The following is a 56,782-nucleotide window of genomic DNA, read 5'->3' as shown; positions in this document are numbered from 1 at the left end:
CGAGGTCGATGACGTTGCCGCGCATCGCGAATTCCTTGAACTCGGTGAGCATTCCCATTGTTGTTTTTCTCCGGTGGGGAAGTGGACAGCGCGCAGGGTAGCGCAGGTGATGTCAGCCGGCGATCACACCGTGGCGCTCGGCCACGTTTTCCAGGCGTGCACTGAAGCGGTCGCCGGGCTTCAATGCGGCCACGCCGGACGGGGTGCCCATGAACACCAGGTCGCCGGCACGCAGCTGCCACAGCTTGGACAGTTCGTGCAGGATCTCCGGTACGTTCCAGATCATCTGGTCCAGCAGCGCCTGCTGGCGCACTTCACCGTTGACCTCCAATGACAGATTCAACGCGGCCAGATCGCCCACTTCGGCGGCATGCACGATCTCGCTGATCGGCGCGGAGGCATCGAACCCCTTGGCTGCATCCCACGGGTGGCCCTTTTCCTTGGCGGCGGCCTGCAGGTCGCGTCGGGTCAGGTCCAGGCCGACGGCGTAGCCGTAGACCAGCGCCTCGGCGTCGGCCACGGCCAGCTCGCCTGCGGGAGCATCGCGGCCGATTGCCACCACCAGCTCCACTTCGTGGTGCAGGTTGGCGGTTCCCGGCGGATAGGGGATCGCATCGTCGTGGCCGACCACGATCGCGTCGGCCGGCTTGCAGAAGAACATCGGGCGGCCACGGTCATCGGCGGCCGGCACGGCGGCGCCCATTTCGCGGGCGTGGTCGGCGAAGTTGCGGCCGACGCAGTAGACGCGGTGCACGGGGAAACTGCCACCGCCCACCACCGGTACACGTGGCAGGGCTGCGGCAGGAATCACATCGGAGACATCGGACATGCGGGCATCCAGGAAGGGCGTGCCCGCAGTCTAGAACGCATGGCGCCCGCCGTCAGCGGGCGCCGCACACGTGGATCAGCGCGAGGCCGGCAGTACCGGCTTGCGCACCACGCGGTACTCGCCCTCGACCACGGTCGGGTCGACCGGGCGCGCGGCGCCCGGCTTGCGCGAGGCCAACAGCTTCCAGGCCAAGCCAACCAGGATCATCGCGGCACCGACGAACACGCCGATGAACACCATCGCGGCCAGGATCGCCAGGCCAAGCAGGCCCACGGCAACGCGCACCAGCGGGTGGCGCGGCTTGCGCGGCGCGAACAGGGTGCGGAACTGGTTGAAGGCGGATGCGCGATTGAACATGGCGGCTCGATAGGCTGGGATCAGCGAAACCAGAGTATCGGGACGTGCCACTGTCATTGAGTGAAAAACTCGTTAAATATAGCCAAGGCTTATTACCAATCAATGACTTGTGTTCATGTCACAGCCAGTCACCTGAGCAGGCGTGCGACAATGCGATTTTACTGTCCGAGCCTTCGCCATGACTGCCGCCGTCGCCTTGATCGCCCTTGAAACCCTTGCCGATGGGGCATTTGCCGAGGTCGAAGCGGTGGTTGAGGGTGATGCCGAGTCGCTGCTGCTGTATCGCGACGGCGAGCAGGTGCGCGCCTTCCTGAACATCTGCCCGCACGCCGGCCGCCGCCTGGACTGGGCGCCGGGCCAGTTCCTGAAGAGCCGCGAGGGTCATCTGGTGTGTGCCGCGCATGGTGCCTCGTTCGCGCTGGACAGCGGCGACTGCATTGCCGGCCCCTGCAAGGGCGACCGCCTGCGCGCTGTGCCGGTGGACGTGCGCGATGGGCAGGTCTATCTGGCCTGAAGCCAGAAGCAGTCGAGCATGGCTCGACTCTACAAATGCCGTGTCGACCAAGGTCGACAGCTACCAGAGCGAGATCCGTGCCGACCAACGGTCGGCACCCACCACCAGCCGCGTGAAACTGTCGAAGGCGGGGCACGGCGTCCCCGCAAACCCACAGTGCCCCGCCATCCCACGGAATGCCAGCCTTTGACGTGTTGACGTTGATTCGGCGGGTGCAGGGCGCAGCCCTGCCGATAGACCCGACACTCAGAACATCAGGTTGATCATCAACACCACCACGCAGGTGTAGATCAGCGACAGCGGGCCGCCGACCCGCCACATCTCGCGCGGGGTGTAGTTGGCCGGACCGGTGATCATCGAGATCACCGGGTTGGAGGCCGTCATCAGGTTGTTGGAGGCCGACAGCGCCACGATCAGCGCGAACGCGGTCGGGTTGCCGCCGGCCGCCAATGCAAGGTTCACCGCAATGGGCACCATCACGATGGTCGCACCCACATGGCTGATCACCAGCGAGAACGCGGTGGTCAGCAACGCCAGCGCCACCTCCAGCACCCACAACGGAATGCCGGTGGGCAGTTTGTCGATCGTATGGCCGGCCACCCACGCCGCTGCGCCGCTGGAGTCCATCGCCCAGCCGAGCGGAATCAGCCCGGCCATCATGAACACCGTCTTCCAGTTGATCGAGGCGTAGGCCTCATCCATGCGCAGCACGCCGGTCAGCAGCATGCCGGCCACGCCGGTCATCAGCGTCAGCGCCACCGGCAGCTTGCTGGTCAGCGCGATCAGGATGGTCAGCGCGAAGATCGCCATCGCGATCTTGAATTTGTGCGGGCGCTGCTCGCCGGTCGGGTAGTCGGTCACCACCACGAAGTCGCGGCTCTTGGCGGCCTGCGCCAGGTCGGTCCAGATACTGTGGAAGACCAGCATGTCGCCTGCGCGCAGCTGCACGTCGCGCGCGTCCTCGCGGATGACCTGCTTGTCGCGGTTGATCGCCAGCAGGCTGATGCCGCGCTCCTTGCGCAGGCGCAGGTCGGCCGCGCTCTTGCCGATCACGTTCGAGGTAGGCGGTACCACCGCCTCGGAAATGCCGGCGCGGCTGGGGTTGAACAGGTCACCCAGATGCTTCAGCCGCGACGACATGCGCAGGAACTGGTTCTGCGCGAAGTCGTTGATCTGCTCGCGCGGGCCCATCGCGCCGAGCACGCTGCCGACCCAGATGCGCATCTCCGCCGGCGGCGCCAGGCGGGTGTCGTTGCCGGTCTTCAGGGCCAGCAGCAGTGGGGCATCGTGCAGGTTCTCGGCCTCGCCCAGGGTCATGCCCACCAGCGGGCTTTCGGCGGTCACCACCAGCTCGAACACATCGCCTTCGATGCCATAGGTCTTGGCAAAGTAGCTTTCGGTGCGCGCCGGGGTGACCCCATCGTTGACCAGGCTTTCCTCTTCCACCAGCTTGCGGTCGCCGTAGTAGCGGAAGTACAGCAGCGAAGCGATCAGCAGGGCGACGCCGATCGGCAGCGGCGCGAACATGCGCAGCGGTTCGATGGTGGCCAGGCCCGAGGGCAGGTTGTTGTTGGCCGAGGCCAGCAGATCGTTCAGCAGGATCAGCGGCGAGTTGCCGACCATGGTCAGCGCGCCGCCCATCACGATCGCCGCCGAGATCGGCAGCAGCAGGCGCTGCATCGTCAGCCCGGTGCGCGCCGCCAGTCGCGAGGCGACCGGCAGGTACAGCGCCATCACCGACGGGTTCTGCATGAAGGACGAGTTCAGGCCGGCGATGGCGGTGGTCATCATCAGCAGACGCTGCTCGACACCGTGGCCGCGCCGCAGCAGCCACGCGGCCAGCCGGTTAAGCGCGCCGGTGCGGTCCAGGCCCGCACCGAGGATGGTGGTGGCGATGATGCTCATCACCGCGTTACCGGAGAAACCGCCGAAGATCTCCTCCGGCGCGATCAGGCCGGTGACACCGAGAACCACCAGGACCACCAGCGCGACCACGTCGGCGCGGATGCGCTCGAACAGGAACATCGCCATCGTGAAGCCGACCAGCCCGAGCACGAGCTTCATGTCGTTGGTCAGCGTCAGCGCGGTATCCATGTGGGGCGCGGCGTCCTCAGGCGATGGTCAGGTGCGGTCGTACAGCAGGTCCCAGACGCCATGGCCGAGTTTCTGGCCGCGGGTCTCGAAGTGGGTCTGCGGGCGCCAGTCCGGGCGCGGTACGCTGCCCCGGGGGCCTGCACGGTTGACCAGCCCGGGCGTGGCGTCGAGCACGTCCCACATCTGCTCGGCGTAGTCTTCCCAGTCGGTGGCGCAGTGCAGGCGGCCACCGGGGCGCAGCTTGCGCACGATCAGCTCGGCGAACGCCGGTTGCAGCAGGCGGCGCTTGTTGTGGCGCTTCTTGTGCCAGGGGTCCGGGAAGTAGATGCGCACTTCGTCGAGCGCGCCGTCGCCGATCTCGTTCTGCAGCACTTCCACCGCATCATGGTGGTACAGGCGCACGTGGTCGGCGTTGTCCTCGGCCAGAGCGTTCAGCAGCCGGCCCACGCCGGGCGCGTGCACTTCGATGCCGATGTAGTCGCGCGAAGGATCATGCTGGGCGGCAAAGCGCATGGCCGCACCGTTGCCGAAGCCGATTTCCAGCACCTTGTGCGCCGTCCGCCCGAAGGTGGCGTCCAGGTCGCGCGGCTGGCCGTTGTAGTCGATGCCGAAGCGCGGCCAGCGTTCGTCGAACGCGCGCTGCTGGGCGGGAGTGAAACGGCCCTGGCGCAGCACGAAGCTGCGTACTTCGCGGCGGCCTTCGCTCACGGTGAAGGGCTTGGGCGGGGCCTTGGAGCCGGCGCTGTCGAAAGGATTGGTCATCAGCCGATCAGCCCGTCCACCGGAGAAGATGCGCTGGCGTAGCGCTTGCGCGGGATACGCCCGGCCAGGAACGCTTCGCGGCCGGCCTCGACCGCCTTGCGCATGGCGCTGGCCATCAGCACCGGATGGCGCGCCCCGGCGATGGCGGTGTTCATCAGCACGCCGTCGCAGCCCAGCTCCATCGCGATCGCCGCATCGGAGGCGGTACCGACGCCAGCGTCGACGATGATCGGCACCTTGGCGTCTTCGATGATCTGCAACAGGTTGTACTTGTTCTGGATGCCCAGGCCCGAGCCGATCGGCGCGGCCAGCGGCATCACCGCAGCGCAGCCGATCTCTTCCAGTCGCTTGGCCAGGATCGGGTCGTCGGAGGTGTAGACCATCACCTCGAAGCCATCCTTGACCAGCTGCTCGGCGGCCTTGAGGGTCTGCACCACGTCCGGGTACAGCGACTTCTGGTCGCCCAGCACCTCCAGCTTGGTCAGGTTGTGGCCGTCCAGCAGCTCACGGGCCAGGCGGCAGGTGCGCACGGCATCCTCGGCGGTGTAGCAGCCGGCGGTGTTGGGCAGGATCGTGTAGCGCTCCGGCGGCAGCACGTCGAGCAGGTTCGGCTCGCCCGGGTTCTGCCCGATGTTGGTGCGGCGGATGGCCACGGTGACGATCTGGGCGCCAGCGGCCTCGGTGGCCAGGCGGGTTTCTTCCAGATCCTTGAACTTGCCGGTGCCGGTCAGCAGCCGCGAGCCATAGGTCTTGCCGGCGATCACCAGCGAATCGGGGGAGACATGAACGTTCATGACGCGATTATCGCCTATCCGCCTGAAGATGGGATCACGCAATGGGCGGGGTCGAGCGTGGGGTCAGATCCCTTTGCCACTGCAAAGGGATCTGACCCCTGAAGACCCGGGCAGCCTCAGCCCCCGCCCAGCGCGTGCACGATCTCCACCACGTCGCCTTCGGCCAGCACGTGCTCGCCATGACGGCTGCGGCTGACGATCTCGCCGTTGACCTCCACCGCCACCCGGCGCTGCAGCAACTGCTCGGCCTGTAGCAGGTCGTGGAGGGTCGCCGAAGCGGGCAGGGTGCGGGGTTCGCCGTTGAGCTGGATGTCCATGCGCACATTGTCGCTGATGGCCTGCTCGGATCGGAACCCTTGCAAATCGCCGGCTCCGCCATCTGCGGCACACCCGGGCGTGGCCAAGGGCGGCGACAATCCATGCGGCGGCGCAGCGTGAGCAAACGGCGGTGCGGTGAAACCATTCACCGTGCGCCGGCGTACGTGCGCCGGATCCTCAACGACATCCCCACAGGAGTTTCTTACATGCTGCTCAGCAAACGCCCGATCCGCTCCCTCATGGCGGCTGCGATCGCGCTGGCCGCGCTTCCGGCCATGGCAGGCGAATCCCCGTTCAACCGCACCGTCTTCTTCGGCGACAGCCTGACCGACAGCGGCTACTTCCGCCCGCTGCTGCCGCCCGACGTGCGCCCGGTCACCGGCCAGTCCACCACCAACCCGGGCTGGGAATGGGCGCAGTTCGTGGCCGACTATTACGGCACCAACGCCAGCCCCAACGGCAACGGCCAGGCCGGTGACAACTACGCCGTCGGTGGCGCCCGCGTGGGCGTCGACCTGACCCAGCCGGCACTCGGCAACGTCGCGGTGCCCTCGCTGAAGACGCAGATGGCCAACTATCTGGCCGCCAACGGTGGCAAGGCCGACCCGAATGCCCTGTACACCGTGTGGGGCGGCGCCAACGACCTGTTCTCGATCACTGCCCCGGCCCAGGCGCCGGCGGTCATCGGCGCGGCGGTCAGCACCCAGATCGGCATCGTGTCCAGCCTGAAGCAGGCCGGTGCAGCGTACGTGCTGGTGCCCAACCTGCCTGATATCGGCTCCACCCCGGGCTTCATCGACCGTGGCGCCGCCGCGCGCGCACAGGGCACCGCTTTGTCCACCGCCTACAACAACGCGCTGTACGGTGGCCTCAAGCAGGCCGGCATTGAGTTCATCCCGCTCGATACCTATACCCTGCTCCACGAAATCATCGCCAACCCGGGCATGTACGGTTTCAGCAACGTCACCGGCCGCGCCTGCCTGGTGGCCTCGTCGCTGACCTGCAGCCCGCTGGCCTATGTGCGCCCGGATGCGGCCAGCACCTACCTGTTCGCCGATGACGTGCACCCGACCACGGCTGCGCACCAGATGCTGGGCCAGTACGCCATTTCGATCCTGGAAGGCCCGCGCCTGCAGCAGGTCCTGACCCACTCGGCGCAGACCATCGGTCGTTCGCGCGCCGACCAGGTCAGCCTGCACCAGGCCGGCCGTCCGGCCGATGGCCTGTCCTGGTGGGGCGGCCTGCGCGGCGACATGCAGCGCTACGACCACGCCGATCTGTACGACGGCATGGCGCCGGCCGGCCTGTTCGGTGTCGACTGGGCACGTGACGGCATGGTCTTCGGCGGCTTCGCTGGTTTCGGTCGCATGAACGCCGACTTTGGCAACAGCCGTGGCGACTTCACCCAGAAGGACACCACCGCCGGCCTGTTCGCGGGCTGGTACGGCGACCGCATCTGGGTCAACGGCCAGGTCAGCTACACCTGGCTGTCCTATGACGTGAACCGCAAGGTCCAGCTCGGGCCGGCCACCCGTGAACACGGCGGCTCGCCGGACGGCAGCAACCTGACCGCCGCCCTGAACGCCGGTTACGAGTTCGGCACCGAAGGCGGCTTCCGCCACGGCCCGATCGCCTCGGTGATCTGGCAGAAGGTGAAGGTCGACGGCTACACCGAAACCGCTGATGCCAATACCCTGGCCACTGCCCTGGGTTACGGCAGGCAGGACGTCGATTCCACCGTCGGCCGCATCGGCTGGCAGGCGCGCTTCGACGGCGGCAGCGTCAAGCCGTACGTGCAGGTGACCTACGACCACGAGTTCGAGGACACCAAGCAGGCCAGCGCATGGGTGCAGAGCCTGCCGGACGTGGGCATGTACCGCGTGCCGGGCATGGCGTTCGACAAGAACTATGCGACCGCCATCCTGGGGGCCCGCATGGACCTGTTCGGCCTGCAGAGCAACATCGGCCTGAGCGCGACCACGCTGCAGAAGCGTGCGATGGATACCTCGATCTTCGCCAGCTTCAGCGGCAGCTTCTGATCCTGGGCGGGGTCGGCTCCCTTTCCGCAAGGAAAGGGCTCCGGCCCCGTTGCTGCACGGTAGCGCCGGGCCGTGCCCGGCGGATGTGGCGGCCGCCATTGCGCAACACCGGCCGCTCCGCATAGACTTTCCCCCTGCAACGCGGGCGTAGCTCAATGGTAGAGCTGTAGCTTCCCAAGCTACTGACGTGGGTTCGATTCCCATCGCCCGCTCCATGTCTCCGGGGTATTCACCCCCAACCAGACGCAGCGCACTGGTTGAACCACGCCGAAATCCAGCGTGTGGCGGCAACGCCCTGATGTGTTTACAAGCCGCATTTCAATCGCGTTTGAATCGTCGACACGGGCTCCTGCAACCTCCGCTGCCTGCCGCGACCGTGAGCCGCAGGGTTCAGTTGATGCTCGGCTTGGGATGCTAAAAGATCGTTGATCCCTGCCTCCCCTCGTCCGCTGCCCGGAGCGTGAATGATCGCCGCACTCGTGCCCATCAGGCGTTGCTTTGATTCTTTCAGGACGATCCAACCGGAAGGAGTTCTGGTCGCACTCCTGACTCAGCGCCGGGCGAAGTCCACCAGGTCGGAAGGGTAGTGCGGGCAGGTGCGCAATGTGGCGTCGTCACCGCCATACAGCACCACCAGCGCTGCTACCTCAAGCGCCCAGTATCCCCATGCATTCGGCCCGGTCAGGCGTCGGGTCCGCTTCTGGGCCTTTGGCGCCAGCAGGAAGAAGTCGCGGTACTGCACCTGCAGATAGCCGGCCAGCAGCGAAGGGTCGAATGCTTCATCGTCGCGCAGCGGCGCGAACAGCTCGGCGAACGGTCGTGGATGAAAGACCTCATCACTGGCTTCCACCAGGCCCAGCGCCGGCGCGGTCAGGTAGTCCAGTACGCGGTCGGTGTCGAAGCAGAGCACCTTCTCCACCAGCGCCGGCAGGCGCTCCTGCGCATCCAGCAGCACGCCCAGTGACAACAGTTGCAGTGCGTATTCGTAGTGCTGCGTTGTACGCGGTTGCAACGACGCAGCCAGCGCGATGTCGTGGCCTTGCTGTTGCAGGCTGTCCCGGGCAACGGCCAGCAAACGCGCATGCTCGAGCCAGAGATCTGCTACGTCGGCATGCAGCTGCTGCAATGCCACGGGCGCGAAGCCTCGGTCGATGCCTTTCAGCAGCAGGTTGCTGCCGGTCTGTGCGGCCGTCTCCCAGCCGTGGGCATGCTCCAGGGCTGCATGCCCCTGCAGCGGTTTCTCCGCAGATTCACCGCGGTCGCGCGCATGGCGCGCAAGCAAGGCCATGCCTGAGTTCCAGTCCGCCTGCCAATCAGGCAGGCGAAGGGTACGGCGCGGTCGGCCCGGGGCCTTTGCCAGTGCTCTCCATCGCGGCAACATTGCCTGCAGCGGATTCCGGCGCTTCACGGCAGTCATCGATTCCATCGTCACGGAGAGTCTAGCGGCATTGCCGGTTCGAACCCCATTGCCTGGCACATCGTTGACGGCTTCAATGGTGCGCAGTCGCTGCCATCAAGCCCGCATGACCGTTGATCGAATCGCCCTCCGCCGTTTCACCCAGTGGCTGCCATTCCTGATATGGGTCGCCATCTGCGTGGCGTGGTGGTCGCCTTGGGGTGTGGTCGTTGGCCTGGTCGCTTGCCTTGCCCTGGGCGGCGTGCTGCAGCGCTTGGATCTGGTCGGCGATGCCGTAGGTGGCGCACTGCTGCGCTCGCGCGCGAAGCTGCCCTTCGCCACCCGGCCGCCCACGCATGACGTCCTGTTGGATTGGGGTGAGCTGGGCATGGGCGGGCCGGCCTACGGCACCCTGATGCTGCGCGATGGCGCCATCGTCGAGGGTGTATCCACTGCGGGCAGCCACGATGCCAGCGGCGATTGGCAGGCGCTGGCGGGCAGCGCGCTGCGTGTGGCCAGTGGCTACAGTGATCGCAGCGAAGCCGTGATTGTCTACGACGAAGCGGACAAGAGGGTGACGCACCTGTTGGCGATTGTTCCCAGCCTGTTCTGGCAGGAACTGCACGAGCGCCGGCAGCTTGGCGGGGATGCCGAAGCCGCGATGTGGCTGCGGGATCTTCCCGGTCGATCAACCACGCTGCGCCCCTGCCGGGGTCTATGGCTGGAACAGGAGCATCCGGCGCTGGCCGCCGGGTTGCCACAGGTGCTGCGGCATGTCCTGCCTGATGGCCGGGTGCTGCAGGCCATCCCGCTGCTTCCCGACGACCTGCGCCTGACCGCGCATCCGGCCCTCTTCGCGCGCATCTGTCCGTACGCCCTCTGCCTTGATGGCGAGGCCAGTGATCGTCACGCGTGTGATCTGGAGACGGTCATCGCCAGCCCGTCCGGACGATGCGTGGCCGTAGCGGGCAGCGTGCTTGATGGCGATCTGCGTCCCATCGAGGGCGTATGGCTCGTCCACTGGCAGGGGCATTGGCAGGCCATTGGCCGCCGTGCGATGGGCGGCAGCGGCAAGACCCGGATTGGGGCCTGGATCGACGTGATCGAGGCCGGTGATGACGGCACGCTCCGATGCGAGGCCTACGAGGAACACTGGGCGGTTGACGACATCACGCGCCGCCCGACAGTACACACCTCGCTGGGGCTACCCGTGGAGTGGCGGGACACTCCGTTGCCACTGCGTGTTCGCAATGGACGCTTCAGCCTTCGCATCCCTGCTCCCTGATCAGGCCAGGGGGGCTGGCTCGCCTGCTTCGCGCCCCCGTTGCGCATACTCCTCGGTAAACAGCGCCGACAACGCCTGTCGCTGCCCTGCATCGATCTCGCGCGAGGTATTGGCCGCATAGTCGAAATGCACCATCACGCAGCGTCCGCTGGCGACCAGTGCATCGAACTGGAATGCCTGCTGCACGATCGACAGCGAGGAGCGGCCAATGTTCTCGATGCGGGTTTCGATACGCACCTCGTGTCCTGGCTGTATCTGCTGCAGGAAGTCGATCTCGTAGCGGCGCAGGATCAGCGTCAGGTCGCGCATGCTGGCTTCGCGGCTGAAGTGCCGGAAAATCTCCTGGCGGCCTTCCTCGAACCAGACGGGCAGGGCGGTGTTGGTGACGTGGCCGAGGACGTCCACTTCGGAGAATCGCGGAAGGATCGTCAGCGGCATGAAGTCTCCGGGGGCGTAGTGGGCGGAATCTCCGGCGACGATGCTGCCATCGCCGGAGAAAGTACGGCGGCTATCAGCTGTCAGTCAGAGTAGAAGCCATTGCCGAGGGTGCCGGGCAGGCCGGGTTCCGGCCACGGCATCAGTGATGTGCAGGCGTCATACAGCGTGCAGAAGTCCTGCCGGAGTTGCGCAGGCACCCAGCTGCCGTAGGAAACGTCGGTCGAATCGCCCTGGCAGGCGTAGGAAACATCGATCCAGCGGGTATTGGCGTGTGAGGCAACGCCCTGGTGCTGTGTCTTGCCCGTGCAGTAGCGCAGGCCCTGGCCGATCAGGGTGTTGTTGGCATCGAAGTAGAGCCGGGAGACTGCATGGGTCGGCGCAGCCTGTACGTCCGCGGCGCCTCCCACCAGGCCAAACAGCAACAACAGCGGAATTCCCATTCGCATCTGTGGTTCTCCTTGGATTCATGTAAGCCGGCCGTGTCCTGTCCTGTGGCCGGCGAAAGGCATCTTCGCACAGCGCCGGCATGCACGCAGATGCGGCGGCCTGCGGGGCATCATCCGCCCGCCACACGCCCGCGCTATGCTTCGCGCCTGCCGACCGATCCCACCGCGATGAAGCTCGCCATCCTGTCCCGCAACAGCTCCCTGTATTCCACCCGCCGGCTGGTCGAGGCGGCGCGTGCACGTGGTCATACAGTGCGCATTCTCGACCCGCTGCGCTGCTACATGCGCATCGCCGCCGACGGCTTCTCGATGCATTACAAGGGCCGGCCGATGACCGGGGTGGACGTGGTGATCCCGCGCATCGGTGCCTCGATCACCCGCTACGGCACCGCCGTGCTGCGCCAGTTCGAGCTGATGGGCGCGCGCACCCCCAATCCCTCCGATGCGATCCTGCGCTCGCGCGACAAGCTGCGTGCGCACCAGCTGCTGGCGGCCAAGGGCATCGACATGCCGGTGACGGTATTCGGCGACAACCCCGATGACACCGTGGACCTGCTGTCCATGCTTGGGCCGCCGCCGCATGTGGTGAAGCTCAACGAAGGCACCCAGGGCCGCGGCGTGATCCTCACCGAGAAAGCCAGCGCCTCGCGCGGCATCGTCGAGGCGTTGCGCGGCCTGTACGCCAACTTCCTCATGCAGGAGTTCATCGGTGAGGCCAAGGGCGCCGACCTGCGCTGCTTCGTGGTCGGTGACCAGGTGGTGGCCTCGATGCAGCGGCAGGCCCCGGAAGGCGACTTCCGCTCCAACCTGCATGCCGGTGGCACCGCTGTGGCGGCCAAGGCCAGCCGCGCCGAACAACAGGTGGCGGTGCGCTCGGCCAAGGCGCTGGGGTTGTCGGTGTGTGGCGTGGATCTGATCCGCTCCGCGCGCGGGCCGCTGGTGCTGGAGGTCAACTCCACGCCTGGCCTGGAGGGCATTGAGGCGGCCTGCGGCGTCGATGTCGCCACCCGCATCATCGCGCATGTCGAGAAGCTGAAAAAATCCTGATTATTCAGTGCCTTGAGAATCTCATCACCCGTGAGTCGGCCTTTTAACAAGGCTTTAATCGAACCCGGCGTAGGCTTCAGCGAACCGCAGCTCTGCCTCTCAGCAGGATCGGTAATCGGGATACGACTTCAGGCCCAGGCGGGTGCACCGTCTGGGCCTTTTTTATGCTGCGGGGCAGCAGCGCCAGTCCCTTGTGGAGGCCGCGTGAGGGTCGTAGAGTGGGGCCTTCGTTCCGGGATGGATCGGGGGGTTGGCATGTACCGCATCATGATGATCGCGTTGTTGCTGGGCCTGTCTGGTGGTGTTGCCGCCAAACCAGAGAAAGCCGCTGTACAGATGGACCGGCAGGCGCCGGTGGCCGAACAGATGCGCCAGGTGGAAACCGCCCTGGGCACTCCCGAATACGCTGAACTGTCCCTCGAGGACCGCACCCAGGTGCAGCAATCGCTGTCGCGCATCCGCCAGCACATGGGCGAGCGCCAGACCGTGCAGGAACTGCCGCCGCAGTTGCAGACCGAAGTCTTCAACGAGCAGGAGCGGATCAACACCCTGCTGGTGCGCGGGCACGACGACAGCCGGCAGATCTGCAGGTACGAGCGCACCACCGGCAGCAACATGCCCAAGAGCCGCTGCCTGACGGTGGCCGAGCGGCGCCGTATCGAAGAGAAGGGCAAGGCGCTGATCAACGACCAGCGCAGCTACAACACCCTCGCACCGCCGCCCGCGGGGCGTTGATCGCACCGTCTGTGGGCATGCGCCAGCGCTCCCCTGCGGAGCGCCGGTGCAACCGCAGCGCGGACGTTCCACTCATGGACGACATGGAGAAGACAATGCAGCGCATGATATCCCTCACCCTGGTGCTGGGCCTGGCCCTGGCCACAACCGCGCAGGCCAAATCCGAGAAGGGCAGCGTGAAGCTCGATGGCAGCGCACCGGTGGCCGAACAGCTGCGCACAGTGGAAGCCGCGATCAACTCCGAGGATTACAGCGAGATCGGCCTGGAGGACAAGAGCCGCGTGCAGCAGGCGCTGGGCCGTATCCGCGACCGGATGGGCGAGCACGAGCGCGTGGAGCAACTCAGCCCGAACGATCAGACCGCCGTTTTCAACGACCAGGAAGTGATCAACACCATCCTGACCCGGGCGCGTGCCGACAGCCGCATGGTCTGCCGTCGCGAGCGTTCCACCGGCAGCAACATGCCGCAGAGTGTCTGCATGACGGTCGCCCAGCGCCGCAAGGCGCAGGAGGACAGCCGCAAGGTGCTCAATGGCATCCAGAGCTTCCCGCCGGACGACAAGAACTTCAGGCGCTGATGGCTGACGCTTCCGCAGGCCCCCGCCAACGGTCACCCTGCCGTGCGTCCCTTGTGAACGCATCGGTGGAACCGTAAAGTCGGGGCCCTATTCACGGACGAACATGGAGCTCGTCATGTACCGCACCACCACGCTCGCGCTGATGCTTTCCCTGGGCCTGGCAGCCACCGTGCAGGCCAAGGCGCAGAAGGAAGCCGTTCGCATGGACGCCACCACGCCGGTCTCCGAACAGATCCGCCGCGTTGAAACGGCCATCGGCAGCGAGGACTACAGCGAGATCGGCCTGGAAGACAAAAGCCGCGTGCAGCAGGCGCTGAACCGGATCAAGGTCAAGATGAACGGCCGCGAGAAGGTGGACGAGCTGGCCGCGCAGGAGCGCACGGACATCTTCAACGAGCAGGAAATCGTCAACACGATCATGAGCCGGGCCCAGGCCGACAGCCGCATGGTCTGCCGCCGCGAGCGCCTGACCGGCAGCAACATGCCGCAGAGCGTGTGCATGACCGTGGCCCAGCGCCGCAAGGCCCAGGAGGACAGCCGCCAGGCCCTGACCGACCAGCAGCGCCTCAGCCGCTGAGCGGCGCCCCCGGGGACCCTTGCCCGCCTCGCGCCTTCGGTACGAAATGTTAAGACTGGAACCTGTATCGTTCAGCAGGTAGACGTCGCGTCCACTGCCCCCAGGCCATTCTGGGGCGGTGGGCCTGGCCCCCGACGACCCTTCAAGAACCAGAGGTTCCAGTGCGCATTCTCGTAATCGAAGACAACAGCGACATCGCCGCCAACCTTGGCGACTACCTTGAGGATCGTGGCCACACCGTGGACTTCGCTGCCGACGGCGTGACCGGCCTGCACCTGGCGGTGGTCCACGAGTTCGACGCCATCGTGCTGGATCTGAACCTGCCGGGCATGGATGGCATCGAAGTCTGCCGCAAGCTGCGCAACGAAGCGCGCAAGCAGACCCCGGTGCTGATGCTCACCGCGCGTGATTCGCTGGACAACAAGCTGGCCGGTTTCGACTCCGGCGCCGACGACTACCTGATCAAGCCGTTCGCGCTGCAGGAAGTGGAAGTGCGCTTGAACGCGCTGTCGCGGCGCGGCAAGGGCGTGCAGACCCGCGTGCTGGAGACCGGCGATCTGGAGTACAACCTGGACACGCTGGAAGTGCGCCGCCAGGGCAAGCTGCTGCAGCTCAACCCGACCGCGCTGAAGATCCTGCAGGCACTGATGGAAGCGGCCCCGGCCGTGGTGACCCGGCAGGAACTGGAAACCCGCGTGTGGGGCGAAGAACTGCCCGACTCGGATTCGCTGCGCGTGCATATCCATGGCCTGCGCGCCGTGGTCGACAAGCCCTTTGAAGTGCCGCTGATCCAGACCCGCCATGGCATCGGATACCGCATCGCCACCCCGGAAGCCTGATTCCGTGGCAGCCAAGGGGGAGCGCCGGCGTACGCCCTATCGGCGGCGCCTGCGCAGCCGCATCATCGTTTCATTCGTGTTGTTGGGCTTCTGCCTGACGACACTGTTCGCGTTCGCCACCAACTGGGCCCGCCTTCGCGTGGAGAACCAGCTGGTGGAAGAGCTGATGAACCGCAATATCGACGAGTATGCGCGGCGTTACTACGAGCATCCCGGGCACAACCCGGATGCGCCGGTGTTGCAGATCCGGGCGTATGCATATTCCAAGGACAAGTTCGACCGGGTGCGCGAAGAGCGCGCGCAGTGGGCGGGCTTTGCCGATGGCATCCACAGCGTCAGTGGCGACGAACACGGTGAGCCCTATTCCTACAAGCTGGCTGTGCGAAAAACGCCCGACGCCTGGTTCTTTCTTGCCTATGACATGACCGACAGCGTGCGCGGCGGCAAGCAGCTCAACCGCGCGCTGGTGTTGTCGGTGCTGGTGTTCAGCGTGCTGTCGCTGGTGCTCGGCTGGTGGTCGGCCTCGAAGGTGATGAAGCCGGTGTCGGACCTGGCGGCGCGGCTGCGCGCCTACCGTGGCGGCACCAGTGAGCCAGAGCCCCTGGCCCCGCGCTTCCCCGATGACGAAGTGGGGCAGCTGGCGCAGGCGCTGGACGACTACTCCTCGCGCCTGACCGAAGTGGTGCAGCGCGACCGCGAGTTCAACGCCGACGTCAGCCACGAGCTGCGGACGCCGCTGGCGGTGATCCGTGGCGCCACCGAACTGCTGCTGACCCGGCCTGGCCTGGACGAGAAGGTGCTGCAGCGCCTGCAGCGCATCCAGCGTGCCGAACAGCAATGCAGCGATCTGATTGGCGCGCTGCTGCTGCTGTCGCGCAACGAGCGCGGGCAGGGCACCAGCAACGTGGCCCGCGTGGCCGAGCAGTTGCTGGATGCACACCGCGCGCAGCTGGGCGGCAAGCCGCTGGAACTGGCGCTGGAAGGCGAGCGGGATCTGGTGATCGACGCGCCGGAGGCCGCCTTGTCGGTGGCGCTGGGCAACCTGATCGGCAACGCGGTGAAGTACTCCCAGGATGGCGAAGTGCGCGTGCATGTGGGCGCCAATGCCGTCTCGGTGACCGACAGCGGCCCGGGCCTGAGCGAGGAAGACGCAGCCAGGCTGTTCCAGCGCGGCTACCGCGGTACCCACGCCGGCCATTCGCAGGGCGGCGGCATCGGCCTGTCGATCGTCAGTCGCCTGTGCGACCTGTACGGCTGGCAGGTGAGCGTGCGACCGGGTGGCCAGCGCGGGGTGATCGCCACACTGACGTTCTCGCCCAAGCCGCTGTAACGGCGGCGTGGCTGACCCGGGGCGGCACACGGATCTGCATGGGGTGGGGGCCCACCTGGTTGGCACTGATGGCCGGCACATCGCATCCGCCACCCACGCACGGCGTGGATCTACCGCTGCTGGCGGCATCAACATGACTGTTTCCGCCTGCCTGGGTGTGCCGTGGCTCACGGTTCCAGACACCCGCTCCCACGTTGACGCATTTGCCTCCTGACGCGCCGGAGCGCAGATGGCCAGATGCCAGCGTCGGATCGTCCGTCGCCTGCCAGGAGCATCGTCGTGTCACACCACACCCGTTACCCGAACCTGCACCAGTTGGTTGGCGATTCGGTCAGCCAACTCTCCACTGAGGTCGCCCAGCGCGTCGAGGATATGCTGTCGCGGCCCGATGGGCTGATGCCGATCCTGATGGCGCAGATGGACGTAGACGGTTTCACCGCGGACGCTGCGCGGCGCGCCGGGCTGAAGCCTGCGCAGCCCGGTACGCCGGCTGGCCTCAGGCACACCGTCGCCGGCATCTCCACCCTGACCCGGATGATGTATGCCGCGCATATCGCGCGCACCCGCGGAGGCCCGTTGCAGGTCGTGCCGTCGGACGCTGTCGAAGGCCTGCTGCTGGCCGCGCGCGAGCTGACCTGCTACGCACAGCAGCAGTTGCAGGCCGAAATGGCCCGGGGTGCAGCAACCCTGCACTAGCGTGGCTCAAGGGTCGGCCCGGAACCGCACCACGCCTGGACACGGGCGATCTCCCGCGTGCGGTGTCGCATTCCACGATCCCGGCGGCGGGGCATCGGCCCGCCCGTCGCCACGTGGAAACAAGCGAGGCCCGGCATCCTGGAGCGGGATCGATCCTTGGCGCTTTTCAGACACTTTTAAGATTGCGTCCTCCGCATCGATCCGACAAGGCTTGAACCACGGGAAAGCGCGCCCTCGCGCGCTGTATTCGTCGAGGTACTGCCATGGATCATCGAACATCATTATTCGTTGCTGCCTACGAAGCGTCATCGCGCTTCCATCGTTTCTGCGGTCCTGGCGACCTGCGGTTGGTCGTGGAGCGCTGGCACGGCAGCGAATCGTTGTCCGAAGGCCTGCGCTGCCAGATCGATCTGCTGGGCGAGGCGTGCGAGCACAACCTGGATGATTGGGTGGCGCGGCCCGCAAGCATTACCACGCGCCTGCCCGATGGGGCCGAGATTGTCCGGGCGGGGTTGGTCCGCAGTGTCGAACGCCTGGCTTACGCGGGCAGTCTGGTGCGGTACCGCGTTCACTTGGCCGACTGGACCGCCTGGCTGTACGACAGCCGTCAAAGCCGCGTGTTCCAGGACGAGAATGTGGCGAGCATCATCAGCACGGTGCTCTCGGTACACGCGCCGCTGGCACATTGGACCTGGCACGTTGGAAGTGCGGCGGCGCTTGAGCGTCGGTGCCGGGGCTATCGCGTGCAGTACCGCCAATCGGACATGGCGTTCCTGCAACAGCTGATGGCCGATGAAGGCCTGGGCTGGTGCATCCGCACGTTGCCCGAAGCACCTGGTGGGCATACGTTGATGATCTTCGGCGACAGCACGCGATGCTCGGTGCTGCCACGCCCCCGGCGCCTGCACCAGACCCAGCGCGTGCCCGACGACGCGGGTATCGTGCTGTTGCATGAGGCCTGTCGCGTGGTGCCGACCCACATGACCCGTGTGGCGGATCTGGACGATCCGTTGCGGGTGGTTTCAGCCAGCCTGCCTGTACGCACTGTGGCCAGTAGCCCATTGGAGGACTATTCGCCGACACGCCACGCGGCGTGGGAGACCTCACGCGAGGCTCTGGCCGAAGTGATGCGCGACACCGAAGCAGCACTGTGTGAGCAGCGGCGCTGGACCGGCGAGAGTACCGAGCCGGACTTCCAGCCCGGCTACGCATTCGAGGTCCTGCCAGAGCCCGGCCAGCGTGTGGTACCTGCTTTGCTGCTTACGGCGGTGCGGCACGCAGCGGTCAATCAACTGCCTGCGGTTCTCGAACTGCAGCAGCACCTGTCGTCGCACGCAATGCCCGACACCCTGCCCACCGATCGCGCGCAGAGGCTGGGCTATGCCAACCGCTTCGAGGCCATACCGTTCGACCGTCGGTGGCGGCGTTCTCTGCATGGCAAGGCAAGGCGGATGACGGCCCCTGGGCCACAACTGGCGACCGTGCTCGGTGGCGATGACGGTGCACCGCTGCACATGGACAGCAACGGGCGCATCCGGGTGCGGTTCGGCTTTGTCACCGACAGCAAGGCTGACAGCGGTTGGCTGCGTGTCACCCAGGCCTTTGCCGGCCCCGGCGTGGGCAGCCAGTTCCTGCCCCGCGTCGGCCAGGAGGTGGTGGTGGACTTCATCAACGGCGACCTCAGCCGCCCCATCGTGATTGGCGCGCTCTACAACGGCAGGGGCGAGTCACGCGCTGAAGCGCTGGCGTTGTCCACCGATGCTGGCAGCAGCGCCCAGAACAACCTGGCCGGTGGCAACGCCCCGCGCTGGCATGCTGCAGGCGCGGGCGGATCGGCCCAGCGCAATGCGGGCGCCGTATGGGGCATCAGCTCGCAGGGCTGGGATGGCGATGGCGGCAACAGTCTCGAGTTCGACGACAGCGACGACCAGCTGCAGGTACGGCTTGGCACAACGCAGTGCCATAGCGCGATCAGCATGGGGCATCTGCATCACCTGCAGCACAACTTCCGCGGCAGTCTGCGCGGAAGCGGATTCGAACTGCGCAGCGACGCGTGGGGGGCCGTGCGTGCGACGGCAGGCCTCTGGCTGGAGAGCATGCAGCGCTCCGCGTCCGCTCCTGCCGGCTTGCGTGCTGCCCCCGTCGCGCTGCTGCGGCAGACGCTGGTGCTGGCGGAGTCCTTTGATGAAGCGGCACGGCAGCAGGGTACGGTGCGGCTGCGCGGGCACGCCGTCGAGGGCAACGATGCCAGCAGGCTGCAGACTCTGGCCGACAGCGTGGCAGCATCGCAGCGGCTGCAGGGCACTGACGAAGACATTCCTGCAACCGGGTCTGCAGTGCTTGGCCTGTCCGCACCGGCAGGCATCTGCCAGGTGGCCGGGCAGGCAATCCAGCTGGGGGTGGGGCACAGTACGCTGCTGGCCAGTGGCGGCAGTTCAGCGGTGATCGTTGCCGGCCATGGGCGTTGGCAGTGCCGCCAGGCCATCGGCGTGCTGGCTGGCGCGACACGCAATCCGGGGAGTGCCGGGTTGAGTGTGGTGGCTGGCGAACAGGCGCTTGATATGCAGGCGCAGGCAGACGCCGTGTACCTGCAGGCGCGGGCCAGTATGGTGGCGGCCAGTCGCCAGGGGGAGGTGCAGCTGGCCGCAGGAGGCACCCTGCACATTGCGACGGGGGGCGGCGCGGCAATGACCTTGAAGGACGGCAACCTGCACGTGACCTGCCCGGGCACGCTGACCTTCAAGACCGGCGAACGGCACTTCACTGGCCCAGCGCAGGAGCTGTTTCCGCTGCCGCAGTTCGCGCAGACGGTCTGCGTGGAGTGCCTGCTGAAGGCGATGCAGGCCGGCTTGCCGTGGTCTGCGAAGAATGGCTGACGCCCCATGGATCGATCCGTGGCGGCATTCCCGGTTGCCGTGGCAGACCCCTGGCGACCAGCGTGTGGAGACGCAGCCCGCCTGCGCGCTGCTGGATATGGCATTCGCGCCGGACGCCTGGACGCAGCTGCGCGCGATGGCCGCTGAAGTGGCGCCCCTGTTCACGCATCGCTACGCGGGCAAAGGGCTGGACCGGTTGTCACCCTGCCTGGTTGTCCTGCCGAACGACGCTGGAGCACGCGATCGCTGCTGGCAAGGGCTGCTGGAGCTGAGCGATGGCGCACCAATGTTGTCGGTGCTGCGCACGAGCGCCGATCCACATGCCTTGGCCGGGCATCTCCGGCGGATAGGGGAAGGCCGTTCCAGTACCGGCCAGCCGTGGTTGCTGCGCTGGGGCGATGGGCGTGCCGCCGCCCGCTTGCTGGATGCGCTGGACGATGCACAACGGGCACGCGTGCTGGCTGGTCTGCATGACTGGCACCTGCCTACCGGCATCGGAGATTGGATGTGCGTGACCGGCAAGGGCGGGACGCAGTTCGATGCCGACGCAAAACCACTGACGTTCACTGCGGCTCAGGAGGCCGCATTACGGAGCGGAAGCCAGGCCGATGCCATCACGCGCTTCATTCTGCAGCGGCCCGTGCTGCGTCCGGGCGGCATGCTGCCCTCGCAGGTGCATCGCTGCGCGGAGAACGTGCTGGCGCGCTTGGCGCGCCGGGGCATCGACCATCCTGCGCTGGCACATCGGATGACGATCAAGGCCGTTGCCTGCTGGGGCGCCCGCCAAGGCGATTGTGGGATGCCATGAAGGGAGCTGGGCGGCAGCCGAAGACCTGCGTATTCCTAGCGATGTACGCCGCTGCGTGCATATGGTGGCGGCACATGAGGTGCGTGGTTCGTTCCCGGTGGATCTGGCGGATGGCGCGAACTACGAGCGGATCATCTATCACAGCACGTCCCGCAATCGAGGGTACGTTTGACTGAAAGGCGTCGGGCGAATGGCTCTGTTGAAGAAGGTATTTGTCAGGATTTCTCTGATCGGGCTGGCGCTGTTTGCGTTGACAGGTCTGGTGCTCAAATTCATGGATTTCAGGGTCGGGCCACCGTCGCCCGGTCCGCCGAAGCCACGCATCATTGACTACGCGTCCGGCCACGACATTACCGATGCCCCACCAGAGATGCATCTGATGATTGGCATCGCTAACTATTCTGACGAAGGGCTAGGAAAGGTCTTCATCAATGATACTTGGGGGGGCGGTATGCAGCCACGCGCCAGCAGTAACGGACGCATCTGCTGCGTGACGCTCCCCCGAATTTGGCATCCAGGACTGAAAGTAACGCTGGCTTATCGTACGAGTAGCATGTTCCTCAGGGATCCGCGTAGTTATATTGAAAAGGAGGTCGTTGTGCCGCGCTACAAGCCCTTCCTGGATGGTTTCATCTTCTTCATGTATTTCCCTGGTGATCAGGTAAGGGTTGTAGCTACCCCATATTTCCCAGGGTTTCCCAAGTTTGCATACGATCTTGATTTTGCTGACAGCGAGCGCGATTCAGATAAGATCAATGAGTTCCTTGATGTGACGGCGAGGGGTGGGGTGGCGGAATGAAAGTGGTCGCGGCGCCTCCGATGTCAGATCCTTCAATGCAGCTCAGTTTGAATGAATTGGGTAGATATTCCGCTTCCCGTATAGTGACTGAATCGGATTGTGGAATAGATGTGTCAATCGGCTGCTTCTTCGATGGGACTCGTAATCACAGACTGGCCTCCAAGAAACGTGGAGACATGAGTGAGAGTAATGTGTCTCGACTCTTCGACGTCTACGATCTAGAGCGAGCGAAAGGAGTTGGTCGTCGGCCAACCAACTTTGCTAGCTACATCCAAGGCGTAGGTACCGAGGCGCTGCAGGAGATTGGCGACACCGGCACCGGCTGGCACGCCCGTGCCGGCGCGGCAGCAGGTTGGGGCGGTGAGGGGCGGGTGAACTGGATGCTGATGCAGGTCCAGGATCATCTCTTGACCCATTTTGCAGAGACAACCGTCACGACCGCGATGGGCTTTGATTCCACTGTCCCCATTGCGCGGAGAATGAGCGCCGATCTCCGCTTGAGCCTGCAGGACGTGGAGCGCTTGGCGCAGGTCGCGCGCATGCCGCTGTCCAACTATCTGGCTGTCAACCAGGGCGAGAAGGAGCTCGATCTACGCAACTCGCTCAGCGGTGGTTTCTGGAATACGGTCCATGCGCTGCAGCGGGTGCGGGGCACCCACCTGGCCCGTGCCGATCACGCGTCGCGCCGGGCGGTATTGCAGGAACGGCGCGCCTTTCTGGAAAAGAAGGTGGCGCCGTTCCAGAAGCAGAATCCCCGGGTGGATCGCATCCGGATCTCGGTATTCGGCTTCTCGCGGGGCGCCACCGAGGCGCGCGTGTTCTGCAACTGGCTCGGCGATGCCTGCGATCCCGGTCCGGGTCCGCTACGCCTGTGTGGCATTCCAGTGCAGATCGATTTCATGGGGCTGTTCGATACGGTGGCCTCGGTCGGTGCTGCGCAGAGCTTCTTTAAGTCGGTATTCGATGGCCACGGCGGCTGGGCGGCGGCCGAAGACCTGCGTATTCCTAGCGATGTACGTCGCTGCGTGCACATGGTGGCCGCACATGAAGTACGTGGCTCGTTCCCGGTGGATCTGGTGGACGGCGCGAACTGCGAGCAGATCATCTGTCCCAGAATATCCCCCATTCGAAGGTACGTTTGAATGAATAGTGTCCGCGGAAAGGGCGTTGTGAAGAAGGTGTTCGTAAGTATCGTTCTGATCGGGTTGGCGATGTTTGCTTTGGCAGGCCTGGCGCTCAAGTTCATGGATTTCAGGATTGGGCCACCACCGTTGGCTCCCCCGAAGCAGCGAATTATTGAGCCTGATACTGGTCACGACATTACCGATGCTCCGCCGGAGATGCATCTGAAGATTGGCATCGCCAACTATTCCGACGAAGGCCTTGGAAAAGTCTTTATCAATAACGTGTGGGGGGGCGGCATGCAACCGTACGCCAGCAGTAACGGACGCACTTGCTGCGTGACGCTCCCTCGTTCTTGGCATCCGGGACTCAAAGTGGCAGTGGCCTACCGCACCAGCAGCATGTTTCTCAAAGATCCCCAAAGCTATGTTGAGAAGGACGTTCTTGTCGCGCCCTATGAGCCGTTTATTGATGGGTTCATCTATTTCTTCTACTTTCCAGGTGATCAGGTGCGGGTCGTGGCTACTCCGTACTCTCCAGGATATCCGGGCTTCGCTTACGACATTGACTTCGGTCGTGGGCACGGTGATCCAGCAAAGATTAAGAGATTTCTGGAAGCAACAGCGGGCAAGGAGGCGGAATAGTGAGGGTGGGGATATCTACTCCGACGTCAGAGCAACCAACGCAGCTCAGGTCCAGTGAAGCGAGGCGATATGCGGCCTCATTGTCGGAAGTCGGATCCGACTGTGGTGTGGATCTTTCAATGGGTTGCTTCTTTGATGGGACACGTAACCACAGGCTGGCGTCCAAAAGACGTGGGGATATGAGTGAGAGCAATGTATCGCGGCTTTTCGATGTCTATGATGCTGACCGATTGCGGAGTGAGGAGCGACGCAGAAAGAAGTTCTCAAGCTACATCCAAGGCGTAGGAACCGAGGCGCTGAAAGAGATTGGCGACACCGGCACCGGCTGGCACGCCCGTGCCGGTGCGGCAGCGGGTTGGGGCGGCGAGGGGCGGGTGAATTGGATGCTAATGCAGGTGCAGGACCACCTGCTCGATCATTTCGCGGGTACCACCGTGACCAGAGCCATGGGCTTCGAATCCACCGCCCCTGTCGCGCGGAAAATGAGCGCCGATCTCCGCTTGAGCCTGCAGGACGTAGAGCGCTTGGCGCAGGCCGCGCGAATGCCGCTGTCCAACTATCTGGCTGTCAACCAGGGCGAGAAAGAGCTCGATCTACGTAACTCGCTCAGCGGTGGTTTCTGGAATACGGTCCATGCGCTGCAGCGGGTGCGGGGCACCCACCTGGCCCGTGCCGATCACGCGTCGCGCCGGGCGGTATTGCAGGAACGGCGCGCCTTTCTGGAAAGGAAGGTGGCGCCGTTTCAGAAACAGAATCCCCGGGTGGATCGCATCCGGATCTCGGTATTCGGCTTCTCGCGGGGCGCCACCGAGGCGCGCGTGTTCTGCAACTGGCTCGGCGATGCCTGCGATCCCGGTCCGGGGCCGTTGCGTCTGTGTGGCATTCCAGTGCAGATCGATTTCATGGGGCTGTTCGATACGGTGGCCTCGGTCGGTGCTGCGCAGAGCTTTTTTGAAGCGGTATTTGATGGCCACGGTGGCTGGGCGGCGGCCGAAGACCTGCGTATTCCTAGCGATGTACGTCGCTGCGTGCACATGGTGGCCGCACATGAAGTACGTGGCTCGTTCCCGGTGGATCTGGTGGACGGCGCGAACTGCGAGCAGATCATCTACCCTGGGGTGCATTCGGACGTGGGTGGCGGGTATGCACCGGGCGAGCAGGGGCGTTCGCCGAATGACGCAGACAAACTCTCGCAGATTCCGCTGTGCGACATGTACAGGCACGCTCTGGCGGCAGGTGTGCCACTGCTGCCCATCGCAGAGGCACGCGTGGAGTTGCAGCGCCAGTTCGAGATCTCTCCCACCCTGCGCCAGCACTACAACGCCTATCTGAAGGCGATGGCGCCGTTCCTGCCGGCCATGAATCCCGCGTCCAGAGCCAATCGCACGGCGGCGCTGATGTATGCGCACTACCGCCAGTATCTGTTGTGGCGGCGCCAGCATCTGGACGACTTCGCCGCGCTGCCGGGTTTTCAGCGTGCGTCGGCGCAGGACCGCGCGGACCTGCGCGGTGGCAATACCGAGCTGGCTCAGGAGGTATGGGGCATGCGCTACAACAACGCAACGCGGCGGGTGCGCAGCACCGTTGTCACCTCGCACCACGGCATGGCTACGCCGCCGCCGTACAACAGCATTCCGGCGTTTGATTTCGTGCAGGCGAAGCTGCGTGGCCAGAAGGAGCAGCAATGGCTGGATGGCCACATCGAGCAAATATGGGCGTCGCGGCAGGTGCCGCCCGAGCCCGTGGCAACATTTCTGGATGGCTATGTGCACGACTCGCGGGCGTGGTTCAAGCCGTTCGGGCTGGACGATGACGAGTGGCTGCATGTGCAGCAGCGGGAACGTGACGCCTACCGGCAGCGGATGCAGGAGTTGGATGCGATCGAACAGGCCCACCGGCAGGAGCGGGAGCGCATGCAACGGGCCGGGCAGCTGTTCCAACCAAGGGTGCCGTTGGCGATGTCGGTGCAGGAACTGGAGGAACTGACAGCCTGGCGCGAGCACCCGGAGAACTATGAGGAAGCACTGCAGCTGACTGGCCGCGAGTACCACTGGCAGTGGGGCTATCTGCGCTGGCGCACCTGTTATCTCAATCCACCCGGTGTGGCGGTGGCCGAGGCATCGGCGCGAAGGTGGCAGCGTGCGGAGGACGCGGCCGCGTAGCACTTGCGCCCGTTGTCGTAACCGGCGTGCTCAGCGCTACTGGTGCGCCTCAGCACCGAGGGGCATCGCGACACCTGCGTGATGCGTGCCGCGCCTCGGACGTGCGTCGCTGCACGAATCGTCGCAGCCGCGACTTCCCCTACGGACATGCGCGTCTTCCGGTGGCCTGATGGCTGAGCCGGGGCGGGTGCCCTGGCCGGGATTGGCGTCCTGAAATCAACTCCAAGATGGAAAGCTTCCGATGCCTCGCAGGGCATCGTGGACAATGCACCGTGTCTGATTCACGGCGGACGGTGCGTGGGGATTCCTGGGAATCCGCCGGAGTTTTCATCCATCTGGGAGTTGTCCGGTACGCCAACCCGCACCGTCCGCCACCTTGCCTCTGCGGGTGGCTTGCCGTCTGCGAGGAACCTCACCATGTCCGCACGCCCCGTATTTCCCCATCTATCCGCCCTGATCGGCGAGGCCGTCAGCCGGCTGCCCGCCGCCGCCGCCGAGCGACTGGAAACCCTGCTCGATGATCCCAACGATCTGCTGCCCGCGCTGCTGGCGCGCATGGACGGCCGCGACGGTGCCGATGGCCAGCGGTTTGAAGCGGCGGGCCTCAGCCCGGCGCAGGCTGCAACGCAGGCCGGGGTGGCACGCACATTGGCCGGTCTGGAGGTAGTGGTCCAGGTACTGCACGCTGCCGCCGCCGCGCGTGAACAGGGCGGTGCCCACCAGCAGCTCAGCCCGGATGTGGTCGATGGCCTGCTGCTGGGCGCCCGCGAACTGGTCCGCCACGCGCGCCAACAGGTGGAGTAGGTCCACGCGTATGCGGAATGCCTCTGTGATCGCAGCCGAGCGTGGGCTCGGATCTACAGCAGAACTGCAGATTCCCGCAACGCGTGGATACGCTTTGGTAGTGCCGGCCGCTGGCCGGCAACCGGGCCTCAGCCCCCCGCCAGCCTCAGATACCGCGCATGCAGGTGTTCCACCTGCGCCTGCAGGTCCTGCGGCTGCCCATCATTGACCACCACGTCATCGGCCAGTGCCAGGCGCTGCGCGCGGCTGGCCTGGGCGGCGATCATGCGGTCGGCCAGCGCGGCGTCGATGCCGTCGCGCTGCATCAGGCGGGCGTGCTGCACCGCTTCCGGCGCATCCACCAGCAGCACGCGGTCCAGCCATGGGTAGGCTTTCCGCCCACCCACCTCGGTCAGAAGCGGAATGGCCGCGATCGCATATGGGCTGCTTGCCTGTTCACACTGCTGCTGCATCAGCCGGCGGATGGCCGGGTGGGTGATGGCTTCCAGCGCCGCCCGTTCAGCCGGGTCGGCGAAGACATGAGCGCGCAATCGGGCCCGGTCCAGCTGGCCATCGGCCAGCAGCATCCCGGCACCGAAGCGTCCGGCAATCTGCGCCAGGGCCGGACTGCCGGCGTCCACCACCGCGCGCGCGGCCAGATCGGCGTCGGCCACCACGATGCCCAACGCCTCGAAGCGCCGGGTCACCTCGCTCTTGCCGGCGGCGATGCCACCGGTCAGGCCCACCACATAACGGCTCATGGGGAATCCCCTCAGCGCAGCCCGCTCAACACCAGGTAATGCTCCACCAGCGGCGCGCCCCACATGAAGTAGAGCCAGCCAGCGATGGCCAGGTAGGGGCCGAACGGAATGGGCGTAGCGCGGTCACGGCCCCGGCTGTACAGCCAGATCGAGCCGATGATGGCGCCCAGCACCGAAGACAGCAGGATGATCGGCAGGATGCCCTTCAGCCCGCACCAGGCGCCGAGGGCCGCCAGCAGCTTGAAATCGCCGTGGCCCATGCCTTCCTTGCCGGTCAGCTGCTTGAACAGCCACCAGACCGTCCACAGCGACAGGTAGCCCACCGCCGCGCCCACCAGGGCGGGCTTGGCCGGCATGTACAGGTTGTCGATGCTGCCTATCAGGCCCAGCCACATCAGGGGCAGGGTCAGCTGGTCCGGCAGCAGCTGGGTGCGCAGGTCGATGCCGGACAGGGCGATCAGGAAGCAGGTCAGCACGATGGCACCGAACCCCTGCCAGCCGAAGCCGAACTGCCAGACGCAGGCCAGCACCAGCACCGAGGTCAGGGCCTCGACCAGCGGGTACTGCAGCGAGATGGGCGCCTTGCAGTGGCGGCATTTGCCCCCCTGAACGAGCCAGCTGAACAGGGGGATGTTCTCGTACCAGCTCAGCTTGTGCTTGCAGTGCGGGCAGTGCGAGGGCTCCACCACGATCCCCGGCGGTGGCGGCTCGTAGAAGTCCGGTTCTTCCAGCACCTCGCGCGCATCGCGCTTCCACTGCCACTCCAGCCGCTTGGGCAGGCGCAGGATGACCACGTTGAGGAAACTGCCCAGTAGCAGTCCAAAAGCGGCCGCGGCGGGATAGCCGAGGCCGGGGTGCTGGTCGAGAAATGCCATTGATGCCTTTAGCCGACGACGGCGCCGAGTTTGAAGATGGGCAGGTACATCGCGATGACCAAGCCACCGACAATGGTACCAATGAACACCATGATCATCGGTTCGAGCAGGCTGCTCAAGGCATCCACGGCATTGTTCACTTCCTGCTCGTAGTATTCAGCCACCTTGAACAGCATGGCATCCAGGGCGCCGGCCTCTTCACCGATGCCGGTCATCTGGATGACCATGTGCGGGAACAGGTTCAGCTGCTTCATGGCCATGTTGACCGGGTAGCCGACCGACACGTCATCGCGCATGCGCAGCACGGCGTCGCCATAGACCTTGTTGCCGGTGGCGCCGGCCACGATGCCCAGCGCCTCCACCAGCGGCACGCCGGCCTTGAAGGTCACCGCCGTGGTGCGGGCGAAGCGGGCGATGGCGCTGTTGTGCATGATCTGGCCGATCACCGGCACCTTCAGCACCAGCCGGTCGACGGTGTGCTGCATCTTCTCCGAGCGCCGGTAGGTCATGGCGATGGCCACCACCGCCCCGATCACCACAATGGCGATCAGCCACCACCAGGACACCATGAACCGCGACAGGTTCACCACCATCTGGGTGAACGCCGGCAGGTCGGCACCGAAGTTCTTGAAGACCTCCTCGAACTGCGGCACCACCCACACCAGCAGCACGGTACTGACCAGGAAGGCCACCACCAGGACCATAGCCGGGTAGAACAGGGCCTTCTTGATCTTGCCCTTCAGTGCCTCGATGTTCTCCTTGTAGGAGGCGATCGTGTCCAGCACGGTTTCCAGCACACCGGCGCTCTCGCCGGCGCGGACCAGGTTGCGGTAGAGCTCGTCGAACTGCACCGGATGCCGGCTGATGGCCTCGTACAGCGAGGAACCGCCCTCGATGTCGGCGCGGATGCCGTCCACCATCTTCTTCATGCGCGGGTTTTTGTGCCCGCTGCCGATGATTTCCAGCGCCGAGACGATCGGCACGCCGGACTTCATCATGGTGGCCATCTGCCGGCTGAAGAAGGCAACGTCCTTGGCGGTGACCGGTTTGCCGGCGGCCCCGAGCAACGGCTTCGGCTTGGGCTTGACCTGGCCAGGGTTGATGCCCTGCTTGCGCAGTTCGGCACGCAGCAGGTTGGCGTTCTTGGCCAACTGCTCGCCCTTCATCTTGATGCCCCGCTTGTCGGTCCCCTCCCAGACAAACGGTTGCAGTTCCATCGTGGCGCGGGCCACGGGCTCTTTCTTGATCGCACTGCGACTGACAGACATGTTGGCTCCCCAAGGCCCGCCATCCCCAGGCGGGCATCCTGACCGGCGATGGTAGCCGGTTCGGGGCCGTCCGGGGAGCCCGCTGGCGTGACGCTGCGCAGGGTTTTCGACCTGCCGAGACGAAAGGTGACGTGCCGCGTCACATTGCCGCGTCCATCGCAGATTTGACGCGGGGGGGTTCCCATCCGCGAAATTGCTGCCATCATTGGCGCGGGGAAATCGGGGAGACGCTGCCATGGGAGATTGGCACGTTACCTGCGTCGATCCACCCGCGGGGACGGGCAGCCTGCTCATCCGGTCAACTGGCCGGCCGGCCGTCAGCCCCGACATCAACCACCACTCATCTTGGGGATGTACCACCATGAAGAACCAGAAGGGCTTCACCCTGATCGAACTGATGATCGTTGTTGCGATCATCGCCATCCTGGCCGCCATCGCGCTGCCGGCTTACTCGAACTACACCAAGAAGGCCAAGGTCTCGGAAGTGATCCTGGCGGCTTCTTCGCTGCGTACCGACGTGTCGGAGTACGTGGCCAGCAACAACTCGCTGCCGCCGGCATCCTGGAAGCCGGACGTCCAGACCACCCAGTACGTGTCGGCGCTGACCTGGGATTCGACCACCAAGAAGATCACCGCGACGGCCCAGAACATCTCGGGCGATATCGACGGCAAGACCATCACCCTGCTTGCCGATGACACCAACGTCGCCAATGGCGTGATTCCGAAGTGGACCTGCGAAGGCAGCATCGAGTCCAAGTACCGTCCGGGTAGCTGCCAGGGCGCGAAGGCTGCGGCTCTCTGATGCTGCAGCAGCAATAAAAGAAAGTCCCGCATGATGCGGGACTTTTTTTTTGTGGAAAGTGTTTGGTCTGGCTGGCTCACTGCCACTAGAGCGGAGGGGCTCTTGAACTATTTGGCCACCATCGTTCCGGCGACGAACTTCAATCTATTGGAGCACCTGAGTGCCGCATACTCGATGGTGTCGGTTGAGGCGGGCGCCTTCCTGCTGTTATCGCTGATTCTGCAGCGAAAGAACCTGATTGCGGTTCTGGCAAAACTATGGCCGCAGGGGGCGATGGTCAATTTCATCTGCCTGCTGATGGAAGTGGTTCTCGTCATGCCTCTCCTTGGCATGCTCATGGTGTGGATGCATGAGATGTCAGCAGTGGGGCCAGCGGCTGGATTGCGGAGCTTGTGGACGGAGCTGCCGCCGGTGCTGGCGCTTGCTGCAGTGTCGTTCATCGCTGATGGCATCAGCTATGCCCGTCACCGGCTGGAACATACGCGCTGGCTCTGGCCCATCCACGCCATGCATCACAGTGATCGCGAACTGAGCTGGTTTTCCGCTTATCGCCAGCACCCATTGAATCGGCTCTGGGCAGTCGTTTTCGACATCGGCCTTCTTCTGCTGATCGGTGTTCCGTTGTGGGCAATCTATGCTAATGCTCTTGTCCGGCATTACTACGGTCTGCTCACGCATGCCAATGTTCCATGGACATTCGGCTGGCTTGGCCGTGTGCTGGTCTCGCCGGCAATGCATCGGTGGCACCACGTGCGCGAAGGGGAAGGCGTCGGCAAGAACTTCGCTACCGTCTTTGCCATTTTTGATCTGGCATTTGGCACTTATTACGTGCCCAGCGCATGCCATTCGCCTACCGGATTGACTGATGAAGGGCACAATTCCTTCATTGTTCAAGTTTGGGCCCCTTTCAGAACGCTGTTAACCCCAATTGGGTGGACGCAAAGGCGAGGCATCCCCGCGACCGGGGACGGCGGTGCCATCAAGGAACGGATCGGGCCCGCTGACTGATCGCATGGCCCGCCACTGACGTTGTTTGGTCTGAGAAACGAGCCAGTTATCATGTCAGCAACGCATCCGCTGACGCAGCTGTTGAAGGCATTCCAGCGCATCGAGCCAGCTCACTGAGGAACATTATGAACGCTGCCTCCCCCCCCAATCTGGTCGGCATCACCGGCCTGGCCCGCCGCCTGGTCCAGGACGGTGCCCTGGACGAGGCCACTGCACGCGATGCCATGGCCAAGGCCACGGCGGCCCGCCAGCCACTTCCTACCTGGTTTGCGCAGAACAAGCTCGTCAGCGCCTCGCAGCTGGCGGCGGCCAATGCGGTCGAGTTCGGCATGCCGCTGTTCGACGTGTCCACCTTCGACGCCAGCCAGAACGCGATGAGCCTGGTCAGCGAGGAGCTGCTGCGCAAGCACAACGTGCTGCCGCTGTTCAAGCGCGGCGGCAAGCTGTTCGTGGGCACCAGCAATCCGACCCACGCACTGGACGAGATCAAGTTCCACACCAACCTGGTGGTGGAGACCATCCTGGTCGATGAAGACCAGATCCGCCGCACGCTGGAGCAGTGGCATGCCAGCCACGACACCATCGGCGATGCGCTCGGCGGCGACGACGAGGGGATGGCCAACCTCGATGTCGGCCTTGGCGACGAAGACAATGCCGGTGGCGACTCCGGCATCGACGCCAAGGGCGACGACACGCCGGTGGTGAAGTTCGTCAACAAGGTGCTGGTCGATGCCATCCGCAAGGGCGCCTCGGATATCCACTTCGAGCCGTACGAAGACGACTATCGCGTGCGCCTGCGCATCGACGGCCTGCTGAAGATGGTCGCGCGTGCACCGGTGAAGCTGAACCAGCGCATCGCCGCGCGCCTGAAGGTGATGGCGCAGCTGGATATCGCCGAAAAACGCGTGCCGCAGGACGGGCGCATCAAGCTGAACCTGTCCAAGACCAAGCAGATCGACTTCCGCGTCAGCACGCTGCCAACCCTGTTCGGTGAGAAGGTGGTGCTGCGTATCCTGGATGGCAGCGCGGCCAAGCTGGGCATCGACAAGCTGGGCTACGAGCCGGACCAGCAGAAGCTGTTCATGGATGCCATCCACAAGCCCTACGGCATGGTGCTGGTGACCGGCCCGACCGGTTCGGGCAAGACGGTGTCGCTGTACACCGCGCTGGGCATCCTCAACGACGAGACCCGCAACATCTCCACCGCCGAAGACCCGGTGGAAATCCGCCTGCCCGGCGTCAACCAGGTGCAGCAGAACAACAAGCGCGGCATGACCTTCGCCGCCGCACTGCGCTCGTTCCTGCGCCAGGATCCGGACATCATCATGGTCGGCGAAATCCGCGACCTGGAAACGGCCGAGATTGCCATCAAGGCGGCGCAGACCGGTCACATGGTGCTTTCCACGCTGCATACCAACGATGCGCCGCAGACCATCGCGCGACTGATGAACATGGGTATCGCGCCGTACAACATCACCAGTTCGGTGACGCTGGTGATCGCCCAGCGCCTGGCGCGCCGCCTGTGCCCGAACTGCAAGCGCCCGGCACAGTTGCCCGAACATGCGCTGCTGGCCGAGGGCTTCAGCCAGGCGCAGCTGGATGCCGGCATCGAGCTGTATGAGGCGGTGGGCTGCGATGAATGCACCGAAGGCTACAAGGGGCGTACCGGCGTCTACCAGGTCATGCCGATGACCGATGAGATCGCCACCATCGTGCTGGCTGGTGGCAACGCACTGCAGATTGCCGAGGCAGCGCAGCAGATCGGGGTTAATGATCTGCGCCAGTCGGCATTGAAGAAGGCAGCGGCCGGTATCACCAGCCTGGCCGAGATCAATCGCGTTACCAAGGATTGAGGTAGAGCCGAGCCTATGCTCGGCTGATGGCCCGAAGAGCAGCCGAGCGTGGGCTCGGCTCTACAGTAGATCCACGCCATGCGTGGATGGGGTGGCCCGCGTCGGGTCAGAGCCCTTTCCTTTGGAAAGGGATCCGACCCGGGGCTTACTCCATGCCCAGCTTCTTCAGCTTGTAGCGCAGCGCACGGAAGGTGATGCCCAGCTGTGCGGCGGTGCGGGTCTTGTTCCAGCGGTTCTCTTCCAGCGCGCGCTGGATGGCACTGCGCTCGAGCTGCTCGATGTATGAGGGCAGGGCGGCGCTGCCGGGGTGCAGGTCGGCCACGGCCTCAGCCGGCGCGGCGCTGCCCGGTGCGCGCGGTGCATGCTGGGGCAGGCGCAGATCATCAGCACCGATGCAGTCTTCTTCGGCCAGCGCCAGTGCGCGTTCGAGGATGTTCTCCAGTTCGCGTACGTTGCCGGGGAAGCTGTACTGGGCCAACGCCTCCAGTGCCGAAGGCGCCAGCAGCGGCGTGCCGCGCCCGTGGCTGCGGGCCAGGCGCGCCAGCACGGCCGCGGCCAGTTCCGGCAGATCCTGGCGTCGCTCGCGCAGCGGCGGCACCTTCAGCTCGATCACGTTGATGCGGTAATACAGGTCATGGCGGAAGCGGCCATCCTCGACCAGCTCGGCCAGATCCTTGTGGGTGGCCGAGAGGATGCGCACGTCCACCGGCTCCTCGTTGGCGGCGCCGACCGCACGCACTGATTTTTCCTGGATCGCGCGCAGCAGCTTTACCTGCATCTGCAGTGGCAGTTCGGCCACTTCGTCCAGGAACAGGGTGCCGCCATGCGCGGCCTGGAACAGGCCGGGCTTGTCGGCATGGGCGCCGCTGAAGCTGCCCTTGCGATGGCCGAAGAACTCGCTTTCCATCAGTTCGCCAGGGATGGCGCCGCAGTTGACCGGCACGAACGGGCCGGCCGCGCGTGCGCCCTGGGCGTGGATGGTGCGCGCCACCAGCTCCTTGCCGACCCCGGATTCACCCAGGATGTAGACCGGCGCCTGGCTGCGCGCGACCTTGCCGATGGTGGTGCGCAGCACGTCCATCGCCGGCGACGCGCCCAGCAGGCGCGCGCCCTGGTCGGCGCTGGGGCCGGGTGCGGGGCGGTCGGCGTTGTTGAGTTCCAGCGCGTGCTTGACCAGCCCGCGCAGCACGGCGATGTCCACCGGCTTGCTCACGAAGTCGAAGGCACCGGCCTTCAGCGCTTCCACCGCCAGGTCCATGCTGCCGAAGGCGGTGATCATCGCTACCGGCGTGCGCGGGTAGTGCTGGGCAATCTCACTCACCAGCTCGATGCCGTTGCCGTCGGGCAAGCGCATGTCGGTGATGCACAGGTCGTACGGATTGCTGGCCAGCAGCTCGCGCGCTTCGGCAAGGTTGGCCGCGGTACTGATGCGCAGCCCCATACGGCCAAGCGTCAGGACCAGCAGTTCGCGGATGTCGCGTTCATCGTCGACGACGAGGGCGCTGCGGGTTTCGTTCATGGGCGGAGAAGATAAACGAGGGGGCTGGAAGCGACAAATGTTTGACGCACAGATCTGCAATCAGGTGGGCAGCAGGGTGTGCGGACCGGGCAGCACCAGGCGGAAGCAGGAACCACCGGCAGGCACCGGGATGTAGTCCAGGCGCGCCTGGTTGGCACGGCACAGTTCGCGGGCGATATACAGCCCCAGGCCGGTGCCGTGCTCGGAGGTGGTGAAGAATGGCCGGAACAGTTGCGCGGCCACGCTTTCGGGAATACCGGGGCCACGGTCCATCACGTCGATCACCGCGCTGCGTTCGTGCTGGGCCACGCGCAGGCGCACGCGTGCCGGTTGCTGGCCGATGCGGCCGTACTTCAGCGCGTTGTGCACCAGCACGGTCAGCACCTGGTACAGGTGCTTGCTGTCGACCTGGGCCATCACCGAGGTGTCGTTGATGATCGGCTCGATGCTGTCCGTCTCCAGTGTCTGGCCTTGCTTGTACTCCAGCACGAAACGCCGGACGAAGGCGGCCAGGTCGACGTTCTCCGGCGTGGCGCGTTCGCGCCGGGCCAGGCCCAGCACGCTTTCGACGATGCCGTTGGTGCGCTGGCACTGCTGGCGGATGATCTGCAGCAGGCGACGGTCGCTTTCGTTGAAACCGGTGCCTTCTTCCAGCAGCTGTACGGCGTAGTTGATGGCCGCCAGCGGATTGCGGATTTCATGGGCCAGGCTGGCCGAGAAGCGCCCCATGGCCGACAGCGTGAGCGATTCGGCACGGCGCGAAACCACGCTGGAATCGTCCAGGAACACCAGCGCCAGATCGCTGCCGGCCAACAGGCGGGCGAAACGCGGCTGCACTTCGGGTTGGTCCGGGTTGAGCTGCAACGGCAGTTCTTCCTGTGCCCAGCCGTTGCGCCAGCGCTGCAGGCGGCGGGCCAGTTCCGGTGCGGCGCTGGCCAGATCCAAGCGGCCGCTTTCGCCGTTGCCCTCGTTGTCGCCCAGCAGCATCGAGGCCGCTTCGTTGGCCAGGGTGATGCGGTTGTCGGCGTCCACCACCAGCACGCCGGTGCGCATGCGGCGGATGATCAGTTCATTGATCTGGAACAGGTTGGCCACTTCGTCGCCGCGCTGGTTGGCCAGCTGCTGGTTGCGACGCGCGCGGTTGCCGACCTGGTAGCTGATGAAGGCCAAGGCCAGGTAGCTGGTGGCGAACATCGCCAGTTCGGCCAGCGTGCGGGTGGGATCACCGCCTTCCAGCAGTTTCCAGGTGTACTCCACGCCCGTGGCCAGGCTGGCGGCCAGCGCCAGGCCCAGGCCCAGGCTGAGCGGCAGCAGGGTGGCGGCGGCGGCGATGTTGAACAGCAGCGACATCGAGATGCCGGCGCTGGCACCGGGCAGGGCATGCGAAAGCAGGGTGGCGGCGACGATGTCCACCAGCACGCCACTGACCACGATCGGGCGCAGCCAGCGTTCATTGCGGCCGATCGCCAGCGCCAGCAGCGACAGCAGCAGGTAGATCACCGCGACGGTATCGGCCAGGCGCGGGTGGTGGGCTTCGCCGACCATGGCCGACAGCGGGCTGTACAGCAGGCCGGCAATGACCGCGGCGATCAGCACCCGGTACAGCGCAAAGAAGTACAGCTCACGCCGCGGGATCGATTCGATGCGGTCGATCAATGAAGCACTGGGTGACACGCCGGAACTCCCCTTCTGGCTGCCTGGGTCTGGAATCTGCGGCGGGCCTGCCTGGCGTCCCCTGAAGCCGGGCCGGTTCGTCGCTTCGATGTGGCCTTCGGTGGAAGCTGTCGAGCAACCTCGACTCTTCACACCCCGGTTGACCAGTATAGGGCCCCCGGACAGGTGCCGCCGGGGCGCCCTGGATCGCGCATTTGGCCCGCTGTGGATACCGGTGGCCAGCCCCGCCCCTGGCGCAACTGCCTGAATGATGGCGGAAAACTGGCCGGGTCTGGCGCTCTGTACGGACTTCTTTGCGCCCCGGCGCCGGCTCGGCCACAATAGTGGGCCCGCCGCGGTCCATGCCGGCGCCCCGCCGGGGCCCTGAGGAATTGCGTGCGGTCGTTCCTATTCCCACGGTGACGCATGAATTTCCACGAATACCAGTCAAAACAACTGCTTGCCGAGTACGGCATCCCGGTCCCGGCCGGCAAGGTCGCTGCGACCCCGGACGAAGCGGTTGCCGCTGCCAACTCCCTGGGCCAGGGCCCCTGGATGGTCAAGGCGCAGATCCACGCTGGCGGCCGCGGCAAGGCTGGCGGCGTCAAGTTCTGCAAGACCACCGACGACGTGAAGGCCGCTGCGGCCAAGATGCTCGGCACCAAGATGGCCACCTACCAGACCGCTGGCGTTGAACTGCCGGTCAACCTGGTGCTGGTGACCACCGCCGGCGAGATCGTCAAGGAACTGTACCTGTCGGTGCTGGTCGACCGTGGCACCAAGACCATCACCTACATCGCCTCTTCGGAAGGCGGCGTGGAGATCGAGCAGGTTGCCGCTGAAACCCCGGAGCTGATCCACTCGCTGAACGTCGACTTCGTCGAAGGCGTGCAGGGTTACCACGGCCGCGATTTCGGCTTCAAGCTGGGCCTGACCGCCAAGCAGGCCGGCCAGTTCGCCAGCATCATGGTAAACCTGTACCGCCTGTTCAACGAAAAGGACCTGGCGCTGGTTGAAATCAACCCGCTGGCCATCCTGGACGACGGCAACCTGTACGCGCTGGACGGCAAGTTCGACAGCGACGACAACGCCGCATTCCGCCAGAAGGCCCTGGTCGCCATGCGCGACAAGACCCAGGAAGATCCGACCGAAGTGATCGCTTCGGAACTGGACATCAACTACGTCACCATGGACGGCAACATCGGCTGCATGGTGAACGGCGCCGGCCTGGCCATGGCCACCATGGACGTCATCAAGCTCAACGGCGGCGAGCCGGCGAACTTCCTGGACGTGGGCGGCGGTGCCAACAAGCAGCGCGTCATTGAAGCCTTCAAGCTGATCCTGTCCTCGGACAAGGTCGAAGGCATCTTCGTCAACATCTTCGGCGGCATCGTCCGCTGCGACATGATCGCCGAAGGCATCATCGCCGCCGTGAAGGAAGTGGGCGTCAAGGTTCCGGTGGTGGTGCGCCTGGAAGGCACCAACGTGGAAGAAGGCAAGCAGCTGCTGCGTGACAGCGGCATGGCCATCATCCCGGCTGACAACATCAACGATGGCGCCAAGAAGATCGTTGAAGCTGTCAAGAACGCCGCCTGATACCGACACCAAGGAATTCCAATGTCTGTTTTGATCAACAAGAACACCAAGGTGATCGTGCAGGGCTTCACCGGCCAGCAGGGCACCTTCCACGCCACTCAGATGATCGAGTACGGCACCCAGGTTGTCGGCGGCGTGACCCCGGGCAAGGGTGGCACCACCCATATCGACCTGCCGGTCTTCAACACCGTGGCCGACGCCGTGCAGAGCACCGGCGCCAACGCTTCGGTCATCTACGTGCCGCCGCCGTACGCGGCTGACGCGATCCTGGAAGCCGCTGCTGCCGGCATCAAGGTCATCGTCTGCATCACCGAAGGCATCCCGGTGCTGGACATGCTGCGCGTGAAGAACGTGCTGACCCGTTCGCATCCGGACACCGTGCTGATCGGGCCGAACTGCCCGGGCGTCATCACCCCCGGTGAGTGCAAGATCGGCATCATGCCGGGCCACATCCACCAGCCGGGCAAGATCGGCATCGTGTCGCGTTCGGGCACCCTGACCTATGAAGCGGTCAAGCAGACCACCGAAGTCGGCCTGGGCCAGTCCACCTGCATCGGCATCGGTGGTGACCCGATCAACGGCCTGAACTTCGTCGACTGCCTGAAGCTGTTCAACGAAGACCCGCAGACCGAAGGCATCATCATGGTTGGCGAAATCGGCGGCGACGCCGAGGAAGCCGGCGCCGAGTACATCAAGAACCACGTGAAGAAGCCGGTTGTCGGTTTCATCGCCGGTGCGTCGGCTCCGGCCGGCAAGCGCATGGGCCACGCCGGTGCGATCGCCTCGGGCGGCAAGGGCACTGCTGAAGGCAAGTTCGCCGCGATGGAAGCTGCCGGTGTTGTCACCGTCCGCTCGCCGGGCGACCTGGGCGCTGCCATCGCCAAGCTGGTGAAATAAGAGTGTTGCCGGCCCTCCGCCGGCGCTCTCTTGTAGAGTCGAGCCATGCTCGACTTGGGTGAAACAGAAAGGCCGCCTCCGGGCGGCCTTTCTGCGTCTGGTGTGAGTCAGATCCCTATTGCTGCGCAAAAGGGATCTGACCCCGGCGTTACAATGGCGGCATTGCAACCACAGGCTGGATTCCCATGGCTACGATCCGCATCGCGATGGCGCAGTTCGACTTCCCGGTCGGCGATGTTGCCGGCAACACCGAGCGCATCATCGAGATGATCGGCCAGGCGCGCGACGAGCATGGCGCCGAGCTGGTGATGTTCCCCGAGCTGGCGGTGAGCGGTTATCCGCCGGAGGACCTGCTGCTGCGTCCCGGCTTCCTGTTCGAATGCGAGCAGGCGATGGGCCGTATCGCTGCTGCCTGCCGTGGCATCACCGCCGTGGTCGGCTGGCCGCAGGCGGCTGGCGCGGTGGTCTACAACGCTGCCAGCGTGCTGCGCGACGGCCTGGTCGAGCAGACCTACCGCAAGCGCGAGCTGCCCAACTACGCGGTGTTCGACGAGCGTCGCTACTTCGATGTCGATCCGGATGGCGGCAGCTGCGTGTTCGAGATCAACGGCATTCCGGTCGGCCTGCTGATCTGCGAGGACCTGTGGTTCGCCGAGCCGCTGGCCGACACCGTGCGCGCCGGCGCGCAGCTGGTGGTGGTGCCCAATGCTTCGCCGTACGAGCGCGGCAAGCATGCCCAGCGCGATGCGGTGCTGGCCGCTCGCACGCGCGAGAGCGGGGCGGCGATCGCCTACCTGAACGTGGTGGGTGGCCAGGATGCGCTGGTGTTCGATGGCGCCTCGGTGGTGGCCGATGGCGACGGTACGGTGCACCCGGCCGCCGCCGCCTTCGTCGACCAGTGGCTGGTAGTGGAGTATGACGGCGAAACCCGCCGCTTCATGCCGCACGTGTGGATGGACGATGGCGACGAAAGCATGGATGCGCTGGCCTGGCGCGCGGTGACCCGTGGCATCCAGGACTACTGCCGCAAGAACGGCTTCAAGAAGGTGTGGCTGGGCCTGTCCGGTGGCATCGATTCGGCGCTGGTGCTGGCCCTGGCCGTCGATGCGATGGGCGCTGAGAACGTGACCGCGGTGCGCCTGCCCTCGCGCTACACCGCAGGCCTGTCCAACGACCTGGCCGCCGAGCAGTGCCAGGCGCTGGGTGTGAAGCTGGAGGCGGTCTCGATCGAACCGGCGTTCAAGGGCCTGATGGAATCGCTGGCGCCGATGTTCGAAGGCACGACCCCGGACGTGACCGAAGAGAACCTGCAGTCGCGCAGCCGTGGCGTGATCCTGATGGCGCTGGCCAACAAGTTCGGTGGCCTGCTGCTGACCACCGGCAACAAGAGCGAGTACGCGGTCGGCTACGCCACCATCTACGGCGACATGTGCGGTGGCTACGCGCCGCTGAAGGACCTGTACAAGACCGAGGTGTTCGGTCTTTCCAAGTGGCGCAACACCGTGGGCGGCGCGCCGGTGATCCCGCCGGCGGTGATCAGCCGCCCGCCGTCGGCCGAGCTGCGCGAGAACCAGTTGGACCAGGATTCGCTGCCGGCCTACGACGTGCTGGACGGCATCCTGTACCGCTACATCGACCAGGAGCAGTCGCGCACGGAGATCGTGGCCGCCGGCTACGACGCGGCCGTGGTCGACCGCGTGCTGCGCCTGGTGCGCATCAGCGAGTGGAAGCGGCACCAGGCCGCGCCGGGGCCGAAGGTCTCGCGCCGGGCATTCGGCCGCGAGCGTCGTTACCCGATCAGCAACGGCTACAAGGGCTGAGGGAGCCGTTGGCAGGTAGTGCCGGCCGCTGGCCGGCAACCCGTATCCCGCGTATCCACGCATGGCGTGGATCTACCGGGCGTCGTCGAGCAGCTGTTCGAGGCCGGCGGTTTCCGCAGCGTCGTTGAAGTGGCCGTCCCCCAGCCGGGCTCGTACGAACGCCAGGCCGTCCGCAGCGGCCGCGTCCAGCGTGCCGCGGTGGTCGACCGGATAGCGCCGGAACGCTACCGGCTCGCCTCGCAGGGCCAGGCCTGCGGCATACAGCAGGGTGGTCAGATAGGGTACGTCGCGGTCCTCGCTGCCATGGCCCAGCATCAGCGGTTGGCTGAAGCCACGGCGCGGTACGCCGAGATAGTCGTACAGCACCGCCCAGATGCCCGGCACGCTGGTCAGCGGTTCAGTGAACATGCTGCCGGTATCTGCGCCCTCCAGCGTGGTGGCCAGTTCGCCCAGGCACTGCTCGCGTGCCACTGCCACGCGGGCGCGGCCGGTGTCGCTGAGGACGCGATCGATCTGCGGCGCGACCTGCAGCAGGCCATCGAGCAGATACGCGTGATACGCATTGAGTGCGCCAGGATTGGCGGTGCGGTTGTCGGGCTTCATCACCAGAGCGGTCAGCTCGACCGCGGTAGGCGTACCGGTGGTGAAGCTGCCGCGGTAGTGCAACGACGGCCCACCATAGGTGGGGGCGATGTGGCCTGCCGTGAGCGCGGCGGCACCGCCCTGCGAATGGCCGACCGAGACCCAGCGCGGCGACAGCGTTGCGTTGCCCAGGTACTGGCGGCTGGCTTTGACGAGGTCGATGGCGTTGCGCGCGGCGGTGCGCACGTGCAGGTAGGCATGGTCACCTGGACTGCCGAGGCCCTGGTAGTCTGCGGCCACCACCGCATAGCCCTGTGCCAGGAACTGATCGAGGAAGCGCCCGTCGCGTTCGGGTTGGTAAGGCCCCGACACTGAAGGCGCACAGCGGTCCGCGATGCCCTGGGTGCCATGTGCCCACGACACCACCGGCCAGCCACCTGCAGGCACCGCGCCGGCGGGCAGGTACAGCAGGCCGGTGCCTTCGGCCAGCTGGCCGCGATGATCCGGGGTGCGGTACTGCAGCTTGTAGGCCTGCGCGGCCTTGGACGGCACCCATGACGCGCGATAGGGGGCTGCGGACAGCAGATCACCCGGAGCGGCCGGCGCGGCGCTTATGGGGCTGGACGACAGGGCCAGCAGGGCCGTGGCGATGACACACGAGAGGGGCCGGAAACGACGGGACAGTGGGGACATGGGCGCTCCTTGACGGCCGGGATGGCCGTTGCGCCGCAGTGTGGGGGGCGTTGCCGGAGCGGGATGCGACCGGCGTCGCATCCGTCGGGGATTCGTAGGATTCCTAGGTGCCGGCCCCGGTGCGGGGAGGCCGCCGAGGAGAGCAGTCGAGCATGGCTCGACTCTACAAAAGAAGAAGGGCCCCTTGCGGGGCCCTTTGCTCTCTTATTTCTTTTCCAGTCGCGCGTTGCGCTGGCCGGTACTGGCGGATTTCTCGCCGGCAAACGGGTTCAGCTTGCGGATCATCCACGGGTACTTCGGCCACTTGCCTTCCAGCCACGGGTGATCCGGCTGGTTCAGCTGCAGCACGCGACGGGCATCGTCGGCCAGCGTCTTGTTGCCCAGGTGGGTGTAGGAGTCGGCCAGCACGGCCACGGCGTCGTACTGGAAGGCGCTCTGCGGGTAGGTTTCCAGCAGGTAATTGGCGCGGCCCACGGCCGAGACCCAGGCGCCGCGGCGCATGTAGTACAGGGCGTTGTCCAGTTCGTGCTGGGCGAACACGTCACGCAGCTCCAGCATGCGCTGGCGCGCATCGGCGGCGTAGCGGCTGTTGGGGTAACGATCAACCACGATGTTGAAGTCCGAGTACGCCTGGTGCGGCGTGGACAGATCGCGGCGGCTGGCGTCCAGCGACCATACGCGGCGCAGGAAAACCGTACTGCGGTTGGAGTTGGCCAGGCCGCGCAGGTAGTACAGGTAGGCGATGTTGCGATGGGTCGGGTAGGTACGGATGAAGCGGTCGATGCTGGACACCGCATCATCGTGCTTGCCGGCCTTGTACTGGGCGTAGGCGGTCTCGATCATCGCCTGTTCGGTGTACGGGCCGTAGGGGTACTGGGCCACCAGGCGGCGGAAGCTGGCTTCGGCGCCGCTCCAGTTGCCACCCTGCATCAGCTTGTGGCTCTTCTCGTACAGCTGTTCGACCGGCACGCCCTCGTCGGGGCGATCACCCTTCTTGGCGCCGCGGTGGCAACCGGTGGCGGCGATGACCAGCACCAGCAGCAGGGCGGTGAGGCGGACGGGCGCGGAGAGCATGACGGAGCGTCGGATCATGGGGTCGAGGCGGGACGCGGCTGGAATACGAAGGGTCGATGATAGCCTAGTGTCCTGTCCAGCGACTGAAACCGGCCGCCGGGACCCCAAAATTTCAAAGAATGCCCCCTGCCATGTCTGAACAACCCTCCGAATCGGCCCGCCAGGCCATCGTCCCCGACACCGCCGCCGGCCGCCGTTTCGACGCCGTCGTGGCCGAACTGTTCCCCGAATACTCGCGTTCGCGCCTGACCGAGTGGATCAAGGCCGGCGACGTCCTGCTTGACGGCGCCCAGGTGCGCCCGCGCGACCCGCTGCGCGGTGGCGAGGTCGTGACCCTCAACGTGGTGCTGGAAACCCAGACCGATGCGCAGCCGGAGGACATCCCGCTGGACGTGCTGTTCGAGGACGAGCACCTGCTGGTGATCAACAAGCCGGTCGGCCTGGTGGTCCACCCGGGTGCCGGCAACCACAGCGGCACCCTGGTCAACGCGCTGCTGTTCCGCGACCCGTCGGTGGCAGTGCTGCCGCGTGCCGGTATCGTGCACCGCCTGGACAAGGACACCAGCGGCGTGATGGTGGTGGCCAAGACCCTGGAAGCCCAGACCGCGCTGGTCGAGCAGCTGGCCGCACGCGACGTGCATCGCCAGTACCTGGCCATCGTGATGGGTGCGCTGGTGGCCGGCGGTACCGCCGATGCCCCGATCGACCGCCACCCGCGTGACCGCCTGAAGATGGCGGTGCGCGAGGATGGCAAGGAAGCGATCACCCACTACCGCCTGCGCGAGCGCTTCCGTGCGCACACCGCGCTGGAGTGCCGCCTGGAAACCGGTCGTACCCACCAGATCCGCGTGCACATGGCACACGTGCGCCATCCGATCATTGGCGATCCGCTGTATGGCGGTGCGCTGAAGCTGCCCAAGGGCGCCAGCGACGAGCTGGTGGCCGCGCTGCGCGGCTTCAAGCGCCAGGCGCTGCACGCCGAGACCCTGGAGTTCACCCACCCGATCACCGGCGAAGCGGTACGCAACACCGCGCCGGTGCCGGAGGACATGCTGCACCTGATGAAGGTGCTGCGCGAAGACAGCGAAGCCTTCGCCGCACGCGAGCGGGACCGCTGGTGATGGCGGCCGCGCTGCCGTTGCTGCAGGCCGACTGGCCGGCGCCTCCGGGCGTTCATGCGTTGACGACGCGACGGCATGGCGCGGGCATATCGCCGGCGCCGTTCGCGCAGTTCAACCTGGGCAACCGGCACGCGGCCGATGGCGATACGCCGGCCAACGTCGAACACAACCGCCAGCTGCTGCGGCAGGGGCTGGCGTTGCCGTCGGCCCCGCACTGGCTGCGCCAGGTGCACAGCACTACCGTGCTGCGCTTCACGGCGCCCCCGGTGGAAGGCGCCAGCGAGCCGGTGGCCGATGCGGCGGTGACCTCGGTGCCCGGTGTTGTGCTGGCAATCCTGACCGCTGACTGCCTGCCCGTGGTGTTCGCCGCTGCCGACGGCAGCGAGGTGGGCGCCGCCCACGCCGGCTGGCGCGGCCTGGCCGATGGCATGCTGGAGGCGACGGTGGCCGCGATGCACACGCCGCCGGCGCAGCTGCGGGCCTGGCTGGGCCCGGCCGCTGGACCGGCCGACTACGAGATCGGCGAGGAGGTCTACCACGCCTTCGTCGGGCACGACCCGGCTGCCGAGGCGGCCTTCGTGGCGACCCGGCCGGGCCACTGGAAGGTGGACCTGTTCGCGCTGGCGCGGCAGCGGTTGCAGGCGGCGGGCATGGACCCGGCGCAGGTCCATGGCGGCTCGGTGTCGACCATGGCCGATCCGGACCTGTATTCGCACCGGCGCGACCGTCGCACCGGACGCATGGCGACCTTGGCCTGGATCGCGCCCTGACCCCGCCACTGTTCGCGCGCGTGCTGGGGCCGGCCTTCGCCACCCTGGCGGCGCCGGTGCAGGCGCTGCATGCCGCGCCGTTGCCCTGCCGCTACGTGGGGCAGGCGCGCATCGTGAGGGGGCAGCACTGGCTGGTGCCGCTGCTGGCCGCGTTGGCGCGGCTGCCGCAGGACGGCGCCGCTTTGCCCACCGAAGTGGCGTTCAGCCACTACCGGCAGGGCGAGCAATGGGCGCGGCGCTTCGGTCGCTGGCCGATGATTTCGCGGCTGTGGGCCCATGAAGGGCATCTGCGCGAACAGCTGGGCGCGGTGCGCTTCGAGTTCGGGCTGCAAGCCCGCGACGGTGGCATCGACTGGTCGGTACGCCGGGTCTGGGCGTTCGCGCTGCTTCCGCTGCCGAGGCACTGGTTTGGTGGCCTGCGTTGCCGCGAAGCCTGGCAGGGTGAGCGTTACACTTTCCTGGTCGATGTGACGCTGCCCTGGGTGGGAGCCCTGATCCGCTATGAAGGCTGGCTCGAACCGCAGTGAGGCCACCGCCGGGGCGGGCAACCCGGTGATCGTGTTCGATGGCGTGTGTGCGCTGTGCAACCGCTGGGTGCGTTTCCTGCTGCGTTTCGACCGCAGGGGGCGCTACCGCTTTGCCGCGATGCAGGGCGAGCGGGGCAGTGCGCTGCTGCGCGCATACGGGCTGGACCCGCAGGACCCGGCGTCGTTCCTGTTGCTGGACGCGCAGGGCGCCTGGACCGATACCGATGCGATCCTGCGTGTTCTGGCGGGGCTGGGCGGCGCCTGGCACCTGACCGGCGTGCTGCGGGCAGTACCGCGCGGCTGGCGCGATGCCGCGTATCGCGCGCTGGCGCGCAACCGTTACCGTTGGTTCGGGCGGCACGATGCCTGTTACCTGCCTGCACCGGAGCAGGCCGCGCGGTTCCTGGATTGATCGCCTGTCTTCTGTAGAGTCGAGCCATGCTCGGCTTGCTTTTTCTCCTGCCAACAGCAGCCGGGCATGGCTCGACTCTACAAAACGCAGCCGAGCATGGCTCGGCTCTACAGGAACGCGTGTTTCAACCCTCCAGCGCGTCGAGGTAGCTGCGGCGCCAGTGGTTGATGTCGTAGGTGCGCAGGTGTTCCATCATCGCGTGCCAGCGTTCCTTGCGCCTGCTCAGCGACATCGTTGCCGCCGTGGCGATGGCGTCGGCAACGCCATCCAGGTCGTGCGGGTTCACCAGCAGCGCCTGCTTGAGTTCGTCGGCGGCGCCGGCCAGCAGTGACAGCACCAGCACGCCGGGATCTTCCGGGTCCTGCGAGGCCACGTATTCCTTGGCCACCAGGTTCATGCCATCGCGCAACGGCGTGACCAGCCCCACCGCCGCCGCCCGGTAGAAGCCGGTCAGGGTGGCATGGGTGAAGTTCTGGTTGACGTAGCGCAGCGGCGTCCAATCGGGCTCGGCATGGCCACCATTGATGTGGCCGGCGATCTGCTCCAGCTGGCTGCGCAGTTGCCGGTACTCGGTGACATCGCCGCGCGAGACCGGCGCGATCTGCAGGTAGGTCAGCGAGCCGCGCTGGTCCGGGTGGCGCTGCAGGTAGCGCTCGAAGCCGAGGAAGCGTTCGGGCAGGCCCTTGGAATAATCGAGGCGGTCGACGCCGATCGCCAGCTGGCGATCACGCAGGCTGTTGCGCAGGTTCTTCACTGCGGTCTTGGTCGCGGCGGTGCCGGCCTGGCGCGCGATCAGCTCGGTGTCGATGCCGATCGGGAAGGCCGCAGCGCGGAAACGGCGCCCGCCCGGTGCTTCCAGCTCACCGTTGTCGAGCACGCGACCGCCGCCGAACAGGCGCAGGTAGGTCTGGAAGCGATCAGCATCGCGCTGGGTCTGGAAGCCGACCAGGTCGTAGGCGTACAGCGCGGAGAACAACCGCAGGTGATCGGGCATCGCCTGCAGCAGGTCGGCCGAGGGCATCGGGATATGCAGGAAGAAGCCGATGCGGCAGCCGATGCCGCGCTCGCGCAGCAGGGCACCGAGCGGGATCAGGTGATAGTCGTGGATCCAGACGATGTCATCCTCGCGCAGCAATGGCGCGAGCTTGTCGGCGAACAGCGCATTGACCTTGTGGTAGGTCTCGCGGGTACCACGGTCGTAGTCGACCAGATCCAGGCGGAAGTGCAGCAGCGGCCACAACGTGCGATTGGCAAAGCCGTTGTAGTAGCCGTCCACCTCGCGCTTGCTCAGGTCCATGGTGACGTAGTCGATGTCACCGTCCTTCTGCCGGTGCAGCGTGCCGCTGCCGTCCTTTACCGTCTTGCCGCTCCAGCCGAACCATAGGCCGCCGCGTTCCTTCAGGGCGGCCAGCAGGCCGACCGCCAGGCCGCCGGCGCGGTTCTCGCCGGGTACGGCCACGCGATTTGAGACCACGACCAGACGACTCACGATGCCTCCTGCCAGGACCGCGACAGGCGCATGGCGGCGGTGATCAGGCCGACGTGCGAATAGGTCTGCGGGAAGTTGCCCCAGGCCTCGCCGGTGTCGAAGGCCAGATCCTCCGACAGCAGGCCCAGGTGGTTGCGCTGCTTCAGCAGCAGCTCGAACATTTCGCGTGCCTCGTCCATGCGCCCGATCGCCGCCAGCGCATCGATGTACCAGAACGTGCAGATGGTGAAGCTGGTTTCCGGTTCGCCGAAATCATCCGGCGCGACATAGCGGTACAGCGAATTGCCATGCTTGAGGTCGCGGCCGATCGCATCGACGGTGGCGATGAAGCGGGCGTCCATCGCGTCGATGAAGCCGATGTCGGCCAGCAGCAGCAGCGAAGCGTCCAGGCGATGGCCGCCGAAGGTATCGGTGAAGTGGCCCAGTTCTTCATTCCAGGATTCGGCCATGATGCGCGCGTGGATGGTGTCGGCGCGCTCACGCCAGTAGTGTGCGCGGTCATCGCGCTTCAGGCGCACGGCGATCTTGCACAGGCGGTCGCAGGCGGCCCAGCACATCGCGCTGGTGTAGGTGTGCACTTCGGTGCGGCCTCGGAACTCCCACAGGCCCGCATCGGGTACATCATGCAGGGCGAAGGCCTGTTCGCCCAAGGGTTCCAGGCGCGCGAAGGTGTGTGCATCACCCGGGTCCTGCAGGCGCCGGTCGAAGAACAGCTGCGTGGAGGCCAGCACCACGCTGCCGTAGACATCGTGCTGGCGCTGCACCCAGGCCAGGTTGCCACGGCGCACCGGGCCCATGCCGCGGTAGCCGGACAGGCTGGGTACCTCATCTTCGTCCAGCTTGGCTTCGAAGCCGATGCCGTACAGCGGCTGCAAGGTGCCGTCGGTGGTGGCCAGGTTGAAGATGTAGCCGAGGAACTGTTCCATCGTGCGCGTTGCGCCGAGGCGGTTCAGTGCGCGCACCACGAACGCCGCATCGCGCAGCCAGCAGTAGCGGTAATCCCAGTTGCGCACGCTGCCGGGCGCTTCGGGAATGGAGGTGGTCATCGCCGCGATGATCGCGCCGCTGTCTTCGTACTGGCACAGCTTCAGGGTGATCGCGCTGCGGATCACCGCGTCCTGCCATTCCAGCGGGATGGACAGGTAGCGCACCCATTCGCGCCAGTAGTCGCGGGTGCGCTGGAAGGCCTCCTGCACATAGCCGCTGATCGACCGGTTGAGTGATTCATCCACGCCCAGGATCAGGTGGATGGGATGGTTGAGCACGAACGGCAGGCCGTCGCGCACCATGCGCACCGGCACGTCGGTGGTCAATCGCAGCACGTGCCCGGGCAGGATCCAGCGTACGTGATTGCTGCCCCAGGTGGACTCGGGCACGCGCGCGCCCCAGTCGGCCAGCGGGCGCGCGCGCACTGTGATGCGTGGGCTGCCGGCCAGTGGGCGCACCTGGCGGATCAGGCTGACCGGCCGGTAGAAGCGGTCGTTCTGCCGCCAGCGCGGGGCGAAGTCGAGGATCTCCAGCGCACCGCCATGCTGGTCGCGCAGCACCGTGCGCAGGATCGCGGTATTGGTGAGGTATTCCTGTTCGCTGTCGGCGAAGTCCTCCAGCTCGATGGCGAAGTCGCCACCGCTCTGCTGGTTGGGGCCGAGCAGGGCACAGAACGTCGGGTCGCCGTCGAAGGTGGGCAGGCAGCTCCAGACAACACGGGCATGTTTGTCGACCAGGGCGCCGAAGCTGCCGTTGCCGACCACGCCCAGATCAAGATCGGGTTGGGTCATCACGCGGTACATCTCGGTTGCGGCCGTGGGGATTGGCCGGGTCAATAGGCATTCTCACGCAGCCAGGCGTGCACGCTGCGTATGTCGGGCAGCGCAAACACCGCCGCGCTGGGTTCACGTTCACCCACCAGCACGCTCCAGCCGTGCTGGACGTTGGCGGCGTCGAAGCCGAATTCATCGGTGAGGTCATCGCCGAGGAACACCGGAAGACGGCCGCGGAAGGGCAGGTACTGCATCATCCGGCGCACGGCGCGCCCTTTGTCGCTGCCCACCGGAACGAACTCGACCACGTGGTCGCCCGGTTGCAGGCGGTAACCGGGCCGACCGCGCACGTGGCGGTCGGCAAAGGTGCGTACATCGCTGGCCGCGTGCGGTGCGCCGCGCCAGTGCAGGGCCAGGCCGACGCCCTTGTCCTCCACCAGCACGCCGGGATGGCCGTGCGCGAAGCGCATGGCCTGCTGGTGCAGCGCGTGCAGCCATTCGGCGGTGTCGTCGTCGTGTTCGTCGCGCAGCACGCGACCATCGTGGCCGCGCAGCTCATGCCCATGCAGGCCGGCGGCAGGCAGCTGGAGCGGAGCGAACAGCTGGTCCAGCTGTTCAAGCGGTCGGCCACTGACCAGCGCCACGGCACCTTCCAGGCGGTCGCTGATGCGGCCGATGGCCTCACGCACATCGGGCAGCAGCTGCACGGCATCCGGGCGTGCAGCGAATTCGATCAGGGTGCCGTCGACATCGAGGAACAACGCACAGGCGTCGTCAAGCAATGGCGGTGGCGGACGCAGGGGGAGCGGTTCAGCCATGACGCCCAGCTTGCCAGCCTGGGCGTGTAGGGCAGGTCGAGGGCAGGCTGCGGATCAGGGTAGTGCCGGCCAGCGGCCGGCACTACCGGACGCGCGAATCAGAACGTAAAGCGGACGCGGCCGTAATAATAGGCACCGTTGCTGCCGATCGGCGACAGTACGTCGTACGGCAGGTTGCCGAAGTAGTGGATATCGCTGTTGGATCGATCCGGGTAGTTGTCGGTCAGGTTCTGCCCGCCGATGGCCACGCTCCACTGCGGGGTGATGCGGTACTCCACCTCTGCATCCAGCTGCCACTCGGCCTGGTAGGTCTGGCGCGGGATGTAGCCGTCACCGAAGTTGAACACGCGGGTGGCGCTGCCATAGCGGTTCACGCGCGTGCTCAGCGACCAGCGGTCGTTGCTCCAGGCGGCCGAGAAGCTGCCACGCGTGCGTGGGGTGGCATCGGTGAGGGTGTTGGTCTCTTCGATGCCGAACAGCACGTAGTCCGGATTCAGCGCGCGCAGCTGCGCCGGGGTGGCCAGCACGTTCTTCAGCGTGGTCTTGGTGTAGGCGTAGGTGCCGGTCAGCAGCAGCTGGCCATCGCCGAGTGACTGGCGCCAGTTGCTCACCAGTTCGGCACCGCGGGTGCGGGTGTCGGCCGCGTTGACGAAGAAGCTGGCGCTCTGCAGGCCGGTGACGCCGTAGTTGGCGGCCACGTAGTCGGTCAGCGCATCGCCGGTGATGCTCTCCGACAGTGCGATGCGGTCGTCGATGTCGATCTGGAAGAAGTCCAGCGACAGGTCGAAGTGTTCGCCGATGCGACTGGTGAAGCCCAGCGACGTGTTCAGGGATTTTTCCGGCTTCAGGTCCTGCGCGCCCAGGCCACGCGCGATCGGATTGTTGACCGACAGCAGGCGGCCCTGAACCAGCTGGCCGCCGGCGTTGTAGCCGGTGGAGGTGGATTCGTAGCCGATCTGCGCCAGTGACGGTGCGCGGAAGTTGTTGGAGATGGCGCCGCGCAGCGCGAATGCCGGGGTGAACTCGTAGCGCAGGCCGAGCTTGCCGGTCAGTTCACCGCCGAAATCGTCGTTGTGCTCGTAGCGCGCGGCCAGATCGGTGGAGAACTTTTCGCCGAACTGGCTGGACAGGCTGGCATAGGCGCTGGCCACATCGCGCGACAGGGTGGCCGCATCCTGCGGGGTCAGGCCGCCACCGGCCTGCGAACCGGTGGGGCGATCGGTAAACGGACCTGCCGCATAGCTGGCCGGGTCGCCGGGACGGGTCTGGTAGCGCTCATGGCGTGCCTCCACGCCCAGGCCCAGGGTGTGGCTGATGCTGTCGCTCTGGGGGAACACGCGGCTCAGGTCGAGGTTTCCCACGGTCTGCGCGTATTCGTAATCGGCGGTCTTGAAGCGGGTCGGGCTGGTCGGGCCCAGCGAGGCGTTGAGCGAATCGCGCAGGCGGTAGGTGAAGTCGTTCTGGCCGTAATCGACGCTGCCGTCGTAGCTCCATTCGCCCCACTGGCCACGCACGCCGGCCACGGCCTGCACGTCGCGGTTCTCGCCTTCGGAAACAGGCCGGTAACCGTTCGGATAGACCTGCTTCCAGTTGGCATCGCCATCGGGGTAGCGGAAGTAGTTCGCGCCTTCGGTATCGCGCTGGTTGAACGTACCGAACGCGTAGAACGTCGACGTCTGGCCGACCGGAATCTCGGTGTTCAGCCACAGGTTGATGTCCTTGCTCTGGCCATCACCCAGCACATAGTTGCGCTTGCCCTGCAGCGCCAGGTTGCCCGGCGTCTGGTCCCACGGCGGAATCTGGTCGAAGCCGGCGCGGTTGGTGCCGTTGCGGTGCTTGTATTCCAGGCCGACGCGCAGGAAGCCACCGTCTTCGCCCAGCGCTGTGCCGACCTTGGCGCTGAAGTTGCCGGTCTGGCCATCGGTGAGGGTGCGCCCGATCGGCTTGAGGTCGGTGTGGTTGGCACCATAGCTGGCCTCGATCTCACCGCCGTCGCCGCCGTTGTCGAGGATCACGTTGATCACACCGGCCACCGCGTCGGAGCCGTACAGCGCGCCGGCGCCGTCGCGCAGCACTTCGATGCGCTTGATCGCGCTGACCGGGATCGAATTGAAGTCGACCGGGGTGGTGCCCTTGCCGATCTTGCTGTCGGTGTTGACCAGCGCGGTGTGGTGGCGGCGCTTGCCATTGACCAGCACCAGCACCTGGTCCGGCGACAGGCCGCGCAGCTGTGCCGCGCGCACGTGGTCGGCGCCACCGGAGTTGGACTGGCGCGGGAAGTTGAACGAGGGCAGCAGCGCCTGCAGCGCGCTACCCAGTTCACCGTTGACCACGCCGGCCTTGCGGATGTCCTCGGCGGTGAGTACGTCTACCGGCGAGGTGGATTCGAGCACGGTGCGGTCGGCGGCCCGGGTGCCGGTGACGATCACCGTATCCAGGTTGGTGGCGTCCTGGGCCAGGGCCGGGACGGCGGCGGAGGAAAGCGCGAGGGCGATGGCGAGGCCGAGCGGCGACGCGGGCAGGCGGGCGGACATGGAGGCTCCAGCAACAACGACGACAGGGAAGGGGGAGATAGTTTCACTTACATCCATCCGGATGAAGCGATATATTATCTTCGCGTGATGGCCGGTGCCGATGCAAGCCCCTGCCGGTCCGGCATGAGTTGATGCCCTGCTGGCATCAGCACGCCGGGCCGGTGGCGCTGTACGCTGCCGGCTCGCCTTGTCCCCCCTTCCCCGGAGCTGTACCGATGAAACACCTTGGCCTCGTCTTCGCCGTGCTGCTGGCCACCAGCGGCTGCGCCAGCCTCTCTTCACAGGCGCCCAGCGCCTATGCCACGGCCACCACCGCCGAACTGAAGGGCGATGCCGCACGCCCGTCGTCCGGGCACGGCTGGGTGCGCAGCGAGCTGTATTTCGGCGTGGGCGAGGAGCAGGGCGCCGGCAACCGCCCGCAGGCCGGCACCATCAGCGACGCGCAGTGGCGTACCTTCCTGGACAAGGAAGTGACCCCGCGCTTCCCGGATGGCCTGACCGTGTTCGATGCCTATGGCCAGTGGCTGTTCCGCGGTGATGCCGCGCCCAACCGCCTGCGCACCAAGGTGCTGGTGGTGCTGCACGAGGACACCCCGCAGCGCCGTGCCGATATCGAAGCCATCCGCCTGGCGTGGAAGCAGCAGACCCAGCATCAATCGGTGCTGTGGTCGCGGCAGCCGGTCGAGGTATCGTTCTGAATTGAAGGCGCCGCCACGGTGCCGCAGGGAGCGATGATGAACTACAGGGAATGCGTGCTGGGCCTGGTATTGGCAGGCGTGCTGGCACCGTCGGCGCAGGCGAGCGGCGGGGAGGGCGGAACGCTGCGCTTCCAGGTGGCCGCTCATGTGCAGGCGCACGCCGATCCCCAGCAGGGCGGAAGCATCGCGGTGCAGCTGTCGCCGTCGGGCAAGCGGCAGACGCTGGAGGGCGCGGCGGATGCCGACGGCAATTCGCGCTGGTCGCTCGAAGATGTCGATTTCGATGGCTACCCGGAACTGGTCGCACGTGCTTCGGTGGGCATGGTCAACGAAGCGGTGGCGGTGTACCGCTTCGATCCGGCCAGTACCGGGTTCCGCGCGCTGCAGGCCGACACCCATGGCAAGCACAGCTGCGGTGACCTGATGGGGCTGACGGTCGACCGTCCGAGCCGCACCCTGACCAGCAGCTGCCGCAGCGGCCCGATGTGGTACACCGACCAGTACCGGTTTGCAGGCGCGAAGCTCTATTTGTACCGCGCCGAGAGCGTGCTGATGCTGGGCGATACGCTCAATGCCGCGCTGCAGTGGGAGCCGAGCGACGAGCAAGGCCCGCTGGCGGTCTGGCGCACCTATGATGCCGCTGGCCGTGTGCTGGAGAGCGCGATTGCCGATGGCCTGGGCGCACCGCCGGATGGACCGTTGCGTGGCCGGCAGGCCGCCGTGGTACCTGCGCGGCTGTTCCTGTTCGACCGCCCCGGTGCGTCCAGCACCAAGCGTTACCTGGTGCAGGGCGACCGCGTGGAACTGCTGGATGAACAGGACGGCTGGGTGAAGCTGCGCTACCGCAACCCGAAGCAGGGCGCGGTGGAGGGCTGGATCAACGTCAACGATTGATTGAACTGAACTGACAGGCCCTGGATAGCCGGGCCACTGCTGCCTGGTGTGTTTCTTGCTTGCAGGACTGGTCCCCTCGACGCTGGAAGCAATTTCGGATTTCTTGCATGGAGCTGCCGGGTGCTCCGGCACATGATCGTGGTGGTGGCTGAAAAGCCAGTTTCTGCACGGGCATTCCAATGACAATGGGGATCGGCTTCGAGCCGCGACTGCTTGAGAGAGACGGCCCGCACATGGTTGCGGCGCTGATGTCGCTGATTCTTCTCCAGCTTGGGCTCCTTCTGCCGGGGAGGGCCTGGTCGATGCCAGTCGTGGAACAAGCGCAGCTTATGTTCGAAGTAGCACCAGCAACACCGGTAACTGTCGTCCATCAACCTGACGGGGGCATCCAGGTCCAACTCCCCTCAGGCGCGACACAGCAGCTGCCGCCAGCTCCATCGGGGTCGCTGGAATCTGAAACGAAGCTGATGGCGTTGGATGTGGACTTTGATGGTCAGCTTGATCTGGTAGTGCAGATGCCCGTTGGAATGGTCAATTTTTCAACACTTGTCTACAAGTTCGATCGGTTTCTTGGCAGGTTCATAACACTGCCAGTCCTGCGGAAAGCAAGGCGAAGTTGTGGGGAGTTCGGTCGGATCGAATTGGATTCTGAGAATCAGGTGCTCCGCAGTAGCTGCCGAAGTGCCGTCTGGCGTGTTGATGTCTACCGCCCATTCAACGGCGTTCTGTACCTTTATCGTTCTGAGCGCATGCTTACGTTGCCCAGGTTGGACGGAGAAGTGCTGAATCTGGAGGCGACGCGGTTTGATGGCCCATTGGCCGTTTGGACCAGCTACTCGGCGACCGCGGAGATCGAAGAGCGAGCCATCAATGACGGGTTGGCAGTGCCCGAAAACGATAGCCCGCTGGTTGCGTTGACAGCCACCGTGGTACCCGCGCGGCTGTTCCTGTTCGATCGACCCGGCGCATCCAGCACCAGGCGTTACCTGGTGCAGGGAGACCGCGTGGAGATGCTGGATGAACAGGATGGTTGGGTGAAGCTGCGCTACCGCAACCCGAAGCAGGGCGCGGTGGAGGGCTGGATCAACGTCAACGATTGACTCGATCTCCGCCGGTAGTTTGCCTATCGAGGTGATGTGCGCCTTGCCCACGGAGGCATCACTTCTTCGGGTCTAGCCTCGGATGTTCTCCCCTCGAGGATGTATCCGATGAGCAAGCGCGTTGCCGAGATCGTTGTCGATACCCTGCAGCAGGCGGGCGTCCGCCGCTGTTACGGCATCGTTGGCGATACCTTGAATCACGTCACCGATGCCCTGCACCGCAGTGAAATCGACTGGGTGCATGTACGCCACGAAGAAGTGGCCGCCTTCGCCGCTGGCGCCGATTCGCTGGTGAGCGGCGAGTTGACCGCCTGTGCGGGCTCCTGTGGTCCCGGTGGCCTGCACTTCATCAACGGCATCTTCGAAAGCAATCGCAACCGTGCGCCGATGGTGCTGATCGCCAGCCAGGTGGTGACCAGCGAGCTGGGCATGGAATTCCCGCAGGAAGTGGATTTCAAGGCGGTCTATGGCAGCTGCACGGTGTTCTGCGAGCAGGTGCACAGCCCGGAGCAGGCCCGACGCGTCGTGGCCCTGGCCTGCCAGGCGGCGATCAGCCGCCGCGGCGTGGCGGTGGTGATCCTGCCGGCCGATATCAGCCAGGCTGAGGTGAAGCACGATGTGCCGTTCTCGGTGCACTACACCCAGCCAGTGCTGCGCCCTTCCGACGCCGAACTGCAGCGCATCGCCGAGCTGCTGGGGCAGGGCAAGCGCATTGGCATCTATGCCGGCGCCGGTTGCCAGGGCGCGCATGCGCAACTGCTGGAACTGGCCCGGCGCCTGCAGGCACCGGTCGCGCACACCTCGCGCGCGAAGGATTTCGTGGAGCCGGACAACCCGTACAACATGGGCATGACCGGCATCTTCGGCATCGAATCCGGCTTCCACACGCTGATGGCGTGCGACACACTGCTGCTGCTCGGTGCCGACTTTGCCTGGGGCCAGTTCTACCCGGACAAGGCGACGATCATCCAGGTCGACCGCGACGGCAGCCACCTCGGCCGCCGCCACCCGGTGAACCTGGGCGTGGTGGGCGATATCGCGCCGACACTGGATGCACTGCTGCCGATGCTGCCCCCGCGCGAGGACAGTAGTTTCCTGGATGAATGCATCGAGCGTCGCGACAAGGCGCTGAAGAAGCGCGAGCAGGAAGAACAACCCGGCGAGGGCGAACTGATCCACCCGCAGCACCTGACCGCGCTGCTGTCGAAGCATGCCGCAGACGATGCGCTGTTCACCGCCGACGGTGGCTCGCCGATGGTGTGGGTACTGCGCCACATCCGCGTCAACGGCCGCCGCCGCACGCTGACCAGCCTGCTGCACGGCACGATGGCCAACGCGATGCCGCAGGCGCTGGGCCTGCAGAAGGCGTTCCCGGGCCGGCAGGTGGTTTCGCTGTCCGGTGATGGTGGCCTGGCGATGCTGCTGGGCGACCTGTTGACCGCGGTGCAGGAGAACCTGCCGATCAAGGTGGTGGTGTTCAACAACGGTTCGCTCAACTTCGTCGAGCTGGAACAGAAGGTGGAAGGCCTGCTGGACAACTACACCGACCTGAAGAACCCGGACTTCGGGCGCTTGGCCGAGGTGATCGGTTTCCACGGCCGCACCGTGACCCGCAGCGAGGATCTGGAGGAGGCGGTGCAGGATTTCCTGGCCCAGCGCGGCCCGGCGTTGCTGGACGTGCACACCAGCCGCGCCGAACTGGTGATGCCGCCGCAGATCGAGGCCAAGCAGGTGGCCGGTACGGCGTTGTACGCCGCCAAGGCCGTGTTGAACGGCCGCTTCGACGACGTGAAGCACCTGCTGGTGGACAACTTCCTGAAGAAGTAGGGGGGAGTCGATGCAGGGCTGCGCCCTGCACCCGCTGAAACCACGGCAACCGCCGAAGCAAGGTCAAAAGCAGGTTTGCCGTGGATAGGCGGGGTGGGGCCGGTTGCGGGGGGCGCCGTAAACCCGTCCCTGGGGGCTTGGCCGCGGCATCCATGCCGCGGAC

The 56,782-nt window shown here is 65.8% G+C and carries 52 protein-coding genes and 1 tRNA gene (1 of these 53 cut by a window edge); 32 read left to right on the top strand and 21 right to left on the bottom strand.

The features are described 5' to 3' along the window. The 3 genes from mscL to ARC23_RS20045 form a co-directional block, all read right to left on the bottom strand. Nucleotides 1-58, bottom strand: the 5' portion of a protein-coding gene (mscL, locus tag ARC23_RS20055) for a large-conductance mechanosensitive channel protein MscL (protein ID WP_057498818.1). It extends 347 nt beyond the left edge of the window; only the first 58 of its 405 coding nucleotides appear in the window; the start codon lies at nt 56-58; the stop codon falls past the left edge of the window. Between the two features lie 54 nt (nt 59-112). Further along, a complete protein-coding gene (locus tag ARC23_RS20050) occupies nt 113-829 on the bottom strand; it encodes a fumarylacetoacetate hydrolase family protein (protein WP_057498817.1) in 717 nt (238 codons plus the stop codon). Between the two features lie 75 nt (nt 830-904). Next, entirely contained in the window at nt 905-1,186 is a 282-nt protein-coding gene (locus ARC23_RS20045; RefSeq protein ID WP_019660189.1) for a hypothetical protein, read from the bottom strand. Between the two features lie 178 nt (nt 1,187-1,364). Between ARC23_RS20045 and ARC23_RS20040 the strand changes: the two genes are divergently transcribed. Continuing rightward, nucleotides 1,365-1,700: a Rieske (2Fe-2S) protein gene (locus ARC23_RS20040; RefSeq protein WP_057498816.1), complete on the top strand. Its 336-nt coding sequence runs from the start codon at nt 1,365-1,367 to the stop codon at nt 1,698-1,700. 246 nt (nt 1,701-1,946) lie between these two features. Here the strand turns inward: ARC23_RS20040 and ARC23_RS20035 are convergent, their stop codons facing one another. The 4 genes from ARC23_RS20035 to thiS all read right to left on the bottom strand — a co-directional run bounded on the left by ARC23_RS20035 (nt 1,947) and on the right by thiS (nt 5,667). Continuing rightward, entirely contained in the window at nt 1,947-3,794 is a 1,848-nt protein-coding gene (locus ARC23_RS20035; protein WP_057498815.1) for an SLC13 family permease, read from the bottom strand. 27 nt (nt 3,795-3,821) lie between these two features. Further along, a complete protein-coding gene (gene trmB / locus ARC23_RS20030; RefSeq protein ID WP_057498814.1) occupies nt 3,822-4,556 on the bottom strand; it encodes a tRNA (guanosine(46)-N7)-methyltransferase TrmB in 735 nt (244 codons plus the stop codon). After that, a complete protein-coding gene (locus tag ARC23_RS20025; RefSeq protein WP_005410813.1) occupies nt 4,556-5,350 on the bottom strand; it encodes a thiazole synthase in 795 nt (264 codons plus the stop codon). Before ARC23_RS20025 ends, trmB begins: the two co-directional genes overlap by 1 nt. Nucleotides 5,351-5,466: 116 nt before the next feature. Beyond that, nucleotides 5,467-5,667: a sulfur carrier protein ThiS gene (gene thiS, locus ARC23_RS20020; protein WP_057498832.1), complete on the bottom strand. Its 201-nt coding sequence runs from the start codon at nt 5,665-5,667 to the stop codon at nt 5,467-5,469. 207 nt (nt 5,668-5,874) lie between these two features. Between thiS and ARC23_RS20015 the strand changes: the two genes are divergently transcribed. Both ARC23_RS20015 and ARC23_RS20010 read left to right on the top strand, forming a co-directional pair. Beyond that, nucleotides 5,875-7,707, top strand: a complete 1,833-nt coding sequence (locus ARC23_RS20015) for an autotransporter domain-containing esterase (protein ID WP_057498813.1) — start codon at nt 5,875-5,877, stop codon at nt 7,705-7,707. Between the two features lie 141 nt (nt 7,708-7,848). After that, nucleotides 7,849-7,922: transfer RNA gene (locus ARC23_RS20010), tRNA-Gly, on the top strand. Nucleotides 7,923-8,257: 335 nt separating this feature from the next. On the opposite strand, the gene ARC23_RS20005 is transcribed toward ARC23_RS20010, so the two are convergent. Continuing rightward, nucleotides 8,258-9,088: a PoNe immunity protein domain-containing protein gene (locus tag ARC23_RS20005; RefSeq protein ID WP_057498831.1), complete on the bottom strand. Its 831-nt coding sequence runs from the start codon at nt 9,086-9,088 to the stop codon at nt 8,258-8,260. A 112-nt stretch (nt 9,089-9,200) separates the two neighbouring features. On the opposite strand from ARC23_RS20005, the gene ARC23_RS20000 reads away from it, so the two are divergent. After that, on the top strand, nt 9,201-10,388 hold the full coding sequence (locus tag ARC23_RS20000) for a hypothetical protein (protein ID WP_057498812.1): 1,188 nt from the start codon (nt 9,201-9,203) through the stop codon (nt 10,386-10,388). Here the strand turns inward: ARC23_RS20000 and ARC23_RS19995 are convergent, their stop codons facing one another. Both ARC23_RS19995 and ARC23_RS19990 read right to left on the bottom strand, forming a co-directional pair. Continuing rightward, the gene (locus tag ARC23_RS19995) at nt 10,389-10,826 is read right to left on the bottom strand and encodes an acyl-CoA thioesterase (RefSeq protein ID WP_057498811.1); all 438 of its coding nucleotides are present in this window, start codon (nt 10,824-10,826) and stop codon (nt 10,389-10,391) included. It abuts the gene before it with no gap. Nucleotides 10,827-10,906: 80 nt separating this feature from the next. Further along, entirely contained in the window at nt 10,907-11,272 is a 366-nt protein-coding gene (locus ARC23_RS19990; protein ID WP_224328455.1) for a hypothetical protein, read from the bottom strand. 168 nt (nt 11,273-11,440) lie between these two features. Between ARC23_RS19990 and rimK the strand changes: the two genes are divergently transcribed. The 14 genes from rimK (at nt 11,441) to ARC23_RS19920 (ending at nt 26,289) form a co-directional block, all read left to right on the top strand. Continuing rightward, nucleotides 11,441-12,319 (top strand): 30S ribosomal protein S6--L-glutamate ligase, encoded by an 879-nt coding sequence (gene rimK / locus ARC23_RS19985; RefSeq protein WP_057498830.1) that lies wholly within the window; start codon nt 11,441-11,443, stop codon nt 12,317-12,319. A gap of 255 nt (nt 12,320-12,574) precedes the next feature. Beyond that, nucleotides 12,575-13,054: a hypothetical protein gene (locus tag ARC23_RS19980; protein WP_057498810.1), complete on the top strand. Its 480-nt coding sequence runs from the start codon at nt 12,575-12,577 to the stop codon at nt 13,052-13,054. A 95-nt stretch (nt 13,055-13,149) separates the two neighbouring features. Further along, entirely contained in the window at nt 13,150-13,632 is a 483-nt protein-coding gene (locus tag ARC23_RS19975) for a hypothetical protein (protein WP_057498809.1), read from the top strand. 115 nt (nt 13,633-13,747) lie between these two features. Then, nucleotides 13,748-14,209 carry a hypothetical protein gene (locus tag ARC23_RS19970; RefSeq protein ID WP_057498808.1) on the top strand — a complete coding sequence of 154 codons (462 nt, stop codon included), beginning with the start codon at nt 13,748-13,750 and terminating at the stop codon, nt 14,207-14,209. Between the two features lie 161 nt (nt 14,210-14,370). After that, the gene (locus tag ARC23_RS19965; protein ID WP_005410804.1) at nt 14,371-15,048 is read left to right on the top strand and encodes a response regulator transcription factor; all 678 of its coding nucleotides are present in this window, start codon (nt 14,371-14,373) and stop codon (nt 15,046-15,048) included. After that, entirely contained in the window at nt 15,011-16,378 is a 1,368-nt protein-coding gene (locus ARC23_RS19960) for a sensor histidine kinase (RefSeq protein ID WP_057498807.1), read from the top strand. The genes ARC23_RS19965 and ARC23_RS19960 overlap by 38 nt, the downstream gene beginning before the upstream one ends. 279 nt (nt 16,379-16,657) lie before the next feature. After that, on the top strand, nt 16,658-17,074 hold the full coding sequence (locus ARC23_RS19955) for a hypothetical protein (protein ID WP_057498806.1): 417 nt from the start codon (nt 16,658-16,660) through the stop codon (nt 17,072-17,074). Nucleotides 17,075-17,337: 263 nt separating this feature from the next. Continuing rightward, a complete protein-coding gene (locus ARC23_RS19950) occupies nt 17,338-19,950 on the top strand; it encodes a type VI secretion system Vgr family protein (RefSeq protein WP_080393127.1) in 2,613 nt (870 codons plus the stop codon). Then, nucleotides 19,943-20,758 (top strand): DUF4123 domain-containing protein, encoded by an 816-nt coding sequence (locus ARC23_RS19945; protein ID WP_080393126.1) that lies wholly within the window; start codon nt 19,943-19,945, stop codon nt 20,756-20,758. The genes ARC23_RS19950 and ARC23_RS19945 overlap by 8 nt, the downstream gene beginning before the upstream one ends. A 190-nt stretch (nt 20,759-20,948) precedes the next feature. Then, nucleotides 20,949-21,557 carry a DUF3304 domain-containing protein gene (locus ARC23_RS19940; RefSeq protein WP_057498803.1) on the top strand — a complete coding sequence of 203 codons (609 nt, stop codon included), beginning with the start codon at nt 20,949-20,951 and terminating at the stop codon, nt 21,555-21,557. Nucleotides 21,558-21,733: 176 nt separating this feature from the next. Further along, nucleotides 21,734-22,699 carry a phospholipase effector Tle1 domain-containing protein gene (locus ARC23_RS20615; RefSeq protein WP_238985287.1) on the top strand — a complete coding sequence of 322 codons (966 nt, stop codon included), beginning with the start codon at nt 21,734-21,736 and terminating at the stop codon, nt 22,697-22,699. Next, a complete protein-coding gene (locus ARC23_RS19930; RefSeq protein WP_057498801.1) occupies nt 22,700-23,323 on the top strand; it encodes a DUF3304 domain-containing protein in 624 nt (207 codons plus the stop codon). A gap of 179 nt (nt 23,324-23,502) precedes the next feature. Then, nucleotides 23,503-25,485: a T6SS phospholipase effector Tle1-like catalytic domain-containing protein gene (locus ARC23_RS19925; protein ID WP_238985286.1), complete on the top strand. Its 1,983-nt coding sequence runs from the start codon at nt 23,503-23,505 to the stop codon at nt 25,483-25,485. Between the two features lie 417 nt (nt 25,486-25,902). Further along, nucleotides 25,903-26,289 carry a hypothetical protein gene (locus ARC23_RS19920; RefSeq protein ID WP_057498799.1) on the top strand — a complete coding sequence of 129 codons (387 nt, stop codon included), beginning with the start codon at nt 25,903-25,905 and terminating at the stop codon, nt 26,287-26,289. A gap of 128 nt (nt 26,290-26,417) precedes the next feature. Here ARC23_RS19920 and coaE read toward each other — a convergent pair whose 3' ends face one another. From coaE to ARC23_RS19905, 3 genes are read right to left on the bottom strand one after another with little or no spacing between them, the layout of a single operon-like run. Then, nucleotides 26,418-27,029: a dephospho-CoA kinase gene (gene coaE / locus ARC23_RS19915; protein WP_057498798.1), complete on the bottom strand. Its 612-nt coding sequence runs from the start codon at nt 27,027-27,029 to the stop codon at nt 26,418-26,420. An 11-nt stretch (nt 27,030-27,040) separates the two neighbouring features. Then, nucleotides 27,041-27,904, bottom strand: a complete 864-nt coding sequence (locus ARC23_RS19910) for a prepilin peptidase (protein ID WP_057498797.1) — start codon at nt 27,902-27,904, stop codon at nt 27,041-27,043. Between the two features lie 8 nt (nt 27,905-27,912). Continuing rightward, nucleotides 27,913-29,172, bottom strand: a complete 1,260-nt coding sequence (locus ARC23_RS19905; protein ID WP_057498796.1) for a type II secretion system F family protein — start codon at nt 29,170-29,172, stop codon at nt 27,913-27,915. Nucleotides 29,173-29,533: 361 nt separating this feature from the next. Between ARC23_RS19905 and ARC23_RS19900 the strand changes: the two genes are divergently transcribed. The 3 genes from ARC23_RS19900 (at nt 29,534) to pilB (ending at nt 32,835) form a co-directional block, all read left to right on the top strand. Further along, nucleotides 29,534-29,974, top strand: coding sequence for a pilin (locus ARC23_RS19900; RefSeq protein WP_057498795.1), 441 nt, complete (start codon nt 29,534-29,536; stop codon nt 29,972-29,974). Between the two features lie 102 nt (nt 29,975-30,076). After that, entirely contained in the window at nt 30,077-30,982 is a 906-nt protein-coding gene (locus ARC23_RS19895) for a sterol desaturase family protein (RefSeq protein WP_160321672.1), read from the top strand. A 125-nt stretch (nt 30,983-31,107) separates the two neighbouring features. Beyond that, nucleotides 31,108-32,835 (top strand): type IV-A pilus assembly ATPase PilB, encoded by a 1,728-nt coding sequence (pilB, locus tag ARC23_RS19890; RefSeq protein ID WP_057498793.1) that lies wholly within the window; start codon nt 31,108-31,110, stop codon nt 32,833-32,835. A 145-nt stretch (nt 32,836-32,980) separates the two neighbouring features. On the opposite strand, the gene ARC23_RS19885 is transcribed toward pilB, so the two are convergent. Both ARC23_RS19885 and ARC23_RS19880 read right to left on the bottom strand, forming a co-directional pair. After that, nucleotides 32,981-34,354 carry a sigma-54-dependent transcriptional regulator gene (locus tag ARC23_RS19885; RefSeq protein WP_057498792.1) on the bottom strand — a complete coding sequence of 458 codons (1,374 nt, stop codon included), beginning with the start codon at nt 34,352-34,354 and terminating at the stop codon, nt 32,981-32,983. Between the two features lie 60 nt (nt 34,355-34,414). Next, the gene (locus ARC23_RS19880) at nt 34,415-36,028 is read right to left on the bottom strand and encodes a sensor histidine kinase (RefSeq protein WP_057498791.1); all 1,614 of its coding nucleotides are present in this window, start codon (nt 36,026-36,028) and stop codon (nt 34,415-34,417) included. A gap of 405 nt (nt 36,029-36,433) precedes the next feature. Here ARC23_RS19880 and sucC point away from each other — a divergent pair, with 405 nt between their 5' ends. The 3 genes from sucC (at nt 36,434) to ARC23_RS19865 (ending at nt 40,320) form a co-directional block, all read left to right on the top strand. Beyond that, nucleotides 36,434-37,603 carry an ADP-forming succinate--CoA ligase subunit beta gene (gene sucC / locus ARC23_RS19875; RefSeq protein WP_004154430.1) on the top strand — a complete coding sequence of 390 codons (1,170 nt, stop codon included), beginning with the start codon at nt 36,434-36,436 and terminating at the stop codon, nt 37,601-37,603. A 21-nt stretch (nt 37,604-37,624) separates the two neighbouring features. Next, on the top strand, nt 37,625-38,500 hold the full coding sequence (gene sucD / locus ARC23_RS19870) for a succinate--CoA ligase subunit alpha (RefSeq protein ID WP_005410793.1): 876 nt from the start codon (nt 37,625-37,627) through the stop codon (nt 38,498-38,500). Between the two features lie 185 nt (nt 38,501-38,685). Beyond that, nucleotides 38,686-40,320 (top strand): NAD+ synthase, encoded by a 1,635-nt coding sequence (locus ARC23_RS19865; protein ID WP_057498790.1) that lies wholly within the window; start codon nt 38,686-38,688, stop codon nt 40,318-40,320. Between the two features lie 72 nt (nt 40,321-40,392). Here the strand turns inward: ARC23_RS19865 and ARC23_RS19860 are convergent, their stop codons facing one another. Together ARC23_RS19860 and ARC23_RS19855 are read right to left on the bottom strand one after the other, a co-directional pair. Then, nucleotides 40,393-41,595 carry a lipase family protein gene (locus ARC23_RS19860; RefSeq protein WP_057498789.1) on the bottom strand — a complete coding sequence of 401 codons (1,203 nt, stop codon included), beginning with the start codon at nt 41,593-41,595 and terminating at the stop codon, nt 40,393-40,395. 204 nt (nt 41,596-41,799) lie between these two features. Beyond that, complete coding sequence (locus ARC23_RS19855) at nt 41,800-42,687, bottom strand: outer membrane protein assembly factor BamD (RefSeq protein ID WP_057498788.1); 888 nt, start codon at nt 42,685-42,687, stop codon at nt 41,800-41,802. 113 nt (nt 42,688-42,800) lie between these two features. Here ARC23_RS19855 and rluD point away from each other — a divergent pair, with 113 nt between their 5' ends. The 4 genes from rluD to ARC23_RS19835 are packed head-to-tail and all read left to right on the top strand — an operon-like array spanning nt 42,801 to nt 45,499. Then, a complete protein-coding gene (rluD, locus tag ARC23_RS19850; RefSeq protein WP_080393123.1) occupies nt 42,801-43,790 on the top strand; it encodes a 23S rRNA pseudouridine(1911/1915/1917) synthase RluD in 990 nt (329 codons plus the stop codon). Then, the gene (pgeF, locus tag ARC23_RS19845; protein ID WP_057498786.1) at nt 43,790-44,560 is read left to right on the top strand and encodes a peptidoglycan editing factor PgeF; all 771 of its coding nucleotides are present in this window, start codon (nt 43,790-43,792) and stop codon (nt 44,558-44,560) included. The genes rluD and pgeF overlap by 1 nt, the downstream gene beginning before the upstream one ends. 20 nt (nt 44,561-44,580) lie before the next feature. Further along, nucleotides 44,581-45,087, top strand: coding sequence for a DUF4166 domain-containing protein (locus ARC23_RS19840; protein WP_057498785.1), 507 nt, complete (start codon nt 44,581-44,583; stop codon nt 45,085-45,087). Next, the gene (locus ARC23_RS19835; RefSeq protein WP_057498784.1) at nt 45,062-45,499 is read left to right on the top strand and encodes a thiol-disulfide oxidoreductase DCC family protein; all 438 of its coding nucleotides are present in this window, start codon (nt 45,062-45,064) and stop codon (nt 45,497-45,499) included. Before ARC23_RS19840 ends, ARC23_RS19835 begins: the two co-directional genes overlap by 26 nt. 124 nt (nt 45,500-45,623) lie before the next feature. Here the strand turns inward: ARC23_RS19835 and otsA are convergent, their stop codons facing one another. The 4 genes from otsA to ARC23_RS19815 form a co-directional block, all read right to left on the bottom strand. Next, the gene (gene otsA, locus ARC23_RS19830) at nt 45,624-46,988 is read right to left on the bottom strand and encodes an alpha,alpha-trehalose-phosphate synthase (UDP-forming) (protein WP_057498783.1); all 1,365 of its coding nucleotides are present in this window, start codon (nt 46,986-46,988) and stop codon (nt 45,624-45,626) included. Then, nucleotides 46,985-48,766 (bottom strand): glycoside hydrolase family 15 protein, encoded by a 1,782-nt coding sequence (locus ARC23_RS19825; protein WP_057498829.1) that lies wholly within the window; start codon nt 48,764-48,766, stop codon nt 46,985-46,987. The genes otsA and ARC23_RS19825 overlap by 4 nt, the downstream gene beginning before the upstream one ends. Before the next feature lie 41 nt (nt 48,767-48,807). Then, nucleotides 48,808-49,566, bottom strand: coding sequence for a trehalose-phosphatase (gene otsB, locus ARC23_RS19820; protein WP_057498782.1), 759 nt, complete (start codon nt 49,564-49,566; stop codon nt 48,808-48,810). Nucleotides 49,567-49,664: 98 nt separating this feature from the next. Beyond that, the gene (locus tag ARC23_RS19815) at nt 49,665-52,100 is read right to left on the bottom strand and encodes a TonB-dependent receptor plug domain-containing protein (protein ID WP_057498781.1); all 2,436 of its coding nucleotides are present in this window, start codon (nt 52,098-52,100) and stop codon (nt 49,665-49,667) included. 215 nt (nt 52,101-52,315) lie between these two features. On the opposite strand from ARC23_RS19815, the gene ARC23_RS19810 reads away from it, so the two are divergent. The 4 genes from ARC23_RS19810 to ARC23_RS19795 all read left to right on the top strand — a co-directional run bounded on the left by ARC23_RS19810 (nt 52,316) and on the right by ARC23_RS19795 (nt 56,619). Continuing rightward, entirely contained in the window at nt 52,316-52,798 is a 483-nt protein-coding gene (locus tag ARC23_RS19810; protein ID WP_057498780.1) for a DUF3574 domain-containing protein, read from the top strand. Nucleotides 52,799-52,834: 36 nt separating this feature from the next. Beyond that, a complete protein-coding gene (locus ARC23_RS19805) occupies nt 52,835-53,692 on the top strand; it encodes an SH3 domain-containing protein (RefSeq protein WP_057498828.1) in 858 nt (285 codons plus the stop codon). 248 nt (nt 53,693-53,940) lie between these two features. Next, a complete protein-coding gene (locus ARC23_RS19800; protein WP_057498827.1) occupies nt 53,941-54,792 on the top strand; it encodes an SH3 domain-containing protein in 852 nt (283 codons plus the stop codon). Nucleotides 54,793-54,900: 108 nt separating this feature from the next. Beyond that, nucleotides 54,901-56,619 (top strand): thiamine pyrophosphate-dependent enzyme, encoded by a 1,719-nt coding sequence (locus tag ARC23_RS19795; protein ID WP_057498779.1) that lies wholly within the window; start codon nt 54,901-54,903, stop codon nt 56,617-56,619. The last annotated feature ends 163 nt before the right edge of the window (nt 56,620-56,782 follow it).

Origin of the sequence: Stenotrophomonas beteli, from assembly GCF_001431665.1 — a bacterium.
Taxonomy (GTDB): domain Bacteria; phylum Pseudomonadota; class Gammaproteobacteria; order Xanthomonadales; family Xanthomonadaceae; genus Stenotrophomonas; species Stenotrophomonas beteli.
This window is presented reverse-complemented; position numbering and strand designations above follow the sequence as displayed.

Coding starts and splice junctions, on each gene's coding strand:
- ARC23_RS20050 (WP_057498817.1), bottom strand. CDS start 829: ATGTCCGATGTCTCCGATGTGATTCCTGCCGCAGCCCTGCCACGTGTA.
- ARC23_RS20045 (WP_019660189.1), bottom strand. CDS start 1,186: ATGTTCAATCGCGCATCCGCCTTCAACCAGTTCCGCACCCTGTTCGCG.
- ARC23_RS20040 (WP_057498816.1), top strand. CDS start 1,365: ATGACTGCCGCCGTCGCCTTGATCGCCCTTGAAACCCTTGCCGATGGG.
- ARC23_RS20035 (WP_057498815.1), bottom strand. CDS start 3,794: ATGGATACCGCGCTGACGCTGACCAACGACATGAAGCTCGTGCTCGGG.
- trmB (WP_057498814.1), bottom strand. CDS start 4,556: ATGACCAATCCTTTCGACAGCGCCGGCTCCAAGGCCCCGCCCAAGCCC.
- ARC23_RS20025 (WP_005410813.1), bottom strand. CDS start 5,350: ATGAACGTTCATGTCTCCCCCGATTCGCTGGTGATCGCCGGCAAGACC.
- thiS (WP_057498832.1), bottom strand. CDS start 5,667: ATGGACATCCAGCTCAACGGCGAACCCCGCACCCTGCCCGCTTCGGCG.
- ARC23_RS20015 (WP_057498813.1), top strand. CDS start 5,875: ATGCTGCTCAGCAAACGCCCGATCCGCTCCCTCATGGCGGCTGCGATC.
- ARC23_RS20005 (WP_057498831.1), bottom strand. CDS start 9,088: ATGTTGCCGCGATGGAGAGCACTGGCAAAGGCCCCGGGCCGACCGCGC.
- ARC23_RS20000 (WP_057498812.1), top strand. CDS start 9,201: ATGGTGCGCAGTCGCTGCCATCAAGCCCGCATGACCGTTGATCGAATC.
- ARC23_RS19995 (WP_057498811.1), bottom strand. CDS start 10,826: ATGCCGCTGACGATCCTTCCGCGATTCTCCGAAGTGGACGTCCTCGGC.
- ARC23_RS19990 (WP_224328455.1), bottom strand. CDS start 11,272: ATGCGAATGGGAATTCCGCTGTTGTTGCTGTTTGGCCTGGTGGGAGGC.
- rimK (WP_057498830.1), top strand. CDS start 11,441: ATGAAGCTCGCCATCCTGTCCCGCAACAGCTCCCTGTATTCCACCCGC.
- ARC23_RS19980 (WP_057498810.1), top strand. CDS start 12,575: ATGTACCGCATCATGATGATCGCGTTGTTGCTGGGCCTGTCTGGTGGT.
- ARC23_RS19975 (WP_057498809.1), top strand. CDS start 13,150: ATGCAGCGCATGATATCCCTCACCCTGGTGCTGGGCCTGGCCCTGGCC.
- ARC23_RS19970 (WP_057498808.1), top strand. CDS start 13,748: ATGTACCGCACCACCACGCTCGCGCTGATGCTTTCCCTGGGCCTGGCA.
- ARC23_RS19960 (WP_057498807.1), top strand. CDS start 15,011: ATGGCATCGGATACCGCATCGCCACCCCGGAAGCCTGATTCCGTGGCA.
- ARC23_RS19950 (WP_080393127.1), top strand. CDS start 17,338: ATGGATCATCGAACATCATTATTCGTTGCTGCCTACGAAGCGTCATCG.
- ARC23_RS19945 (WP_080393126.1), top strand. CDS start 19,943: ATGGCTGACGCCCCATGGATCGATCCGTGGCGGCATTCCCGGTTGCCG.
- ARC23_RS19940 (WP_057498803.1), top strand. CDS start 20,949: ATGGCTCTGTTGAAGAAGGTATTTGTCAGGATTTCTCTGATCGGGCTG.
- ARC23_RS20615 (WP_238985287.1), top strand. CDS start 21,734: ATGAGTGAGAGTAATGTGTCTCGACTCTTCGACGTCTACGATCTAGAG.
- ARC23_RS19930 (WP_057498801.1), top strand. CDS start 22,700: ATGAATAGTGTCCGCGGAAAGGGCGTTGTGAAGAAGGTGTTCGTAAGT.
- ARC23_RS19925 (WP_238985286.1), top strand. CDS start 23,503: ATGAGTGAGAGCAATGTATCGCGGCTTTTCGATGTCTATGATGCTGAC.
- ARC23_RS19920 (WP_057498799.1), top strand. CDS start 25,903: ATGTCCGCACGCCCCGTATTTCCCCATCTATCCGCCCTGATCGGCGAG.
- coaE (WP_057498798.1), bottom strand. CDS start 27,029: ATGAGCCGTTATGTGGTGGGCCTGACCGGTGGCATCGCCGCCGGCAAG.
- ARC23_RS19910 (WP_057498797.1), bottom strand. CDS start 27,904: ATGGCATTTCTCGACCAGCACCCCGGCCTCGGCTATCCCGCCGCGGCC.
- ARC23_RS19905 (WP_057498796.1), bottom strand. CDS start 29,172: ATGTCTGTCAGTCGCAGTGCGATCAAGAAAGAGCCCGTGGCCCGCGCC.
- ARC23_RS19900 (WP_057498795.1), top strand. CDS start 29,534: ATGAAGAACCAGAAGGGCTTCACCCTGATCGAACTGATGATCGTTGTT.
- pilB (WP_057498793.1), top strand. CDS start 31,108: ATGAACGCTGCCTCCCCCCCCAATCTGGTCGGCATCACCGGCCTGGCC.
- ARC23_RS19885 (WP_057498792.1), bottom strand. CDS start 34,354: ATGAACGAAACCCGCAGCGCCCTCGTCGTCGACGATGAACGCGACATC.
- sucC (WP_004154430.1), top strand. CDS start 36,434: ATGAATTTCCACGAATACCAGTCAAAACAACTGCTTGCCGAGTACGGC.
- sucD (WP_005410793.1), top strand. CDS start 37,625: ATGTCTGTTTTGATCAACAAGAACACCAAGGTGATCGTGCAGGGCTTC.
- ARC23_RS19865 (WP_057498790.1), top strand. CDS start 38,686: ATGGCTACGATCCGCATCGCGATGGCGCAGTTCGACTTCCCGGTCGGC.
- ARC23_RS19860 (WP_057498789.1), bottom strand. CDS start 41,595: ATGTCCCCACTGTCCCGTCGTTTCCGGCCCCTCTCGTGTGTCATCGCC.
- ARC23_RS19855 (WP_057498788.1), bottom strand. CDS start 42,687: ATGATCCGACGCTCCGTCATGCTCTCCGCGCCCGTCCGCCTCACCGCC.
- rluD (WP_080393123.1), top strand. CDS start 42,801: ATGTCTGAACAACCCTCCGAATCGGCCCGCCAGGCCATCGTCCCCGAC.
- pgeF (WP_057498786.1), top strand. CDS start 43,790: ATGGCGGCCGCGCTGCCGTTGCTGCAGGCCGACTGGCCGGCGCCTCCG.
- ARC23_RS19835 (WP_057498784.1), top strand. CDS start 45,062: ATGAAGGCTGGCTCGAACCGCAGTGAGGCCACCGCCGGGGCGGGCAAC.
- ARC23_RS19825 (WP_057498829.1), bottom strand. CDS start 48,766: ATGACCCAACCCGATCTTGATCTGGGCGTGGTCGGCAACGGCAGCTTC.
- otsB (WP_057498782.1), bottom strand. CDS start 49,566: ATGGCTGAACCGCTCCCCCTGCGTCCGCCACCGCCATTGCTTGACGAC.
- ARC23_RS19815 (WP_057498781.1), bottom strand. CDS start 52,100: ATGTCCGCCCGCCTGCCCGCGTCGCCGCTCGGCCTCGCCATCGCCCTC.
- ARC23_RS19810 (WP_057498780.1), top strand. CDS start 52,316: ATGAAACACCTTGGCCTCGTCTTCGCCGTGCTGCTGGCCACCAGCGGC.
- ARC23_RS19805 (WP_057498828.1), top strand. CDS start 52,835: ATGAACTACAGGGAATGCGTGCTGGGCCTGGTATTGGCAGGCGTGCTG.
- ARC23_RS19800 (WP_057498827.1), top strand. CDS start 53,941: ATGTCGCTGATTCTTCTCCAGCTTGGGCTCCTTCTGCCGGGGAGGGCC.
- ARC23_RS19795 (WP_057498779.1), top strand. CDS start 54,901: ATGAGCAAGCGCGTTGCCGAGATCGTTGTCGATACCCTGCAGCAGGCG.